Below are 57,671 nucleotides of genomic sequence, written 5' to 3' on the forward strand. Positions count from 1 at the left end.
CTGCTCCTCTGCCCCTCCGCCCCCCTGCTCGTATTCTCCTTGTCGATGACAACGCCGATATGCGCGACTACGTAAAGCGTCTACTCTCGGAAAAATGGCAGGTAACGGCTGTGGCAAATGGAAGAGATGCCCTAAATGCGATCGCACAACAAATACCAGATTTGGTACTGACTGATGTGATGATGCCCGAAGTAGATGGTTTTCAATTGTTGAGTGCGTTACGTGCAAATCCATTAACCAAAGCACTACCGATCATTTTGCTATCGGCTCGCGCTGGAGAAGACGCTGCGATTGAAGGTTTGCAAGCGGGGGCGGATGACCATTTAATTAAGCCTTTTTCGGCGCCGGAACTGGTAACGCGTGTAGATTCTCATTTAGAAATAGCACGTCTGCGGCAAGAGTTGTCTTTTAATACCTTCAAAGATGAATTTATCGCCACAGTTACTCACGAACTTTATGCCCCGTTAGTTGCTATCCTTGGCTGGACTCGCTTACTACGTGCAAAAGCACTAGACGAAACTACTGTTTTACGTGCTTTAGAAACAATTGAGCGTAATGCCAAAAATCAGGCAAAGCTAATTGAAGATTTGCTGGATATCTCAACTATTATCTCCGGCAAAATCTCCTTGACTTCTCAGCCAGTCAACCTCACCTCTATCATGGAGTCAGAGATTCAGACTAGTTTTGGCGATACTCAGGCTAAGAAAATTAACCTAGAATACCATCTGGCTGCAATCGATATTTGGGTTTTGGGCGATTCAAATCGTTTGCGGCAAGTTTTTTCCAATTTACTGAAAAATGCCATAAAATTTACGCCAAAAGGCGGAAATATTAAAGTTCGGCTTGATGCTGTTGACTCTTGGGCTAATATCACAGTCAGCAATACAGGTATTGGCATGAGCGCCGAATTTCTGCCCCGTGTATTCGATCGCTTTTCCCAAGAAGAAGTACCCAGCAGACACTCGCCAGGCGGTTTAGGGTTGGGGCTGGCGATCGCTCATCAACTTGTCGAGCTACACAAAGGTACAATTGAAGCTGCAAGTCCAGGATTTGGGCGAGGCGCAACGTTTACTGTCAAGCTGCCATTAATTTAACGTGATGGCGGAAGTTGCTACAGGCTACGTAAAACACGCAAACGTCAAGGCAGAAAGTCTTACAGGGAAGGCGGAAAGTCTTACAGGCTGAGCGAAACACTGAAATGTCAAGGCGCAAAGTCTTACAAGGAAGGCAAAAAGTCTTACAGGCTGCGCGAAACACTGAAATGTCAAGGCGGAAAGTCTTACAGGGAAGGTGGCAAGTCTTACAGGGAAGGCGGAAGCTGCTACAGGCTGCTTGAGCGCCATTACCAGAACGCCAATTCAGTAATGCTGGAAGAACCTCTCCCCTAACCCCCCTCCTGCTAGGCTTAGAATTGCAGGCATTATTAACACTCCACTCCAAAAAATACTACAAATTAATGATGACTAGACTATAGGTCTAGGATAATAATTCAAATTGTCTTGATACCAAATAGCCGAGACCATAAGGGTTATGCAACGACCTCAAGGAGAAATAATCACAATAGAAAATATTGTTATCACTGAGGAGTTGGATCGCCGCAATTCTCGTGCTGCAAATTTACTAAAAGAAAACCAGGCATTGCAAGCTTTAGCACGGCAGTTGGTAAATCAGCCCCAAACAATGCTTCAGAGTTTAGTTGACATAGCACTAGAATTATGCAGTGCGGGAACGGCTGGAGTGAGTCTACTAGAAGTAACAGCAAATGGGGAAGAAATCTTTCGCTGGAATGTGTTGGCAGGAGCGTTAGCAAAGTACGTAGGTGGCACTACACCCCGTGATTTTAGCCCCTGTGGTGTCTGTCTAGAGCGGGGTACTCCGCAACTTTATTCTTATCCAGAACGCTATTTTACTTATTTACAGGCAGCAAACACTCCCATCGTGGAAGGCTTAGTGTTACCGCTAATTGCAGATAACCATGCTCTGGGTACTATCTGGATTATGTCGCACTGCGAACAGCGGCATTTTGATAGTGAAGATGTGCGGGTAATGACGAGTTTGGCAGACTTGGCGGCTGCGGCATTGCTACTGAATCAGCGACAAACCCAGGAATTGCTAGCGAAGAATGCCCAACTAGAGGTGGAAGCTGCGGAACGTCAACGAGCCGAAAAGTTGGCGCAGGAATCAGAAGCATACCTTTGGGCGATGATAGAGAATCTGCCAGGCGGGGCTGCATTTGTTGTTGACCGCAATCTGCGCTATCTAATTGCCGGAGGCGAAGCACTTCATACCGCCGGATTCAAAACAGAAGATTTCGTTGGGCGTGGGATTTTCGAGGTGCTGCCCCCCGAATTAGCCGCGAATTACGAGCCGAGGTACCGTAAAGCTTTGGCGGGTGAGCCGTTTGAGCATGAGCACCAAGCCCATAATCGCAGTTATATTTCACGGGGAACGCCGCTTCGGGCTGAAAATGGGGAAATTTATGCTGTGCTTGTGGTCTCTTATGATATTACCGATCGCAAACGCACCGAAGACGAACGCAAACAGGTTGAGTCCGCGTTGCGTGAGAGTGAAGCGTTTCGTCGCCTCGCGGTTGAAAGCGGGCGGATGGGAACCTGGCAGTGGGACTGCCGTAGCCGCCAGTGTTGGGGTGATGCCGGGTTCTTGAGCTTGTGGGCGGTTCCCCCATCGGACGAGAAACTTCCCGTCTCGGTCTTCACCAGTCGCATGTCTCCAGAAGGTGCCGCAGCCCTGGAAGCCTTCATGACAACGGACATTGCACCCGGTGAAGAATTTGATTGGCAATTGGAGGTCGTCGCGGGTGCAAACGCAGGGCGCTGGATTTGGTGGCGCGGGCAGGCGGAGCGCGAGACACCCTGGATTATCAATGGGGTCAGTTTTGATGTCACGGAACAAAAACGTGCCGAAGTAGCCCTGCGCGAATCCCAAGCCCGCTTGCAGTCGATCGCCAACCTCGTTCCCGATCTGCTGTGGGACAGCGAACCGGGCGGCTCGACCAACTGGTATAACCAGCGGTGGATGGAATACACAGGGCAAACCTTCGAGCAGGCGATCGGTTGGGGTTGGACGGATGCCATTCACCCGGACGATCGAGAAGGGTCAACGCGGCGTTACCGGGAAGCCGTCGAACAGGGGATGCTGCTCTTACAGGAACACCGCATTCGGCGGCATGATGGAGCCTATCGCTGGTTCGTCCTCAAGGCTTCGCCGCTCAAGGATGAGAGTGGCAAGGTCATCAAGATGTACGGTGCGGCGACCGATATTCACGAGCAATGGGTCGCCCTGGAAGCATTGCGCGAGTCGGAAGAAAAATATCGATCGCTCTTCAATTCGCTGGATGAGGCTTTTGCCGTCGTCGAAGTCATGACTGGCGAGGACGGCGAGTGGAATGACTTTCTGTTTTTAGAAGTCAATCCTGCGTTTGTGAAGCAGACTGGCATGGAGTATCCGGTCGGGCGCAAAGCCACAGAATTGCTAGGGACACCCAATCCACAGTGGGCAAAGGTTTATGGACGAGTTGCCGAAACGGGCGAACCGATTCGGTTTGAAGAAGGCGAAGCCACTCTAGGGCGCGTGTTTGACCTGTATGTTTTCCGTTTGGGTGGAGAGGGTAGCCGCCGCGTGGCAGTTTTGTTTACCGATATTACCGATCGCAAACGTGCCGAAGAACAATTGCGTCGCGCTGCTGAAATGGATGCGCTTCGAGTCAAGTTATCGGATGCGCTGCGATCGCTCTCCGATGCGGTTGAAATTCAGGCAACGGTGACGCGCACCACCATGAACTTCTTTGGAGCGGACAGATGTTACTACTGCGAAATTATTGACGGCAGCGCCATCATTCGGCGGGATGCCTCACAAGCAGATTTGCCTTCGGTGGTGGGGGCGTACCCTCTAGAAAACTTCCCCATCTTCAAAACCACGATCGATGCCGGTCAGCCTTTTGTCGTTCAGGATACACACACGACGAACTTACTAGATGAGAACTTGAGACAGACTTGTTTGCAGTTGCAGATTATTTCCTTTATCAACGTGCCTGCGATCAAGCAGGGAGAGCCTGTCGGGATTCTCTGTATTACCCAAGGCACGCCAAGGAACTGGACAGCGTTTGAAATGGATCTGGCGGAAGAAATAGCCGATCGCACCTGGGCAACCATCGAACGCACCCGCGCCGAAGCAGCCCTGCGTGAAGCAGAACTTCAGCGAGTGCGAGAACAATCTGCCCGCAAACAAGAACGCCAACGCGCCGAATCTCTGGCAGAACTCGATCGCGCCAAAACCCTCTTCTTCAGCAACGTCAGCCACGAATTCCGCACGCCCCTAACGTTGATACTGGCTCCGGTGCAAGATGCCTTGAGCGATTGGGTCAATCCCTTGCCTGAAGTACAACGCGAACGATTGAAACTTGTACATCGCAACACGCTGAGACTGCTGAAACTAGTTAATACCCTACTTGACTTCTCCCGTATCGAAGCCGGACGGATGGAAGCAGTTTATGAACCAACCGAGTTGGCAATGTACACAACCGAGTTAGCCAGTGTATTTCGTTCCCCTATTGAACAAGCTGGGCTGCGGCTAGTCGTCGATTGTCCACCTTTAGCTGAGTCTGTATACGTAGACCGCCAAATGTGGGAAAAAATTGTTCTTAACTTGCTTTCCAATGCCTTTAAATTTACCTTTGATGGTGAAATCGCCGTTAGGCTGCATTTAGCTGATGACCATCATGTAACGCTACAGGTACAAGATACAGGTACAGGGATTGAGCCAGAACAACTGCCCTATATTATGAAGCGGTTTTACCAAGTGCGCGCGGCAAAAGCCAGAACTGATGAAGGTTCGGGAATTGGTCTAGCTTTAGTGCATGAATTAATTAAACTGCATGGTGGAACTATGGACGTAACCAGCACTCCTGGAGTAGGTAGCTGTTTCACCGTCACAATTCCACTAGGTACAGCACACCTGCCAAGCGATCGCAGCCAAGCCACACACACCCTAGCATCAACAGCACTCGGTGCAACTCCTTATGTTCAACAAGCAGAGCGATGGATACCAGAAGAAGGGGAAAGGGAAAAGGTGAGCCAGCGCGGTCTTGGGGGTTCCCCCCATGAGCGACTGGCGTTAGCATCAGCGTTAGCGACGAAGGAGCGTCACCCCGAAGGGGGAAAAGGGGAAAAGGATTGCCCTCCTTCCCCTTTACCCCTTACTTTTTCCCCCTCCCACATCCTCATTGTCGATGACAACGCCGATATGCGCGATTACCTCACAAGGATATTAAGCAAATATGTTGAAGTCCAAGCGGTGGCTGATGGGGTGGCTGCATTGGCGGCGGTGAATAAGCGATCGCCAGATCTGGTTCTCAGTGATGTGATGATGCCAGAATTAGACGGCTTCGGGTTATTGAAAGCATTGCGGGCTGATGCACGCACAAAAGAAATACCGATAATTCTACTTTCTGCCCGTGCTGGAGAAGAATCTATAGTTGAAGGACTCCTGGCTGGGGCTGACGATTACTTAATTAAACCTTTTTCTGCCAATGAACTTGTTACCCGTGTCAATGCCTATTTGCAAATGGCAAATATGCGATCGCAGGCACTCCAGCAAGAAAGAACAATTAACCGCCGCAAAGATGAGGTACTATCAACAGTTTCTCACGAACTGAATACCCCGTTAGTTGCCATCCTCGGTTGGACGCGGTTACTACAAAGCAATCCGCCCAGTCCGGCTATGCTTGCCAAAGCTTTAGAGACAATTGAGCGCAATGCCACTTTGCAAGCCAAACTCGTTGAAGATTTACTCGACATCTCGCGGATCGCAGCGGGGAAAATTTGCTTAAATCAAGAGCCAGTCCAACTCCAAGGGGTAATTGAAACTGCGATCGCCACAGTGCAACAATCTTTGCAAACCAAAAATATTCATCTAGACTGTCAGCTTGCTATTTCACCACTAATAGTACAAGGCGACTTTGAACGTTTGCAGCAAATCATCTTAAATTTACTGACCAATGCCATTAAATTTACTCCGAATGACGGCAGGGTTGAGGTTAATCTTGAAAGTAATGAAAATCAAGCCTTGATTGTCATCAGCGATACAGGCTGCGGCATAGATAGCGAATTTCTCCCATACATCTTTGACACATTTCGTCAAGCCCCAAGTACAAAAAAAGGATTAGGCTTAGGGCTGGCGATCGCCTGTAGTTTGGTGGAACTCCACGGCGGTACAATCGCGGCTCACAGTCCTGGTATCGGTCAGGGTACAACTTTTAGTGTTAAGTTGCCTTTGATATAGCCAATCCCTAGAACACCGACTTCTTAAAGAAGTTGGGGATCTGAAATACCATATCAAACCTTTTGAGTTTGAAATAATTCTATAAGATTGCCAGCATAACGAGCGTGCATATTGAGGAGCTTCATCTCCCACGGCAAAAATTGGCGAGGTTGGCGAAAATGAGTAGACAAGACACCAAGCAAACTGCCAGTGTTACTGGTTAACGGTGTAGATTGGACAGCACGATATCCCACAGCCGATGCGATCGCTCGGTAAGAATTGAACAGGGAATGCGTCTCGACATCTTCAACGATGATGGACTCTCCAGCACGCACAGCACTGATGCAAGGTGAATTATCAGTAATGTTAACTGTTCTAAAGTAAGGGAATAAGCTTGGTTCAAAGCCTTTTTGGACTGCGAGTTCGAGCGTGCACGATCGCCGCTCAAACAGATGAATGTAACCCATATCTGTGCGGTGCATCGCTACTGCTCTATCAAGTAAATCGGACAACGCATCTTGGAGCATCGGGGGTATTTGCAGCTTTGCGTTCAGTGGTGTGGTGCGATCGCTCGGTATTTGGGATAAAGAACAACCCTCACATACCAAACGCACTAATAATGAAGCGATTTCTTCACACGGTAAAACTCGGTCTACGCAACCAGTTGCAATCGCCGCCTCTGGCATTCCAAAGGCGACAGAACTCGCTTCATCCTGAGCCAGAACAATACCACCCCTATTCGACACTTCCTGTACCCCTTCTGCGCCACCTTTGCCTGTGCCAGTTAGCACCACTACTACGGCGCGGTTTGCATAACTTTTAGCCACTGACTCAAAAAAAGCATTTACACCATGATGCCAGCTGTGTATGGCTGGTTGCGGAGCTAGAGAGATTGTACCGTTAGCATGAACTACAAAGTAATGTCCTGGCGGACATACATACACCACACCCGCCATCAGTTGTTCTTGGCTATGGGCCCAGCGTACTGTTAGATGGGTTCGTAACTGTAATACTTGTGCTAAAACGTTACTATCGAAGGGACTCAAATGCTGTAAGCACAAGATGGGAGCAGGAAAGCCGCTAGGCAAACCTGAGAGAACTTTGCGAATTGCTGTCACTCCTCCAGCAGAAGCAGCGATCGCTACAATACCAAAGTTTGATGTCTCATGGTGTCGGACATTAGACATTTCTAAGTACAATGTAAGAATTCTGACTTGGCTATAAGCTGCATAAAAATTAGGTTTTATTAAAGTCAATCACCATAGCAATAAGGTTTCAGAAGCAGGCAAACACATATTATCAATAATGCCGAGATGTTTAAACTCGGTTCGCCAGCTGTGCCACCATTGCAATTAACTCTGTTGGCTGTGCTAATTTATGCAAATGCGATTGAAAACCTGCTGCGATCGCTTTTTTTCTGTCTTCTGCGAGATAAGCTGTTAAAGCAGCAGTAGGAATTTGCCATCCTTTTTCTGCTTCCAATGCTTTGACTTTGCGAATTAAAGCATAACCATCTTCATCTGGCATTCTGATATCACTGATTATGACATCAGGGCGCGATCGCTCTAATTCTTGCAAAGCTTCTGCCACTGTTGCAACGGTTGTCACTACAATCCCATATTGCATGAGTATCGCTGCAATCAACTCGCGGGTATCAGCTTCATCATCTACCAACAGTATACGTAAACCATCCAGCTTGTTGGGACTTTCTATAGTTGCGCTCAAGCTGGGCATTCGATCGGGTACTGCTAATCGCTTGTACTTGGTAATATCATACAAGCATATCTGTAACGCACCATTAGCCCCCGAAGTTTCTCGCCCAGCTTTTACCAGTAGTATTGCATCAAAAGCTGGGCGATCGCGTGGATAAATGGAAACTTCTAGTTCTTGCACAGACTTTTCATTCAACGACTCCTTCAGTTTGCTCAGAAATAATTGATGCTCTTGTTGAGCTACAAAATTGATTAATGATTTCCCAATCAGCAAACTAGGAAATACATTTAATAAAGCAGCCGCAGCATAATTAATTTCTAAAATTATTCCTTCTGCATTAGTCACAAAATAAGCATTAGGAGTTAATTTGAACAAATCATGATAAACCTGACGTTCTAATATTAAAGTTTCATTTTGTTGTAGTATTTCTTGTTCTACAGTTTTGATCGATTCTAAATTAGTCTGAATTTCTTCTTTAAAGACTTCCAGATTTCGTATGGAAGTTTTGAGTAATTTCAATGCTGAGATAGCCTGTTGATGCTGTATAGGCGATTGAGTTAGGTATTGCTCTAGTGCTTCTATCTGCTGTTGAATTATTTCAAAAACAAAGCTTAACTCTTTTTGTTCCACAACTATCTTACCTTTGATTTTACATGCATATTACTTAACTAAAAGCTGCTTTATGTCTCATGAAAAAATTAGTAAATAATGACTTTTCTAGCCATATTAATGTCGGTAACTAAGTAGAAGGACTAAATTAAACCTAACTTGAGATTACTGGGTTTCGACTTCGCGGAAGTTGAGCGTAGTCGAAACTCAACCCTCGTCTTCTCAAAGGTCGAGCATTGAGCGCAGTCGAAATGCGTCTTCTAAATGATTGTGTGCACTTACTTAAAACTCAAGTTTCTACTATTTTCAAGCCAACCTACTCCTAATCCACTATTTTAGCCTTGGTTTGATTTAAATTGTCGTGGGATAGAGCGCAGCCCGCCCGCTATTTGTGCCAGTTGCGTAAGTCCTGTTGTTATAAATACAAATTTTGCCAAGATTCATGGCACGCTAAGAGTAGGAATACAGCAAAGTAACAATAGATACTCTTGCCCTGAGTAGCAAGCTGACATTCATTTTTATTGACTTAATTAATTTAGCAATACGAGAGCGATCGCCATTGCAATGTCATACAAAATTTCATAGTCATACCACACCCAGTGTTTCCCATGTAGGATATGTGTATTAGCCACTATCTTATGTAGCTTATGGTTAACATCGGTCAACTTACTTTAAAAGAATTTTTAAGCCTTCCAGAAGGAGATGTATACTATGAGTTTGTTGATGGTCAAGCAGTCCCTAAAGTGTCTCCAAAATATTTCCATTCAACTTTACAGATAGCTTTAGGATTACTAATTCGTGCATGGTGCAAAGACAAAGGTAGAGTTCTTCCTGAGTGGGCAATTCTCTTAAAACGTCAAGGTAAAGATTGGGCACCTCTACCAGACTTAACGTACATATCTTACGAACGTTTACCCAAAAGTTGGAAACGTAATGAAGCTTGTCCTGCGATTCCAGAATTGGTAATTGAAATTATCTCTCCAGACCAGACGATAAAGCAATTTGCAGAGAAAGCGAAGGATTATTTAACTGCGGGTGTGTCCAGAGTGTGGGTCATAAATCCAGAAGTAATGAGTATTAGAGTTTTTCTCCCCGATGGGTCAGATCGAGTTTATACGGATAACACACCCATTGTAGATACTCTATTTCCAGGTTTAGAATTAACGACAAGGCAGATATTTGAAGAGGCAGAATTACTTTGAATTTTAGGGTGAAATGCCCGCGGTTTTTGCTAGCCTACACAATTAGAAATTATCAAACAGCAATGTTGGCGTCAGTCGTCAGAATACAGGAAAGGTATTTTGTATGACTGGCGTCTGAATAATCGGCGTTTTTGCACTACTACCAAAATTTCAACAAACGTGGTTGGTGCAACAATTCAGTCGCGCGTCTGAATCCCCGACTGATAGCGCAGCGATTCGCCGTGTCCGCCAGCGTCTTGATTCTGACGAATGATTCTTCTTCAAATCTAAAGATATAAACTGTAAAATCCGACCACAGATAGAACCAAGCGATCGGCAAATTATGGTTGAGCATCATTCTAAATCTATATTTCTATAGATATAACTAAAAGAGATTTATATTAATATAATTCAACCTGTAGACTCACGAAATTAACTTTAAAAATGTTAATAATGAAAGATGATTTTTACATATGTAAAGTCAACCTGATTGTAATCAAAAATCCCATTCCAGAAAATAAAACAAAAAAAACTACGGCCAATGACAACTTCTACAGACCGCGAACAACAGATTCAAAAGTTGGATGAATTAATCAAAAATATTGATTATGGTATGTTTACCACAGTCGATGACGATGGAAGCTTGCATAGTTATCCTATGTCAAGAAGCGGCGAGATTAATTCTGATGCTACACTTTGGTTTTTTACCTACTCTGATTCTCATAAAGTGACTGAGGTTGAACATTATCCGCAGGTCAATGTCAGTTTTGTGTCGCCAGAACAGCAACGGTTCGTTTCTATTTCAGGTAGCTCGCAAGTTGTAAAAGACCGCAACAAGATGCGAGAACTATGGAAACCAGAACTTCAAACTTGGTTTCCTAAAGGACTAGATGAACCGAATATTGCTTTGCTCAAGGTGAATATTACCCAAGTCAATTATTGGGATAGTATATCTAGTTTTAAACCTCAAAAACTCAGTTTTTTGACAACATCACGTCTTTAAAAGTGACTCATTAATTTGTATCTCTTCTAAGACATGATTTTTGATTTATTACTTAGTGGTGCGATAAGACTAAAAGAGTGCATCAGAAATTTGTCAATTATTGAGATTTCAGCAATATCAATAAATTTTTATATTGCATTAATTTAGGCTTGTCACGCCACTACATTTGAATATTAGCTCTCCTTAATTAATTCCGAATTAGTATTATTTATTCATCAGTCAAAGGGTTTAAGACCGCTCTGTTACAAAGTTCTGATGCTCGGAAATCTCCGCTCATACTTTGCGCTACGTCTATACGCAGTAGCGCGACCGGGCTAAAATGTTGCAAAAAAATTGTAGGTTGGGTTGAGGAACGAAACCCAACACCGAGATACATGTTGGGTTTCACTCCGTTCAACAACCTACTGCTAATGCACTAAATTAGCCTGGTCACGCCAGTAGTGGTAGTTTCAGCCGACGTAACAGTCCGTTTATAGAACAATACAGTTCAGTTAAGATCCCCCCGCCTGCCGCGACCCCCTTTTTAAGGGGGTGAAAGAGAGAGTTTGAATTTTGAATTGTTAATTATGCCTTATCAACAAATTGAAGATTTACCAGATTCAGTAAAAGATAACTTACCCAAGCACGCCCAAGAAATTTTTCGGGCTGCTTTTAACAGCGCTTTAGAACAATATGGTGAGGAAGAAAGTGCTTTTCGTGTTGCTTGGAGTGCTGTGAAGCGCGATTACGAAAAAGGCGATGATGAACGTTGGCACAAAAAGCCGGAATAAGTCAACCCATTTGGGGAATTCAAAATAGGACTTACGCACTGTACAAATGAATCATGGTGTGCGTTTCTATGCATAGGTCGTTTCAGGCTTCTATTAATCATTCTTTGATGGTAAATAAACCCTGAGTGTAGGGGCACAGCAGTGCTCATACGTGTCAACTTAAGCTCAAATTGCCCCACAATTACCCCACCCCCAACCCCTCCCCTTGGCAAGGGGAGGGGAGGTTTTGCGCCAGCAAAACCGGGGTGGGGTAACGCGGATCTTGATGGTAAGTGAGATAGCTAAAGGTTTCGTTCAACAAACGAGGTTGCAACAGATGAAACCGATCGGGCAAACCAGGCTCCTGAGGATCTTCACTAGGAAGATCGTACATGGTTGGCAACACATCTTTTGGCGATCGCGGTGGGTCAGTTTGATACATCCTAAAGCATTCCCGATCCTAAGACTCTCAAACTCTATTATTATTCAATAGCAATAACTAGGTCGCACACCAGTATAGCAGTCCTAAAATCAGAAAGTGAAATGCTGCCCAAAATGTTAACAGTCAAAACAATTCGCAATTGGCAATTGCGAATTGTTCGGTAAACAGTCACCACTGAGATTTTTCAAAACTCAAATACGATTGCTATGTATTTACAAACTAGTCATTACCTGAGCTAATTCATTAGATAAATCAGTTTCACAATCTTCGCACTTTGTAAATAAAACACCTGCTAGAAAATAATAATCGCCAGAATAAAATGCCATTTTGTTTTTACGTAATTCTTCTATGTGTTTTTTCACCTTAGGTTCAGAGCTATAGTAGCCGAATTGCAAAGGTAAAATCATAAAGTTTTCTACGCAATAACCATTTTCTTTTGCTACGTCCAGCGTACTTGTAGGATTAGAATAACTAGATACTAAAACCAACACATTTTCATAACCTAACATCAAAAGGTCGTTGGTAATTTTAGCTCCATCTATGCCTCCAAATAAAAGTGGCATATATATATCATTATCTGGTGCTGGAAGATATGGCGGATTAGCTATAAGATAACCTGCATCATGTTGAGAAGATTCAAACAAAGATGAATTATGGATTATATATTTATCATTGAGGTTGTATTCATCAATAGTTAAATTTGCCGTTTTCCATGCAGAAGTGTTTAATTCAAATCCCTGAATTACGCCATCAAACTTGTTTCTCAACAAAGAATTAATTACAGGGCTGCCATCTCCAGAACCAAACTCAACAATGGATTCGTAGTCTTGACAATTTCTCATGACAAGATTTTCTAAGCAGTTGGAGTAGAAATTAGATTCTTCAGGACAAAAAAAGATGTCTTTCATTTGACTTTCACTCAACAATAAGGTATGATTTATTCAATGGAAAGTTATTTGCTGCCTGGAAAAAAAGCAAGAAAAAATCCTTCCTTGAGCAACAAAGTATCTGTCAAGGAAATTAATTAGCAGGCGAATTAGGAATAAAATGGCTGATAAAGCCAAATTAAGATCCTAAAAAGACTCTGCTATTTTTAAGAAAACAGAATTCAGGAGTCAGCAATCATAATTTTGCAACTAGATTTTGTGCGACCGAGGGATATAACTTGCTTATTCGTAGGAGTATAAAGGGGTTAAACTTCCCTGGGAATTAATTCTGAATTCTGCAAATTTGTGAGAATTTTTACATAACTAAAGCATTTGTTCTGCTTGGCGTATCGATCGCACAACAGCACCAGCGGCGCGATCGCTTATGAGCTTTTGCTGGTCGTAACCAAGCACTAGTTCCCATGCATCGTTAGGATATTGTTCTGCCAAAGGCAAAGCTACATCATCTAACATCCAACGACCGTGGCGTTCGTCTTCTCTAATATGTAATTCCCAATAACCCACTGCTACTTCTGAGAGTCCCAGTCGTTGCGCTGTCACAAGATAATTTTTGTAAACCGCAGGGCCAGCCACTTCAAAAAAGGTCAACCCACCGCTGTAACGCAGAAAATAGCGTTTGCGCTCGGTCATCAGAAAATTATGATTGGTAGAAGCCAATACTTCCCAAGGCACTAAATTGAAATATGCCTCTGGTTCAGTCTTCATGCCAAACTCAGCTAACATTTGGGCAAAAAATGTCGAGTGCTTGCGAGATAAGCGACCATTGCCGTATTCTTCTAGCAGTACCCGCACCAGCGTACACTGCACTTCATTAGCAGCACCGCCCAGAACGCGGGAAAGATTACTAGCTTCAACCAAACCCTCAAAAGAGCCGATCGCTAGCAAGTGACGGTAGCCACTTTCGGTTAATTCCTCACGGATATAGCGACTATTTGGCGATAATGGCGGATTTAAATCAGCAGATGCACGCTCAATTAAAGCTTGTTTGGCATCCAATTGTTGCAGTGCAGCCAAATCGAATTGTGCGAGTTCCCACTTTTGCCAAGCAGCTTCAATTTGGTCGCGACATGAGTACAAATAAAGCGATCGCTCATTTGTGTAATTATGCAAATCATCGTACCAAAACAGATTTAGCCGATTAATTCGATAAAGTATCCTTTGCAGGAAAAGGTGAGCTTGCTCATCAAAGCGATCGTTTTCATAGGCTGCGCTAATTGCCATAGAAAGCGCCTGTTGAAACTCATTCGCTTTTGCAGGTTTTGTATCCAGTCGAGCATCCAAATTTTCCATTCCCAGCAGTTCTATAAATAGCTGCTCGGCACGGTCGTACTTGGTAACTGTTGTTTCTTGTGTCTGCGTACTATTTTCCCCAACCTCAAGCTTAGGGAACATAACTATATTGCTTTGCATGGAATCTTCTGTAGCCTTAGAAAAGTGAGAAATCAGTTTCACCTCTAATACTTAACTTCCCACACGAGTAATGTTCTCTACCTCTTTCCCTGGTTATAAAGAAAGATTAAGCCTAGAAAGGGATTGTCTAAACGGGGCATTGAGCGTTGGGGAGCTAGCGCCGCGAGCCGGTTTCCCGACTTGTTCTATGAATGTAAAATCCCCACGCCTTTAGGCTGGGGAGTGTCAAAGATTGCATATATTTCTCTACCCGATTCAACATCCAGATAGTTGCACTGAAAAGCAAATTCAATCCATATTTGTGCTTCTGTTCTCTGGAGCTTCCTCTACAGCCTCCGCCCCCTCTGCCCCATGCTCCACAACCACTCCCCCTGATTCCATCGCTTTACTTGGCGGAATCTCTTCTAGAGGAATCAGCGCTTCAATCACTGACTTCACAATCGGGGCGGCGACGGTAGAACCGTAGGCGTTTTCTCCTTTTGGTTCGTCCACTAATGCGAACACTACATAGCGAGGTGATTCCACCGGTAAAATAGCTACAAAGCTAGTGATTCTCGCACCCTTGATGTAACCGCCATTTGGGCTAGCTTTTTGGGCAGTCCCAGTTTTGCCAGCGATCCGATAACCGGGAATTCGCGCTACCTTACCAGTGCCTTCAGATACAACGGTTTCCATCATTTCCACTACCTTTTGGGCTGTGGCAGCTGAGAAAATTTGGCGCGACATAGTGCGATCGGGCGAATCATGCATCTGTCCTTTGGTATCAATTAGACCCCGGACTACATGGGGTGTAACTAATTTACCGCCATTGGCTAAAGCGCCGTGCATTTGTACCAGCTGTATCGGTGTCATTGAAAAGCCTTGCCCAAAGGAAGTAGTAGCTGGTTCAATTGGCGAAGCAATAAACTCTTCTTGACTTTTGAGCCGGCCGCCAACTTCAAAAGGTAAATCCGTATCGACTTTTTGTCCTAACCCCAAACGTTCCAGCCAGTTGTAGTATATTGCAGGCTTTAATCGCTGGATAATTTGCACCATACCAATGTTGCTAGAATTTTGTAGGATTTGAGCGATGCTAATCCGCCCGTAACCATTGTTCATCGCATTTTTAATGGTGTAATTAGCTACGTGAATAGAACCGGAGTCATTAAATATATCATCTGGTTTAATCACACCATTTTCCAGAGCGATCGCCACGTTTAAAGGCTTGAAGGTCGAACCCGGTTCGTAAAGATCTGCCACCGTCCAGTTTTTAAACAGTGAAATATTAGCTTTGGCGTATTCATTAGGGTTATAAGTAGGCTGAGAAACTAAGGCAAGTAAAGAACCATCCAACGCGTCCATCACAATTACCGCCCCACGTTTAGCCTTAAACTCATCCATCTTTTGTTTCAGAGCGCTACGGGCAATTCGTTGCAAACGGCTATCAATAGTAAGTTGCAGCCGTAAATCATCAAAATGTAAAAAACCTTCAGGGGCATAATTTGGCATCAGGGCGCCAGTACCTGTTCGACTGAGGCGCACCGTTTGAACGGAACGTTCTAGCAACTTTTCTTGAGAGTATTCCACACCCGCCTGACCGCGACGGTCAACATTCACGTAGCCCACCACATCAGCAGCCAAATCGTCTGAAGGGTAAAATCGCGAGTATTTTTGAATTAGTTCTAAACCATTTAAGCGCAAAGAGGTGATGCGATCGACAATTTCTTCCGGTATCGCTGGGGAAAGTACAATTCCACTTTTTTTGCTTTCAAAAGTCTTCACCAATTCAGGAGCATCTTTAGCCAATATTGGGGAAAGTTGCTCTGCTATCTCTTCATTGGATTTATCAAACAATTTAGGATGAGCGTACAAAGTATACACAGGGCGGTCAATCGCCAACAAATTATTATTGCGATCTACCACCGGACGCCGGGGCATAAAAGGCCGCAAATTTATCATTTGCTGGTTTCGTGCTTGCTGTGTTAACTTTGTCCCCTGAATAATTTGCAGGTTATACAAGTTAATACCCAATCCCAACCCCGCTGCTAGTAACACGCCCCACACAACAAACAGTCGGGACTTGCTGTTTGATGTTTGCTCTTGGATATTAGAGGCAAATTTTCCCAAAAAACCTGGTTTAGAACGCCTCTGCCCCCTTGTGAATCTTGGAGTGCGAAATTTTCCAAATCTTGTTTTACCCGGTGACTTTTGCATTGGGTTTGTCCTTAGTCATTAGTCATTAGTCATTGGGCAAACAGGGCATGGGGAAAGGGAAAGGGGTAAAGGGAAAAGGGGAAAGATTAAATTTATTCCTTTTCCCTTTAACCTTTAACCTTTTCCCCTGCCTCAAGAGCCTCCCCTGCCCCTCATCTCCCCATACCCTATGCCCTTAATACCCTAGCGGTGAGAGTGTTTGTTGTTGGGTTTGGGGATTTGGTTTTGTGTTAGGCGATGCTGGTTCAGATTTAGAAGATGCTGGAGGTAAGAAAATCATTCCTTCAGGAGTTGGCGATACCAGCCCTGTTCTTGACTGTTCTGCTTCCTGTGCCATTTTGTTTGTCAGCGTCGCGTTAGTTGTCGTCAAGAGCCGCTCATGACGTTGGAGATTTTGCAGCCTGCGATATGACTGGCTCCAAAGTTCTTGAGAATACACCGTCCAGCCATAAACCGCAAGTGTCGCGGCTACTAACAAAAATGCCAAAACTGACGAATAACGATGAAAAGTGTATAAACGCAGCAACCACAATGGTGTTGCTCCAGAACCAGGCATGATGGGTAGACCAAGAAAACCTACCTCTGGACTCTTGCTAGCTTGATTCGACTGACCGTCCAGATTTGGTAGTTGTTGTCTGCCCAACTCTTTGGGTAATTTGGGCATAACTGCCTCATTTGTAGAATAAATCGCTAATTTTTTTGAGGAACGCTTTCTTCTGGCAGGGGATACTGGTGCAGCTTGGGTAGTAGGTATAGAATCACTCTGCACTGCTGACTCCAAACGCGCAGAACGCCGTCGCCGGCCCAAAGAAAGAATTGAATCTCGCCAAAACCTAGTACTTTTTTTAGAAACAGTTGATTTACGAGCAACAACCATAAATTTTTTTAGATGAAAAATATTGTACTTTCAATTGATTGTCTGTTTTTGCTGAGGTTAAAATACCCTTCTATGCAATAAACACACATAACAGACTACACCCTTTTAACTAGCTAGCTATATCAATGTTTGCAATCAACGATTATGAACTGGATAACTTGCTGTTTAGATATATTGCACCTAAAGTATGGCAACGGAGGGCACTAAGGTGCAATACTCTGTGAAAAAAATAAAAAACATGCCAGAATTCACGCAAAAGTAGCGAGTAGCAAGCAAGTTCAGAAAACCATAATATATAAGTCTTTTTTGATACTAGTATTTAGTTTAGACTTGCCAACTGTAGATTTGGAGGGAATTTTCAACCTCTGTTGTTCCCTGCTACATTTACTAAGTCATATTTGAATACATTTGTGATTTTCACGACTGGCTCGTAAATACTTAAAGATAAAATTTTTTGCTATGATAGCTTAATTGACAAAAAAATTTAATGCTTTGGATTTTCCTCGGGAGTTCAGAAAAACCAATCGAATGGCTGTATGATAGCTAATTTGAAAAACAATACCCCAAAGGGTTGTTTTTTTTAAGTATGTAATCTTACAGCATTTAAAAAAAAGCAATAAATACGGTATCGTATTCAACAGGCAAAAAATTTTTCTAGCCACAATTGGTGAAAGAGGAGTTATGAAAACAAAAATCTTTGGTTTGGCTCTAATGTTAAGTCTGGCTGCAATGCTTGGAGCCTGTGAAGGTGGCGGTGAAGGTGGTGGTGGTACTACTAGTACTCCAGCTGCTACAGGCGAACCAACAGACGCGCCTGCTACTCCTGCAACTACTCCTGCAACTACTCCCGCAGCTACCCCCACAGCTACCCCGACTGCTAGTCCTAAATAAGGCACTCTGAAATTGAGTTGAACAAAAATGTTGAGCGCAGTCCCTACCTATAACGCAGTTTAGGTAGGGTAAGCGAAACGCAGAGTCGCGATCGAATACAGTTGGTACGGTAAAAGGTAAACTACCTGGAGACACGACCAACGACATATTAGTAATTATTAGTTTGGTTGCTATTATTACTAATTTGTTTACTGGGGTTCCCGTAGACGGGAACGCCGTCTAAAATCCGTAGCGTTAATTCTAGTTGTGATTAGGATTGGCGAATGAATCCCCAACTATACATATATGTATGGTTGGCCTTTAAGAAGCCTGAAACTCAGGCTTCTTAAATATTGCTGCCAAACCTATTAACCAATTTCAGCATTTTTTAATGTCAGCATATTTTTGTAGAGCAGTATAAGAGCTTGCTCAAGCACCAGTTGACTATGTAGTAAATAAAGGACACTGGTCTGGAATAGCTTAGGAAGGGGAAAATAATTCATAATGTATTAAAAAATAAGACCTGGTGATATCTGTTGATATTGCCAGATTTTTATTGGTATGGGGTGCAAGCAAAACAGATTTTCATGCTGCGTTGTAAATGCAGTTGGGGAGATGGTGAAAGTTAAAGTAAAAAATCTAGTAAAATTACTGTTTTTAGTTGTAACTAGTACAACGCTTGTATTGTTCAGTAGTTATTGGCGATCGCCCGTAATAGCATTACCACCACCAGAGGATATACCAGAAGAAATATTACGGACACAGATTATCATAGAAGGGCGATCGCCTATCGATGGCAGATTCTTGACTGCTGCCGAATATGCCCAGTTAGAAGTACAGCTGCAACAAGCACCACCACCAAAACTAGACCCCAAAATTCGCGACCAGATTTTTTTACTTCGCATACGAAAAACGTTACTTCAGTTTTTCCCATTTTTAAATATTTAGTCATTAGTCATTGGTCATTAGTCATTAGTCATTAGTCATTAGTTTTTTCTTCCCCTGCCTCCCCTGCCTTCCCTGCCCCTCTGCCCCCCTGCCCCCCTGCCCCATACCCAATAATTCATTCTGAGGTAGGATAACGATGGCGACAAATTTGCAAATAAATGTAAAGAATATATATAGATATTAAAAAAGTACGTTTAGTCAATCACGTTATTACACGTAGGTAGCTTCATGTCCATGACCACGATCGCTCCTGAACAGGTTAACCGTATCGTTTGGAATCAACATCACGATCCCTTTGAAATACTAGGTTCCCATCCCATAGAACAAAATGGCAAAACTGCCTGGGCTGTGCGAGCCTACCTACCAAATGCAAGTGCAGCATGGGTAGTTCTTCCCGAACAACGCAAAGAATACCCAATGGAAACAGTGCATCATCCCAACTTTTTTGAATGCACGATTGAAACCGCAGAACTAGCAAACTACCAGCTACGGATTAAAGAAGGAGAACACGAGCGTGTCACCTATGACCCTTACGCTTTCCGTTCTCCCAACTTGACAGATTTTGACTTGCATTTGTTTGCAGAAGGCAACCATCATCGAATTTACGAGAAACTGGGAGCGCACCCCGCCGAAATAGATGGCGTTAAAGGCGTTTATTTTGCCGTTTGGGCACCCAACGCCCGCAATGTTTCAGTTTTGGGAGATTTTAACTACTGGGATGGGCGCAAACACCAAATGCGTAAAGGCCCCACCGGAGTTTGGGAATTGTTCATTCCGGAAATCGGAGTGGGTCAGCATTACAAATATGAAATCAAAAATTTTGAAGGTCACATTTACGAAAAATCCGATCCCTACGGTTTCCAGCAGGAACCCCGCCCAAAAACCGCGTCCATTGTCACTGATTTAGATGCTTACAAGTGGAATGACGAAGGCTGGATGGAAAAACGGCGTCATACCGACCCCCTCACAGGGCCAGTTTCTGTCTATGAAGTGCATTTAGGTTCTTGGTTACACGCTTCTAGTGCAGAACCGCCGAAACTGCCCAATGGTGAAACCGAGCCTGTAGTTATCGTTTCGGAACTCAAACCAGGCGCACGCTTTTTAACTTATCGGGAATTAGCAGACAGACTCATTCCCTACGTCAAAGAATTGGGATATACCCACCTTGAATTGCTACCGATTGCCGAGCATCCCTTTGATGGTTCTTGGGGTTATCAAGTAACTGGATACTATGCCCCTACTTCCCGTTTTGGTACGCCTGAAGATTTTATGTATTTTGTTGACAAATGTCATGAAAACGAAATCGGCGTAATTGTAGATTGGGTTCCCGGTCACTTCCCTAAAGATGGTCATGGTTTAGCATTCTTTGATGGTAGCCACTTATACGAACATGCCGATCCCCGCAAAGGCGAACATAAAGAATGGGGTACTCTGGTATTCAACTACAGTCGCCACGAAGTCAAAAATTTTTTGATGGCAAATGCCCTATTTTGGTTTGACAAATACCACATTGATGGGATTCGCGTCGATGCTGTGGCTTCCATGCTCTACAATGACTATTGCCGCAAACCTGGAGAATGGCTGCCCAACCAGTACGGCGGCAGAGAAAACCTAGAAGCAGCAGATTTTATCCGCCAAGTAAATCACACTATCTTCAGCTATTTTCCGGGAATTCTCTCAATTGCTGAAGAATCTACTTCTTGGCCGATGGTTTCTTGGCCTACCTACACAGGCGGACTGGGCTTTAACTTGAAGTGGAATATGGGCTGGATGCACGATATGTTGGACTACTTCAACATGGACCCTTGGTTCCGCCAGTTCCACCAAAACAATATCACCTTTAGTATGTGGTATAACCACAGTGAAAACTTCATGCTGGCCTTGTCCCACGATGAAGTGGTGCATGGTAAGAGTAATATCATCGGCAAAATGCCGGGGGATAGATGGCAGAAGTTCGCGAATGTGCGTTGTTTGTTTACTTACATGTTCGCTCACCCAGGTAAGAAAACAATGTTTATGAGCATGGAGTTTGGACAGTGGAGTGAGTGGAATGTTTGGGCTGACTTGGAGTGGCACTTATTCCAGTATGAGCCGCACCAACAGTTAAAAACATTTTTCCAGGAATTGAACCATCTTTACCGCAGCGAACCTGCTTTGTATACCCAGGATTTTGCTGAGCCGGGGTTTGAGTGGATTGACTGTAGCGATAATCGCCATAGTGTGGTTTCCTTTATCCGCCGCGATAAGGATACTGAAGATTTTGCGATCGTGGTTTGCAACTTCACGCCGCAACCCCATTCTCACTACCGTATCGGTGTGCCGGAAAAGGGATTTTATACCGAGTTGTTCAATAGCGATGCTCGTCAGTATGGCGGCAGTAATATGGGCAACTTAGGCGGTAAATGGACAGATGATTGGTCTTTGCACAGTCGTCCTTATTCGTTGGATTTGTGTTTACCACCTTTGGGTGTGTTGATTCTAAAGTTGGATAAAGAGAAGACTGCTAAGGCATTGGAAGGTTAATTGAGAAGGTAGGGTGAGCATTTTGCTCGCCCTAAAATCAATAAAACCAGTTATTAGCTTTTGAAATGCAAAGGAACACGGAGGTTAGCGCAGAGGTACGCAGAGTATTTGTAATTTTAAGAGTTTCCAGTAATTTCATCAGGCAGAGAATCAATTACATTTCTATAAACTTCTGTTGCCAATTTATACGCCTTCTTTAATTCTCCAGCAGTGGGGATAAAATCTTCAGTTGCTTCCATCGGATAACGATATGTTTGATTATATTGACTTAAATATCCTGCTTCTTTTAAAAGAGTTGTAAATTCAGGCTTAAATTGGGAAGCTAATCTCACCAGAGTATTAATATTATGAGTATCTCCTAAATCAGTATCGTGAAAAATAAGAAACTCTTTCAATGTCTTTTCTGCTCCTTGCTGGCAATGATAAATAGCTATATCGGGTAATTCTTGAGCTAATTTTTGTGCTGCATTTAAATCACGTTGCGCTTTTCTTAGCCAAAACTGTACCAGAATACGCTTTGCCTTGTCCATAAAGTAATTTACCTTGTTCTACAATTTTTATGGTAAGAGATGCGGGAACTGTTTTAAATGTTTCTATATCATTTCTAGTTTTGATGAGAACATCGACATCAATCATTAAATTATCAACAGCGTTTATTGCCCGCACTCCCCACTCAATACGGTCAAAGTCTGGTATGTCATCCGGTACAATAATACATAAATCTAAATCGCTGTATTGATGGGAATTTCCCCAAGCATAGGAACCAAACAGGATAATTTCTTCGGGGTTTAGTGATGCTACTAATCGACGAATTACTTCTGCAATGATTGAGTTAGTGATGGGTGTCATAATAAGATTTGGGTATGAAAATTACTAGTTATGAATTTCAAATGAGTTAATCATTGTTTGGGCTAATTCTAAATATTTATTATATCGTTTTTCTTCTGCTGTATAAGTAAGAAAATATGCTTTGCCATTTCTGACTGTGCCAATTTCCATCACTTTCAACTGGCATTGTTCTTCTTGACGAGTATAAGTTAGCTGATAAGCTTTGAACTTTGATAGCGTTGTTGATGGTTGAGAATCATCTGTGATTTTGGAATTTGGGTTAATATTTTTAATTTTTTGCACAGCCAAATTTTTCGATTCTTCTAAAGATAACAATTGCCCAGATAAATCATTTACATCAATTGCGATCGCTACAGGACAAGAATCTGCCTGATTTTGATTTTTAGGAATGAATTTAACTACCTCAGTGTCAAAATTACTGCTCGGCTCAATTGGTTGCCAGTCGTTTGAAGGATATTTAATTTTGATGCCAGACTTAGCCTCATTGTAAGTTTCAAAATTAGGCTGGGGATTAATAATTTTAGATAAAATCCACAAAATTAGAGGAATAATTACGGCTGCTACACCCACACTTAGCCAAAGTTTCCAAGGTTGAGGTTTCGGTGATAGTGTCTTAAGAGCCTGCAATACTTCATTTGCTGACTGGTAACGCTGCCGGTAGTCGTAACGCACCATTTTATCGATGATGTTTGCTAGTTTAGGGCTAACTTGAGTGCGTAGTTTACCGCCGTAGGCATCGCGCCAAACAATTTCCCCTGTTTTTGAATCTGTCGGTAGCCCTCCTGGGTAAGGATTTATCCCCGTTAATGCTTGAATGGCAATAATTCCTACTGCATAAATATCACTGGCGAAAGTAGGTTGACCTTTTGCCTGTTCGCCAGGAATATAACCAGGAGTACCGATAGCAACAGTAAAAGTCGTCTTTCCTTGAGGATTTACAACCTGAGTACTAACTTCTTTAACTGCACCAAAATCAATTAAAACAATTTTGCCATCAGAGCGACGGCGGCGGATATTCGAGGGTTTGAGATCCCGGTGGATTAGGTTCTGTTGATGAACAAAAGCTAAAACTTCTAAAATCTCTTGTAAAAGTTTAATGACTGTAAGTTCGCTCAGTTGTTGACCTGAGATTAATTCTTGAGCTAAATCGTGACCTTCTATATATTCCTGCACTAGATAAAATTCTTGGTTTTCTTGAAAAAATGCCAATAGGCGCGGGATTTGTTCGTGATGTCCTAAGCGTTCTAGCTTTTCGGCTTCGGTGTCAAACAATCTTTTGCCAACTGCTAAAGTATTTGGGTCGCTGGACATTGGTTTAAACTGCTTGACGATACATTGAGGTTTCCCAGGTCGTCCGGTGTCAATGGCTGTGAAAGTAACTCCAAATCCACCTTTGCCAAGTTGTTCTAGAATTTGGTAGCGTCCACCGAGAATTTGACCTATCATCCCAGTCACCAATGTATCCTGCAATTTTTATACCATTTTCTCGGATTGCTAAAGATGCTAATCAGCTGTGTCAGCGTTGAGGTGTAATTTTTGGCTGAGTATTGTTTTATAAATTCTGGAATTGAATCTGCATTTTTACTGATATATTTGAGCATAATTCCGAAAAACAGCAATTTGGCTTTGTAGCTTGCTGCATTAGTGCGTGGGTAAAATTATCCTCTTTTTAGTGAGTGATGCTGATATATGCGGTTGAGATTACTTGCTCAAATGTTATCAAGAGTAGCAACAGCTTCTGTGACTTCGGCTTTGGCTTTGGCGATCGCCGCCAATACCACTGATATCCAGCCGAGTTATGCTAAAGATGCGAAATTCTTTTGCGATCGCGAAGGTAAGATACCAGTTACGAAGGTACGCAGTTCACGCGGCCCAGAAACCTTTATGCGCTGGGTTATCAAAGATTTTATGCGTTCTGGCTTCGACCCAAAGACACGCTGTCGCGCGGTTTCTGCACGTCTTCAACGCTACTATGACAACGGTCAGCTGTTTTTCACCAGTCGTAACAATTTCAACGGCTACCCTGTGATTTGTATTGCCAACAGCAAAGGTGTTCCTTGTACATCAGATAATATTCTCGTCACCCTCAAACGCGGAACAAATGCCCAAGCAACGCTAAAACAAATCCATGATTTTCGTCGTGGCGTTTCTTCTACAGCCATTAATTTGGGTGGTAACAACCAACATCTTTTCTACTTTGATGGTGAATTATACCTCGATGTCAAGGAACTTGTAGACTCCGCCGACAGCGAGAATAACACCCAACTCCCAACTACTCCTAGTTCATCCCCTGTGGAACCACGATTTTAATTTCTATCCGCTGCGGAGTTAATTCAGATGAATTGGCTGTGGCTAAGGCGAAAACTTGGTCAAACAATCTGTGTAGTTGTATGTCTTGGTGGGCTTTTTTTAGTACTGCCAAGACAAAAATTTCTTTTGGGTAACGAAAAACATACCCTATCGCCTGCTCAACTTTCACCAGCACAGGTGCAAAAAATTGCTCAAACCATAACCGTTAAAATCCGGGCAAAAGAATTTATTGGCTCAGGCACATTGATTGAGCGCAATGGCCAAGTTTATACTGTCATCACTAATGCTCACGTACTGCGTTCTGCTGCTCCTCCTTATGAAATTCAAACTCCAGATGGACAAGTTTACAAAGCAGTTGTCACCAAAACGCAACAATTTGACAATACTGATTTAGCAATGTTGCAATTTCGCACTCAGGATGTTTGGTATCCAGTAGCCACTTTGGGAGACTCGTCTGTTTTGCAAATCAATGAGCAAGTTTTTGTGGGAGGATTTATACTCAACTCATCTAGCCAAGAGGGACAGGATAAATTTGTATTTACCAAAGGTCAAGTTTCTCTGTTATTAGATAAAGCTTTAGAAGGAGGATATCAAATTGGCTATACCAATGATGTTCGTAAAGGCATGAGTGGGGCACCATTGCTAAATCTTCGCGGTGAAGTGGTGGGTATCAATGGATGGCGCAAAGACCCTGTATGGGAGACTCCAGAATTGTATCAAGACGGTTCTCAACCAAGTCAAAAGTTACAGGATATAATTACCCGTTCTAGCATGGCTGTGCCAACTAAAATAGCTAACAATCAACACTCAACATCTTAAAAACTATTATTTATTTTGCTCATAAGGATAGATGATGAAGCTTTCTGATGGATTGGCGGTATTGTTTTGTAGTGCAGCAATTGTTATTGTACAACCTCAAATTGCCACAGGATTAACAATAAGTGAAATTAATTCCATTGCCCAAGAGATTACAGTGCGGATTGATGGGGCAAACACTGCTACTGGGGTCATTATTGAGCGTCAAGGCAATACTTACAAAGTTTTGACTAACGCTCATGTAGTACAGCAAGAAGGAAGTTACACAATCCAGACAAATGATGGTCAAAAACATACAATTGACTATAGCCGAGTGAGACTATTACCGCATGTTGATTTGGCAACATTACAGTTTACTAGTAGTCGCAACTACCGCGTTGCTGCACAAAGTAACTCTGACCAAATTATAGAAGGGAAAACTGTCTATGTTGCAGGTTGGGCTGGGCGTTTACCAGGAATTGATGAACGCACCTATCAATTTACTAATGGAACCATTCGCGCTCGGCTGCAAAATCCAGATCAAGGCTACGCTTTGGTCTATAATAACGAAGCGGTTCCTGGGATGAGTGGCAGTCCGATGTTAGACGAAAATGGACGTTTAATAGGAATTAATGGGAGAGCTACGTCGGAAAAGATAACAGGAACTATTTTAAGGTTAGGAATTCCGATTAAAACTTATTCGGATTTTGCCTCAGTTATTCCAGTTTCTCGTACATCGTCTTCAAACAGGGTATTAACTTCACCGACTCCAGTTACCGCTACATCTTCTCCAAACAGAGTATTAACTTCACCAGATATTAATAACATCGCCAAACAAATCACAGTTCGTATTAATGGGACAAACACAGGTTCCGGAGTTATTGTTAAGCAACAAGGTGAAATATACACTGTGTTAACCAACTGGCATGTTGTAGAAAAGACAGGTAACTATCGAATTCAAACACCTGATGGCAAAACTCATCCTTTTCACTCCAAACCAAATCAACCGATATTAGGAGTCGATTTGGCAGTATTGCAATTCAAAAGTTCAGAAACATATGACATAGCAGATATTGGCAATTCTGAGCAAATAAATGAAGGTATGATTATTTATGTTGCTGGTTGGGCAGATCAAGATGCTATTAGTACGAAACGCTATTATCGGTTTCGAGAAGGGCAAATTACTGCACGTCTATCAGGTGGCAAACTAGGTTATAACTTAGTTTATAGCAATGTTACTAAACCAGGAATGAGTGGTGGGCCAGTGCTAGATGAACGCGGACACTTGGTAGGAATTAATGGGCAAGCTTTACCTGATGGAAGAATAGACGCAACAGATTTTTACGGAATTCCAATTAATATTTATAGGACTTACGCACAAGTCAAGGAATAACGAACCATAGAGAGAAGTTGCGTGTGGTGATTCCCCCCTTGAGGAAACTTCGCTAGGCACAGAGGTCACGGAAAAATGAGAGTTTCAGAGATATTTTGCGTCAGTCCTATATTTATTTAAAATTTGCCGCTAATTAATTTATATAGTAAATGATTAAGTTTTATATTGGACTTCCTGCATTCTTAATTGGTGCTGCAATTGTTGTTGTACAACCTCAAATTGCTGTGGGATTAACAGCAACCGAAATTAGTGCGATCGCTACAGAAATTACAGTACGAATTGATGGGGCAAACACTGGTACTGGCATTATTATTGAGCATCAAGGTAACACTTATAAAGTTTTGACTAACGCTCATGTGCTGCATAAAAAAGGAAGTTATACACTTCAAACAAATGATGGTCAAAGATATGCAATTGACTATAGCCAAGTAAGAAAATTGCAAGGTGTTGATTTGGCAATAGTGCAGTTTACTAGTAACAGCAACTACCGCGTTGCTGAACAAGGTAATTCTAACGAAATTACAGCGGGTAAAACAGTGTATGTAGCCGGTTGGGCAGATCCCGGCCCTCAGATTTCAGAACGTAGCTTTCAATTTTTAGCTGGATTAGTATCTAGTCGTTTGCCAAACGCTAAGGATGGTTATACTTTTTCTTATGCTGTGAATGCCTTGCCAGGAATGAGTGGTGGCCCGATACTTGATGAACAAGGAAAAGTTGTTGGCATTAACGGACGTGCTGAAGTTAATCAAATTACTGGAACTGCAAATTTAGTATTGGGAATTCCGATAAATACTTATATCAGGCTTGCTTCAGCACAACCAGCGAAACCGCCACAGTCAAATTCTTCTCAAACACCAAAACCTGCATCAGCGGGTTCTAATTCTACGACAAGCAATTTTGATGTATCTAAAGTAGTTAGTTCCGTGGCAATAAGCCCAGATGGTAAAACTTTAGCTAGTGGTGGTAATGACAAAACTATCAAAATCTGGAACATATCTACAGGAGAAATCATTCACACACTCTCTGGACATTCCAGGCCGGTTGAATCTGTAGCAATAAGCCCAGATGGTAAGACTTTAGCTAGTGGTAGTGGTGACAAAACTATCAAAATCTGGAATATATTCACAGGAAAAGCGATTCGCACTCTCTCTGGACATTCTAACTCGATTGTATCCGTAGCAATTAGCCCAGATGGCAAAACTTTAGCTAGTGGTAGCGATGACAAAACTATCAAAATTTGGGACTTATCCACAGGAAAAGTAATTCGCACCCTCTCTGGACATTCCAAGTCGGTTGAATCTGTAGCAATAAGCCCAGATGGCAAGACTTTAGCTAGTAGTAGTAATGTTGGTTCCTACGGAACTATCAGAATTTGGGATTTATCTACAGGAGAACTGATTCGCACCCTTTCTGGAAATACCGTCGTGGTTAATTCTGTGGCATTTAGCCCAGATGGCAAGACTTTAGCTAGTGGTGGTTTCGGCGAAACTATCGAAATCTCGAACATATCTACAGGAAAACTGATTCGCACCCTTTCTGGAAATACCGTCGTGGTTAATTCTGTGGCATTTAGCCCAGATGGCAAGACTTTAGCTAGTGGTAGTTTAGACGAAACTATCAGAATTTGGGATTTATCTACAGGAGAACTGATTCGTACCCTCTCTGGACATTCCGACTCGGTTAATTCTGTGGTAATAAGCCCAGATGGCAAGACTTTAGCTAGCGGTAGTAAGGATGGCACTATTAAAATTTGGAATCTATCAACTGGTGAACTAATACGTACTTTGTTGCACAACACCTCTAGCAAAGCAATAAAGTAATGATTTACTGGTGGAATAATAAACTAGTTACGTATGCTGATGAGATTATTGGTATCTTGAATAATGCGATCGCATTAAGGCAAAGTCAATAATTTTTGTATGTCAAGCGATCGCATTCTTGAAATTAAAATTGCGATCGCCTCACGGGTTACTTTACTGAACAATAGCAACAATAGTGGAATTCAGAATTAAAACAGTAGAGACGTTGCAATGCAACGTCTCTACAAATTGGAAAATCTCACTCACTATTTAGAACTACTGCGGCGTTCTCATTCCACCGCTGTTGCGGAAGCTCCCTCGGCGGCTGGAGGTATACCCGGTAACTCAAGACAGTATCCAGCACCATACACTGTCTTGATGTAGCGGGGATGGCGGGGATCTGGTTCTAGCTTCGTTCGCAAGTGACGAATATGGACGCGAATCGTTTCAATGTCGTCATCGGGATCGTAGCCCCAAACTTCTCTGAGGATTTCGCTGGGGGAAACTGTTTGTCCGTGGCGTTGCAGCAAGCAGTGAAGTAGCTCGAATTCCAAGTGAGTCAATTTCACTGTCTCGTTGAACCATATCGCCTCAAATCTTTCGGGAACGAGGGTAAGTGAGCCGTAGTTGAGAATTTCGCTGTGTTTTGCTGCTTGGGGAATGCGGTCGGTACGCCGCAAAAGTGCTCGCACCCGCGCTAGCATTTCTTCAACTTCAAAAGGCTTGGTGAGGTAGTCATCTGCGCCAGCGTTAAAGCCTTCTACCTTGTCCTGAGTTTGGCTCAACGCTGTCAACATTAACACGGGAATCTCGGCGGTGCGATCGTCCCGGCGCAGGCGTTGGCAAACTGTAAATCCATCTACTCTCGGCAGCATCAAATCGAGCATGATCAAGTCTGGTTGTAGCTGGAGAGCCAGTGCTTGACCTTTGATGCCGTCTTCAGCTTGACTAACATCGTAGCCAGCCATTTCCAAGTTGACGGCAACTAGTTCTGAAATCGCTGGGTCATCGTCTATGACAAGAATCCTCGGCATTCTTAAAAAATTATTACTACTTATTAAGGATAAATAAGAACCTTTGATAGATACAAAGATTTTTGAATCGTTTCTAAAAAAGATTTTAAATCTTACATAAATATTAAGATTAAATGACGGTGAAATCAAGACTCAAATATTACGAAATCCTATAGTCTATGATGTGTTATACTCCCTCCTACAATCCGTCTTGGTTTTTACAAAACGGTGCGATCGCGACTGTACACACTGCTTTGTGGGGAAGACGTTATTGGGAAACTACAATTGGCGATCCAGAACCGTCTTATCACGAACAAATCTTTATCGGCGGCCAAGGTGTGCCAATTTATGGCTTGGTTGCCATCCCAAAAAATGCTCATAGTACGATTATCGGCACTTATGGGATTACGGGAGAGTTAGAAACACAATGGTATTTGAGGGCGCTAGGACGTAAGGCTTTCGCTCAAGGATATGCTGTGGTGTTATTTGATTGGCGTGCCCATGGCAAAACGGCCGAATTATCGCCGACTCTAACCTCCGATGGCCTTTACGAAGGCGAAGATTATGTTCGCATTGCTGCGGCTGCTAAGGCTATGGGATGTCCGGGAAAATTTTGGTTTACAGGGTTTTCTTTGGGAGGACAATTGGCGCTGTGGGGTGTAAAAGTTGCTGGGGAAGTAATTAAGGAAAATGGAGATTTAGGGTTAGAAGATAGCGATATTGGCGGTGGTATGACGATCTGTCCGAGTTTAGATTCAGAACGATCGCTATCTTATCTAGTTACAAAACCTTTCGGTAGATATATAGAAGCGGGAATTGCACGGGATTTAAAAAAATTGGCGTGGCGACTACACGATTTACATCCCGGAAGCTTCGATCCTGAGGCAATTGAACGGGCAAATAGTATTTGGGGATTTGACAATGAATTGGTAATTAATCGACTAGGTTTTTCTTCCGTAGAAGCATATTACCAAGCTAGTAGTGCTTTAAAAATATTGCCGCAAATCTCAAAACCAACTTTGATTATTTATGCTGCCAATGACCCACTTTTTGACCCGGCTATCATACCGGAATTACAAGTTGCTTGCGATAATAATCCGGCAATAGATTTATTACTCACTCAGTACGGCGGTCATGTTGGCTATTTAAGTAGTAAAGAGTGCCAACGACAATTTAATGACCCTGATATTTGGTGGGCATGGAATCGGATTTTAGAATGGTTGGAGCAAAAACGAACAGAGTAGTAAGCGAGGTAATATTAGACCTCTTGCATAAACTTTTTCTGTTAGTTTTTGAAGTTCAAGATTTACACAAAAATTGCCAAAAAGCTCAAAAATTAAGTACTACCACAATATAGCTGGTATACCAGCAATGACAGAAGCAATACCTGTCCACAGAGTAAAACGCTCAATATCTAGTTCATCCAGAGCAACGCTCATTTGCTTCATTGATGATAGTAGTGCTGTCAGCAGTGCTACAAAAAATGTCAGGTATCCCAAAGTAACGATCATTCATCCTCGCTATCTTTAAAAAACAAGTAGTTATAATAGCTTTTTAACAAGCTTTGGCAAGATTTTTTTGTTCCAGATTTAACAGTTTTTGAGAAAAATTATTTACCAGCGAACAAATATCTAGTTCAGATAGCCAAATCATGGTTTCATAACCAACCCGACCCGTTTCTGGCTCAGGCCCCATAGGCATCTGCACCAAATATTCCCAGTTACCTGACCCAAATCGGTAGTTGTTGATGACGCCTTCCCCACCCATAAAACTTACTATCTGTCCATTGCAAAACTTAGGCTCTACCAAAAAAGTTGCGGACATTATTTGTAGTTCCTTGAAGTAATAGTGTAATAGCTAATGTTCTAGCTAAAAGAAAATTTTCTATTCTCTGTCGAGGGTTTTAACGTATTCTCTTTCAGAGGATTTAACGTTGAATTAAGTACTGTACATCTAGAGTAATAAAATAGGTAGTTAAATTTATAGCAATAAATCAATATTTGAGTTAATAAAAGGAATTCCAGTGATTGTAACTCAGTATTAAGTAGTTCTGTTTACAGCTAGACTTAACATTTGATAACTCTTCTGGTAGATCATAGTAAAATAAGCCTAATTGGATATACAGTAAGGGCGATCGCCTATACAAATGGTGCAAAATATTGCATTTTAGATTTATTTTTTTAAGTAAAATTTTTTGACTATTACTTGTGGCTATAAATTGAAAAATGATTTTCTTTTACCTAACTTTCTATAGACTCACGTTTGTAAAAATATATCGTAAAGTAGATTGAAATTTTTGCCAAAATATAAATAATTTTTATATTTTTTTGAGAAATTTCGTAAAACTTGATGGAAAGATTTAAGTTAGTAAGAGCGCAATATTTCGAGTGGTTTACTTGTAACCCTGCAAACGGCTCGTTGGCAAGAAGCTGTAAACCTGCGAAGCGATCGCGTTGTTCCAGCGCATTAGTATACTAGTGTTGACAATTGTCTTAATTTAACAAACTACTAGAGTACAACTTCCTTGACTGCTCCTACTCATCTTTGGCTACCTGCACCGACAGATTTAACTTTGTTACCAGATGAAATTCATGTCTGGCGTATAAACCTTGACCAACCAGAATCACAGTTAGAAAATTTGAGAAAGACTCTTGCCAGTGACGAAATTACTCGCGCTGAACGATTTCATTTTCCGCAACATCGGCAGCGTTTCATTGCTGGGCGTGGTAGCTTGCGAAGTATATTAGGCCGTTATTTGGGTATTAAACCATCAGAAGTTGAGTTTAATTATCAACAGCGTGGCAAACCAGTATTAGCAGAGAGATTTGCTGACAGTGGACTAGAGTTTAATTTGTCTCACTCCCAAGAATTAGGGTTGTGTGCGGTGAATTGTCAGCGTGAAATTGGTGTAGATCTAGAATATATTCGCCCGGTTTCAGATTTGGAGGCTCTTGCCAAAAGGTTCTTTTTACCGAGAGAATATGAAATGTTGCGATCGCTCTCTTCAAACCAACAGCAAGAAACATTTTTCCGTTACTGGACTTGCAAAGAAGCTTATTTAAAAGCAACCGGCGACGGACTATCACAGTTAGAGGAAGTTGAAGTTTTCCTGACTCCCACACAACCAGCCAAATTACAGATATCCCAAGACTGGAGTCTTTTTGAATTAGCACCTGCTAACAATTATGTTGCTGCGGTTGCGGTGGCGAATTCTGGCTGGAATTTAAAATGTTGGCAGTATTGATATTAGTCATTAGTCATTAGTTATTCTCCTCTGCTCCTCTGCTTCCCCTGCTCCTCTGCCTATTTCTCTTCTTGCATACTTCTAACAATTTTTGTGACCAGTTTTCTAGGTACAAATCTGACGCTTTTTGCTAGTAGTTTATTGATGAAACCGGGAATGACAATGGTTTTGCCTCTCATTAGGGCGCGATAACCGATTTCGGCTACTGTTTGGGCATCCATCATTCTTTTTCTTTTAAGCATTTTAGAGTCTGCCATTCCGGTTTTTTGATGAAAGGCTGATTCTGTGGAACCTGGGCAAAGAACTGTGACAGTGACACCTGTGCCTTCTAATTCGTTGGCGATCGCTTCAGAAAACGATAAGATATAAGCCTTAGTCGCAAAATAAACCGCCATCAAAGGCCCTGGTTGAAAAGCAGCAGCCGAAGCGACGTTTAATATTTTGCCTTCACCTTGCTTAACCATATCCTTGAGAAATAGCTTAGTTAAATGGGTGAGACACACCAAATTTACCTGTAGCATTTCCAATTCAGCAGTTAGGCTGGTTTCATGAAATAAACCATAAGTACCAAATCCAGCATTATTTACCAGCACATCAACCTGAATCTCGGCTTGTTGCAACTCCGTGAAAATCTCATCTGGAGAAGTTGAGATAGATAAATCTTTAACAATAGGTTTGGCAAAATTTCCAAATTTTGACTCGAATTTCTCAGCAACTTCTCTTAGCTTTAGCCCATTTTTATCTACTAAGACAAGATTGTAATCATCAGCTGCGAAAAGATACGCTAATTCGTAGCCAATTCCACTTGCTGCCCCAGTAATAAGAGCAGTTTTTTTGCTCAGTCCTTGGTGTGTTGTGTTCATGTAAGAATATTGGTGGATTCAACTGAATTAAACTGCTTTCCATTGACAGTGGTTCTTGTTCTACAATTAAGTATGCTTAATATCTCAACCTACGAAAAACTTCTTGAGCCAAAATAATTTGTAATTTGCTTTTCAATTACGAATGAAGCGTTGATGTATAAGGGAAAATCTCGATACACCCCTATACATACATATATTGCCATTACTCACAAAAGTGGGCAAATTCAAAATTTGATTATTTACAATAACTATTGTAGACTGTTTTTTTGTCAAGAAGTGAATTTTAAAATTTACATTTGTAAACATAAATAAATAGAGCAATCATCTTGCTACTGATACTGTCCAGATCCTTAGCGATCGATTTACACTCTGTCGGTGCTAGCAGTGCGGCTTAATTTAACTGCATTTTTGCAATTGCTTACAGTGAACCTTTAGCTGAATCGTTTTATTACCAAAATAAATAAAGCAATTCATGAAAATCATATATTTAATTTAGTTTTTACATAATAAAATATGTATAAATTAACAAGTGACTGTACTTGATATAGGCAAGTCTTAAAATTATGTAAATTCTTAAGAAAGCAGTCAAATCCGGACTGAGAATGATTTTAATTTAGACGTGTCTAAATTGATTTTATTAAATACAATGATAGACCGTATCCTTCTTTTAGCTATTTTCATTTTCATCGGAATACCATTAACGATTTTAGGCATTTTCTACAGCTTAAATTATTCAGGTTTCTGTTTCGCAAAGATGCGTTATCTAAGTGATGAAGAAAAGTTACGGATAGCTTTTGATTATAACAATAAAGAGGATACATTACTTGTATCTTTAGGTGGAAAACTAAAATCTTATGAACATATCAAATATGCAAGTTTTGATGAATATATCAAAGAAAATCCAAACTGCTGTTCTATCAATCACGGCGAACTTTACAAGATTGCACAGCCTTCATTTGGTCTACTTCCAGAGTTTTCATTTTTCGATCGTATATCTGGACTTGCTTTTCGCGATTTGACAGTCATAAACTTTAAAGTACGTTATTTAGATGAAAAGGGTAATCAGAGAGTACAACAAGTACGTGTTAGAAATACTTTACGAAACTGTGGTCGTCCAAAATCTATTTGGTTTAAGCGAGATTCCTAATCACAATTTATAGAGGCTATGGCTATGTCTTTAATACAATTTTTTTAGATAAAAGTTCGATTTGGCTGAACTATTTTTTGACGGAATAACTATGTAAATAATTACATATTGAATAATGAATCGCACCTCTTTTTTAACTAATTTCCTTTTAATAGGATTACCATTAACTTATTTAAGCATATACTTTAGCTTAAATTATTCAGGATTCTGCTTTGCAAAGATGCGTTATCTCAGCGATTACGAAAAGCTTAAATCAGCTTTTGATTCTTTAAATAATGCAGAACAATTACGTACTCCAATTGCAGGTAAAATGCAAAATATAGAATTTAGAGATATAGAATTTATTAAGTATAAAAGTTTTGATGAATATATTAAAGAGAACCCTGATTGTTGTACCATTAATCCTCCTGGCGGTGTTGATGCGGCTATACCAGATTCTTTTTTAAATCCTCGTATACTTGGACTTGATTCTGGCGAGGGGATACGTATTAAGTTCAAAGTGCGCTATTTAGATGAAAATGAGTTGCCAAGATCTCAAGAAATCACTGCTGGTATTGTTTTGCAAAACTGTGGTAAAAAAGTAGTTTTCGATTAATAGTTATAGTGTTTACTAATCTGCTAAGGTACTAATTACTCCGCTTTATAAATTGAGTAAACCTCTGCGTAACTTTGCGTTTGACTCTGCGTGCCTCTGCGTTTAAAAACAAAAAGAAAACTTAAAATTTTGGATTTTGAATATTCAATCCAAAATCCAAAATCTAAAATTGCCTATCTTTCTAAGCGAGATTCAAGAAACCGCTTTGAATCAAATAAGCGGTATAAGTCATAAACAATTGAGAATCAATTGTCGGGCAGGCAATAGAACTTCCTGCCAGTGCGTGAAGCGTATCTTGGCAGCTAATATGTGGTCTTCTAGCTTGCAGGTATAAATCAGGAATAGTCAGTTGTTCGTCAGACCAGCGTTCCAGTAAAAATGGTCGCAGAGTATACAAAGGATTGTCTACAGAAGACACATTATTAATTAACTCTGATTGCCATTTTTCGTAGGGAATCATCTCAACTGAATAACCAAAAGAACGTATCCAGTCAACTAAAACTTTCAACGGCGCAGGTTGGGGATGCTGTAAATGGAAAGCCTTACCTACGGATTCTTTCTGGCGTGATAGATAGACAATGGCTTTACTCACATAGTCTACAGGAGACATATCCAACATATATTCTACATCGGGGAAACTTCCCATTTGTAGACAGCCCTTAGCCATCAAATTGATAAAGTCATGAGTGTTACAAATTCCTGTTTGACTATCTCCAGAAATCAGAGGTGGACGATAGATAGTTACAGGAAGTCCTCTGTCGCGGGCGATTTTAACTAACTTTTCAGCTACCCATTTTGTTTGAGAGTAGCCAAGATAAATACCTTCCCAATGACTGAACTCATCCTGTTCTTTGACAACCTTACCAGCATAAACAGGCGATTCAAAAACAGCAACGCTAGAAACGTAATGTACGGGCTTGACTTTAATTTGACAAGCTAATCTTAAAACTTCTTGAGTTCCCAGAACGTTAGCAGCCTTCAATGCCGAGTAGGGATAAACATAATTCAGCAAAGCACCGCTATGATAGATACTATCAATTTTGGCAGCTAAGATTTGAAATTGTTCTAATCCAAGACCTAACAATGGCAAAGATAAATCGCCAACAACAGGAATAATTCGAGAATTATATTCTTCCTGCCAAATTGCATATTGTTGGAGATTATTTTGCAGTTTAGTCTTGCCTGCTTCAGCATTATCAGCACGGACTAAACAATAGATATCCGCCTTAGTTTCCTGTAATAATTCCCGGATGATAAAGGCTCCTAAAAAGCCGGTTCCTCCGGTTAAAAAGATGTTTTTCGGTTCGCCTATAGGTAAATTAGCAGCAGCACCAGGATTAATTGTAGGGTCAAGAACAGCCTCAGCGCCTAAATCTAAAACCAAGGGCGTAGTATTGACGGTAGAAGATGCTGATTTTGTATCTTGAATTGTTGAATCTTCTTGTACTTCTTCAGCTAAACGCTGTGAAAGTGATGCAATATTTGGGTAATGCCATAACAGCAGCGGAGATGGTTGAAATCCGAGCAATTTTTCTAATTTACCTACTAGAATCATTGCTTGGGCAGAATCCAAGCCATAGTTTTCTAAATGTTCTTCGATGTCGATTTCAGCAGTTTCAACACCTAGCAACTCAGCTAAGTTCGATACTAAAAAATGCTGAATATCTGCTGCGGTAAAAGACTGTTTTAAAGTCATTTTTAAATCTCCACTAATGTAGAACGTACTGGTTGATATTGACTGTAATAATTAGAGAGTTGTAGCCCTTGTATTTTCAAACTTTGGATGCGATATAAAAAGGCTGCGCCCGTCATAATTTGGTCAGCAACATCAACTACTCGGCGATTATTTGGGTCAGACAGGTAAGAACCTTTTACCCAGTCGTTGAAGCTACCCATTGCCGGGCCGCACCAAATTTGATAATCGACTTCTCGACCTTTTTCACCAGAATTAGACCAGCGAGAAGATAATCCTAAATACCAGCGGAAAATCAACGCCATTTTTAGCTTAGGATTATTAACAGCTTTGCCCAGTTTTTCAGGGTTTCTTTGGGATAAATAAGCTGCCGTTCCTTCCCAAACTTCAGCAATACTTTTGCGGAAAACTTGTTTTTCTAATTTCTCTCTTTCTGCTAGAGGAATGTCTTCAATTGAGTCATAAGCGCGATAGAGTTCAAATAACTTTTGCGCCCGCATGGGGAACATTGTACCCCGTTTGAGGACTTGCAATTTGACTCCCATTTCAAACATATCTGCGGCTGGTGCCATCATCATATCAGCCATTTCTGCTTGCGCTAGTAATTTCTTGGTATGTTCGCAAGCTCCAGATTCAATGCATGATTGATTAATAGAACCAGTTACTATGTAAGCAGCACCCATCATGAAACCGGCTAATGCTGATTCTGGGGTACCAATTCCACCTGCTACTCCCACTCGAATGGGTATTTGGTAATGATATTGGGCTTGAATTTCGTCGCGCAAAGCAACAATAGAAGGTAGCAAACAAACTAAGGGACGGTTATCTGTATGACCGCCAGAATCAGCTTCGACGGTGATATCATCAGCCATCGGAACTTTTGCGGCGAGAGTTGCTTGTAAGTCTGTAATTAACCCTTGTTGGAGAAGTTCTTTGAGAATTCTGGGTGGTGCCGGTTGCATAAATTTTGTAGCAACTTCTCGGCGAGAAATTTTGGCAATGACTTTATTTCTGATTTCAATTTGATTGGCGTCATTTAATCCCAAACCAGCTACGCGGTAGTAGACAATGTTGGGAGTTAAATCTAGAAATGCAGATGCTTCTACTGTTTTTACCTGATATTTGAGATATAAATCTACAGCACGGCGTTCAATTGCAGGTTCGCTGGGACTGTGAATTAAATTAAATGCGTAAGGGCCTTGGGGTAAGGCTTGTTGAATTTTCTTAATGGCTGCTTCCAAACGGTCTGGACTTAAACCACCAGCACCAAAAGAACTCAAAATTTGCGCTTTTCCGAGTGCAATTACCATTTCTTCTGATGCAATTCCGCCAGCCATTGCACCGGTAGCGTAGGCATATTTGACGCCATGAAAGGAGAGGAAATTGGGATCTCCTAATTGTTGAATTCTGACTGGTGGAACAAATGTTAACAGGTCTACTTGTGCTGTTGTGCCATTTTCAGTGGGGGATAAATATCCCTCGTTGGTGACACCGATTTTTCCGGCAACTTTCACGACGTAGCAAGGTTTATCTAATACCATCAATTTATTTTTGATGGCTTCTTGCTCAAAAGATATAGATTCTAATGAACCTTTCCAAACTTGGTTTTGAGTATGAGACCAAGCAGAAAAATTCAGGCCATTATCGTGTTTACTTAGTACCGTATCTACGGTTGTCACAGCAGTTATCCCTCAAATTATAAGCGTTAACAAAAAAGGGAAAAGGGGAAAGGGAAGTTTTCCCCTATTGAAAGATATTGATGGTTGAAGTTAGGCTGTTATTTTGATTCTTCATCAAGTAAATTTTGGGCGCAAGCTAATTGGAGTTGAATGATTTCACTCATTTGCTTGCTAAATTCTTGTCTAGCTTCTAGAAAGGCTGTGTGTGCTTTAGTTATCTTTGAATTGTTAGCGTTGAGTTTTTGATACTGAGACTTATTTAAATCAGACATCTGGATGATTTTACGAAGTTTTCGGGTAGTGGTTGGAGGAGAAAAGCTAGGTTGACTAGTTGTCTGTTCAATTGCAGTTGACTCAGAAGATTTTACTTCTTCTTTAAATTCAAAACCGTTATTAATGATATCTTTCACTGCAACTTTTTCAGACTGGATATGAGAGTGGGGAATGTTATCACAATTACTTGTTTCAGAGAATATTGTGCTGCGAATTTCTAATGAAGAGTCAGGTAAAATTTGAGGTTGTTTTTTGGGGCGATCGCCTTTACATTTTTCAACTAAATCTCCAAATCTTTGGCGGTTATCTTCAGTCAAAATGCTATCAGTAATTGATTGTCCACCCAAGGTTACAGTTCTCAGAGTTGCTTTATTTTGATTGGTAGTTTGGGCAACATTATACAGTGGTGATAAATCAACATCCACCTGATGACTAACGAGTTTTGCCAGTGCTTTGACAAAAGCAGTATGGTCATCCATACCTCTACGATTTAGAGATACTGTAATGTGTTCTTTACCTTGAAGGATTTTATCAATCCAGCGAGAACAGACATTACCAGCACCAGCTTCAATGAATATTTTGGCACCATCATTGTAGAGGCAATTAACTAACCTGGGAAAGTCTAATTGTTGAGAAAGACCTGTAGCAATACTACGAGCAATTTCGCCACTTTCTAGTTTAATTGGTTGGTATTCAGCAGCAGAATAAAATACAACGCCAGGAATATTTTGTGATGGTAAAGTGTTTAATTTCACCAATTCATCATATTCGGAACGCATCGTTTCGCTGTGAATCACATGGTCGAATGGAGCCGGAAAAGCATTACAGCCTAAGGCTTTGATGACTCGCTGACAGGCTGCTGGTTCGCCAGCAATTAATACTTCTTCCGGTGTATTAATCTGAGTTAAGTAAACGCGCTGTTCATTTTTTAGACAATCCCTTACTTGGTCGGGGCTAGCCATTAAAACATAGTTACCCCAAAAATTATTGTCGGAAGCTGAGGAAATTTTTGGTAGTCCCCAATACTCACGCACGGCATTTTTTGGCCCGGATAATCTATCGCCAAACAAAGCTGATGAGTTGAAGCTACTACTACCTTCATAAAAATTGCTCCAAACTCCCTGAGCGACCATCATGCTTGTTTCGCCCAAGCTATACCCAAAAACATATTTAGGTTTAACTTGAAAATCATCACGAATAATCGTAGTCAGTAATCTGGTGCAAAACATTTCGGCTTCAAACATTGCTAGAGAATCATCTAGCAATTTCTTTTCTAGTGTTTCTAGTTCCCTAGTAGTGAATTTTTTCAAACTTCTGGGAAAAACTAGCGGTTCGACATCAGCAGCACGTTTGTAAATACTTTTAACCATTAAGTCGTTGTAGACTCTGGGAAATAACCGAAATAGCGTGCGACCGATACCAAGATAAGAATTGACGGCTGCCGGATAAATGTAAGCAATTTCACCTTGTTTACCCAGTGGTTTAGATGTGAAATAACTACCTACAGGAGTTTGCCAATCTGTTCCGCGTTCAAAAGCATTATTTACACCTTTACGCGCAGATTCAATTTCTTTGAGTAATTCTTTTTGGTTGCGTCCTGTAATTGCTAGGACATATTTTGCCGCCGATTGTTTTTGAAAGTTCTCAAAATATTGGCTGGCAGTTGCTTTTAAAGAAGCGGAATTTTCAACAGCTTTTTGCAAATTATCTAAAGCCGCAAATAAACTCGAACTATCATCAGCCGGGATGGGGAAAAGACAAAAAGGTTTTTCTTGTAAATATCGGCTGGTGCGTTCTTCTTGGCTACCTTCTTCTGATAAAATGACATGGGCAAAACTACCATCACAGCCAATACTATTAAGTGCCGAAACTCTGGATTTAGCGTTTTTCCCTAAAAACCAAGGTCTTGATTCTGTAGCCACATAGAAAGGACTACCTTGCCATACTTGCGGCGTTTTCACGCCAGACCAGTTGGGAGTACCGGGTATGTATCTGTGATACAGACAAAGAGCGTTTTTAATCAGGCTGGCAATTCCCGAAGCCACGTATGTGTGACCGATATTTGCTTTGACGCTGCCAATTGCACAGTGCAACCCATCTCCCACTGGCGGATAAGCTTGCAGTAAACCTGTGATTTCGGCTGCATCTTCTTGGGGAATACCACTACCGCAAACTTCCAGATAGTTCACCTCTGTGGGTTCGATACCTGCAATCTCGAAAGCTTGTTTGCAGACTTGGCTGATGGTTTCGCCATCAACAACGGTGGAATAGGCTTGTCCAATGCTAACAGCGTCAATAACTGCATAGATGCGTTCCGCATTTTCTAGGGCGGTGTCATGACGTTTGAGAACAACTGCACCCGCACCTTCGCCAACTGTCCAGCCGTCTGCGTTTTGGTCGTAACTCAAGGTATTGATACCCGTATTCACCTTAGCCATTTGGCTTCGCAGTAAGACGTTTTCGACGCCGCCAGCCAAGTCAACGGCACCAACAACTACAGCTTCAACTTCTCCAGCAGCTAGTAGCATTTGTGCTACTTCTAAAGCTTTGAGGGCAGAATTTTCGCCAGCTGTCATCGTAAATGCTGGCCCGGTGAAATTCCACAAAGCGGAAATGCGACTGGCCATAATGTTGGCGATGTGGCTGACATATTCGCCAATTTCTACGGGGTGATGGAGGCTATCTTTGACGATGGTTTCGAGTTGAGTTTGCTGTTCGTTGGGTAAAGAGATTTCTTGAGTGAGTAAGCCTTCTTTAACTTGCCAAGGTAAATTCCACCTTTGCTGTAACTGATGTACAGATAACTCTGTTTCGGCGGCAATGATAACTGCGACGTTGCTACCTTCTGGGATTTTCGCATCTTTTAAGGCGCGATCGCTCACTTTCAGAAGTAACAATTGTTGTGGATTTAATTTATCTGCTTCATTCGGTGGAATTTTGCACGAAAAAGTATCAATTTCAAAGTCTTGAATGTATGCTCCTACTGGTGCTTTACCATCTGGTAAACCGTATTCTTTGAGTAAATTTTCTTGGTTTTCTATACCATGCCATCTTTGCGGCGGTAACGAAACAAAATGCTGAGTGCCATCGTAAACCGAACGTTCAAAAGCATCTAAACTGTTACAGTTGCCGAAGAAGGCATCCATGCCGACAATAGCAAGTTTTACAGGTGAAACAGGTTCGCTTGAATTGTCTAATTCGGTTGTCGTTCCTTGTTCTAAAATCAGATGAGAATTAGTACCGCCAAAACCAAAAGCGCTGATAGCAGCCCGTTTTATTGCAGCGTTATTATTAGGCCATGCTGTAGCGGTTTTAACAATTTTGTCGGGGGAAATTGTATTATTTTCAGTAGCGATCGGTTCATTAACATTCAAAGTCGGTGGAATCACACCGTTGGACATACTCAAGATTACTTTGGTCAAGCCAACCATACCAGCGGCGGTTAATAAATGACCGGTATTTGCTTTAGCAGAACCTATCAATGGTGCGGCTTGATGTTGACCAAAGAATGTTTCGATAGAATTGAATTCTGTTGTATCTCCTAATAATGTGCCGGTAGCATGACATTCTAAATAATCGATGCTTTGAGGATTAATTTTTGCCTCGTTATAAGCCCTCTCAAAAGCGAGAATTTGTCCTTTGGGATTGGGGCTGAGTAGATGCTTTCCTTTACCATCATTGGAGAGTCCATTACCGCAGATGGTAGCGAGAATTTTATCGCCGTCTCTGACAGCATCGGAATATCTCTTGAGCATCACCATCCCAATACCATCGGCGGGAATTAGACCTCTGGATGATTTATCTAAAGGACGGCTCATACCGTTTTCTGGAAAGCCTTGAACGCCAGAAAATAACATCCGCACAAATAGGGAATCTGCACTGCTGATGGCTCCAGCTAACATCACATCGGCTTTGTGCGATCGCAAATAATGAGACGCCAGTTTAATGGCATAAAATGATGAGGAACAAGCAGCATCGAGACATAAGTTAATGCGGGATAATGATAAGGCTTGAGCGATTATTGCTGCTGGTAAGCCGGAAATCATCGCATTATATAATGATACTTGGTTGGCGGTTGGTAGAGTGGGTAAATCTAAATCTGGAAGTTGTAAAAGTTCTTTGAGAGCAGGTGTAATGGTTTTTTGGTAGATGGGAGAAAATAGTTGGTTGGAAAGTTTTGTGGGGAATGAAAGGTTTCCTAAAATTACACCACATTTTGAGAGAACGGTTTGATTGCTCCAATAACCGCTTTGCATAATTGCTTGTTTAGCGGCGTACAATGACCATTTGAAGGTGTTATCTAAACTCGCAAGTAATTCTGGTGGGAGGTTGTAGCCGGATGGGTCAAATTCAAAGTTGCGGATGTATCCACCTTTGAGGGAATATGTTTTATCTGGTGTACCTTTTAGTGGATGGTGGAAGATTTCTGGGTCTACTCCAAATTCTTGGATGGTTGCTGATGAGGTAGACTCTTTTTTATTGATGATATTTTGCCAGAATTCTTCGGGGTTTTTGGCGTCGGGGAATAGACATGACAATGCGATAATGGCGATTTTTTCCATTATTTTTATCCTCAAGGTTTGGGTATTAGGCTACGGATAACGAGCGGACGGGAGGATTTACGCTGTTCCCCAAACTTGAAAGGCTCACGCAGAGGCGCAGAGGCGCGGAGGAGGAGAGGAGTTTTAGCTTCTGAGGAGTTTCATTGACCAAATGATTGCTCTGGCTCCGAGGAGGCGCGAGTAGATTTGGCCTTGTTGGTTGTGGATGATGATGTCGGCGGTTGCGCTACTGGGGGTTTTGGATTTGACTTCGCAGGAAACGTAGAAGGGTTCGTTTTGTGGTGTGGTTGCAAATTGTTCGTATTTTGCGACTTGTCCGGGTAAGCAACCTTCTTGATGAAAATGTTGTGTCCAAACCCAGAGTGCGTGCATACTTAGGTCAGTTGTATATGGATTGACCCATTGGACTGGAAATTGTCCTTGTTGTTTCTGTGAAATTCCTTCCCACAGGCATTGTGTAGTAATTTTTTCTGGGGTGATGTTTAAAACTTTTTGGATTTCTTGAAAAGCTTTGCCGTGAAATAATGTAGCTTCTCCATTTTGATAAAAAGATTTACCAGTGAGAGTGATGATATTATCCTCTTCTAGATTAACTGCATCGTAAGTTGGGGCTGTGGGTATTTCTAGTAATAGTTGGATTTGGGCGCTGAAATGATAAAATGTTTTGCCAGCCGGATTTTTACTCGATATTTTCGTGTTGAATGTAATCTGTTGTCCATTGGTTTTAGAAATTTCTTCAACGTCTACAATATATTCATTTGCTAGGCTTTCGTTAAAAGTAATTCCTTTCAAAATTTTGAAGTCTTGAGCCGCGAAAAATCTATATCCAGGATAAAGTTGTTCGCAATAATCAATCATCCAAGAGAGAGCGCATGTAGCAGGTAATACTGGAGAACCAGCTATTACATGATCCAATAAAAATGGATTTTCTTCTAATGTCATGCAGCGGCGCAGACGATAGCTGCGGAGTTCGGAATCTAACTCTCTAGCTAAGGGTACTAGGGGGCTACCAATGACGACTTGTGTATTGTCTTGATAGGCGGGATGCAATTCGTTGACTAACATTTTTGTCCCAGCTTCTACGGGAATTACTTCAACTCCTCGTTCAGCAAAAGCTTTTTTGAGTTCTGGCGACACCATCCCGCTGTCCCAAGCTCCCCAGTTAATTGCTACTACATGGCATGAGGGATATTGTTGTTTGAAAATATGTGCTGATTTATTGAGGATTTCATTGGCGATCGCATAATCCGATTGACCAATGTTTCCGTAAAATCCTGTTACTGAAGAAAACAAAACTAAATGCTGAAGTTGATTAGGATTGATACAACCCAGTAGGTTTTCTAATCCCTTAACTTTGGCAGTATAAACTTTTTCAAAATCCTCTTCTGTTTTCTTTTCAATTAATTTGTCAGCTAAATTTCCTGCGCCATGTATAATGCCTGTAATCGACCCCAAACGTTGCACGGCATTAGCCAATTTTTCTTGTAAAGCCTCTGTATCTGTAACATCAACGCTAATATATTCGGCTTTAGCTCCTGCTTTTTCAATTGCTGCGAGGGTCTTTTTAATTTCCCGGCTGGAGGCAATTTTGTTATATATTTTTTGCACATTCATGGGTGTGGGTTTCTCTCCTTGGGCAAGGAGATTTTCCATGATGCGTTTTTTCAATGCTGATTCTTCACAACCTTGAGCAAAATCTGGCTCGGTTTCTAATAGTTCGGAGCGACCGAGAAGGATGAATTTACAGGGTTGTTGCTGGGCTAATTTGATAGTACACTCAGCCGTAATCCCTTTTGCACCGCCGCTAACGACAAAAACAGATGATGGACTAAGCTGGGCTGTTTGGATCATAAATCCTCGTAAAAAAATGTATAAATTTGTTTTTTCCTCCTCTGTGTCCTCTGCGTCTCTGTGGTTCGTTAAAAAAACCGCAGAGGCGCAGAGAGCGCAGAGAGAAGAGATGGAGTGATTAGCCGCCTACTTTTGGATTGGCAATTAAAGTGACTCGTCCTTGTGAACCGTAGGCAACTTCGCCGATATAAAGGTTGGGGTCGTGAAGTTCAGCGATAATGTGGTTTACTGACTGTTGGGCGTCAATTTTGGGGCTGAGGTCGATCGCCCGTGTAAAGACTTTTGGCCATTCCCATCTTAGGCTTTTGGTTAGTCCGAATAAACCAGCGGCGATCGCTCCGAAGTTGACTTTGTAATCTAAACCGAAGGCACCATCAAGATGAGCGACTGTGCAGAAACAAATACGTCCATGTTGTGCGGCTTCGGTGAGGGAGGGTTTGAGGTGTTTCGCCATCAAGAATACGTGCTTGACGATCGTCTTTTCCTGTTCGATGTAAGGAATTGTCCCGGTGTTACTTGCGACAAAAATAGGATGTAGATGGATGAAAGCCCCAACCTTACCGCAGTGAGTAGCGATCGCTTGTAGTTGTTGTTGCAGATGTTCTTCGCTCAAGTTTGCCAAGGTGACGCGGGTGACTCCTGCGGGTAAGGGCGATTGTTGGGGAATCAAGGATTGCGGGAAACTGATAACTACTACTTTCGAGCCTTCGGCGATTAAGGATTCAGTTAATTTGGAAGTAGTGAGGGAACCATCATCGGTGATTAAAGTGATGTGTCCCTCTGGTAACGTGAAATCCAAATAATCTGGCTTTGGTAAGGTTCTGAGTTTGGCGGGATACCGGGCGATACTAGACTCTAATTCCGGTGGCTGCTGGACAAACTCAGACTCATACTTTTTTTTTTCACCTCCAGCTAGCTGCTGTAGGTAATCAACTATTTGACCGATGGTGCGGAGTTCTCCCAAATCCTCTATATTCGGTTTGGGTAAATTGGGGTACATTTCTTGCATCGCCCCTAAGATTTCTACCCGTTTGATGGAGTCAATCCCTAAGTCGGCTTCCATGTCCATTTCTAGTTCCAGCATTTCCACCGGGTAGCCGGTTTTATCGCTGGTGATGGCTAGTAGGGTTTGGGCTAAGTCGGGAAATTCATTAGTCGCGGCTGCGGGTTCTGCTTCTGGTTGTGGGGTGAATGCAACAACTACGCTAACTTCCGGTGTAACTTCTGCTGGAGTTTCTACTACTTGTTGTACTTCCGGTGCTGGAGTTTCTACTACTTGTTGTACTTCGTGAATTACAACTTCTACAGAAACACTTTTAGAAGCAAAGGATTGCAGATATTCTACAACTTGGCCGATGGTGCGTTTTTCTGCCAGTTCTTCTAAGTTGGGCTTGGGTAAGTTGGGATACATTTCCTGTAGCGCACCCAAGATTTCTACCCGTTTGATGGAATCAATCCCTAAGTCTGCTTCCATGTCCATATCCATTTCCAGCATTTCGACTGGGTAGCCAGTTTTGTCGCTGGTGATGGCTAGGAGGTTTTTATCCAAGTCAACAATATCAATGGTTGCATTGGGGACTGGGGACTGGGGAGTGGGAATTACTGGGGTTTCGACTACAGGCTGTACTATTTGGGGGAGTACTGGAGTTTCAACTACAGGCTGTACTATTTGGGGTAGTACTGGAGTTTCAACTACAGGCTGCACTAGTTGAGGGAGTACAGGGGTTTCGACTACAGGCTCTACTACCTTGGGAGTGGGGAGGGGTGTTTGGGTATGTGTTGAGCCGTTGCCATTTTTCGCTACTGGCTCAGTTACAGGTGAAGGTAAAGCTTCTACTATCTTGGTAGTAGGGGGTACTGGTGCCTCTTCAGTGACGTTTGTTTGTGCGGTGAAGGGGATGAAATTATGTCCTGCACCGTTGCTGAGTTTCTCTGTGAGCTGAGTTGCTCCATCTTCTGAGATGATTTGAGAATACTCTTGCTGTATGAGTTGGAAAAAGTTTTTTGTATATTCCAGTTGCTCTTTAAGATATTGCTCGTGAATGCGTAGGGTTTCACCTTGTTGGGAGTGAAACTGCATCATGCTGCGCTCCAAGCTTTCCATGACAACTTGTTTCAGCTTGGTGGTTTCGGCTGTAGATTTACTTTCACTCAACAGCGCATTTTGTTGCTGCATCAGTTGGAAGAACGCTTTGGCGTATTCCATTTGATGGTTGAGGTAAGCTCCGTGAGCTTGTAAATTCTCAGATTGATTTTGCTGGAACTGTGTCAGGAGGTATTCTAAACTTTCTAAAAGTTGTTGGTAATTTGTAAGTTTTTCGGGTGTTGGTTGCATCTTAGATTCCTGGGCTGGTTGACTTAAGAGGGTCACAGGACTCATTTGCTGCTCTGGTTGGGTAGCGATATGAGAAGTCACACCGTTCATTGATGGGGTAGTAATAGGGGGTGTTTTTTTATGTCCGTTAGTCTCTGTTACTGGCAGAGTTCGAGCCACATCTAGGCTGGTAAATACAGGAGCCGGTGTTTCAAAGGGGATGGGCTGATTTGGTTTCGCTGAATTTTCAGATGAAACCGCAGGTAATGTTACTTTGTGACCGTTTTGCAAGGCTTGGGCGAAGGCGTTTTTGGTTTTTTCGGATCTGTAGTTGATGCCGTTTAGACGTACATTTATAGCCTTCTTCTGTTCGATTGCAGGTATAGTTTGGGGAACTTGGTAGGGGTCGAGGTTGCTCAAAGCCATACCAATTACTCGCAACTGTACAACTGCTTCCCGCAAGGAACGATCGCTATTTTTCTGAGTACTGGGGTTCAAAGATACGGTAAGATGCGGGCGATCGCCAAGAATTTCTTTTACCAAGTTGGTCAAAATTCTCCGCGGCCCGAATTCCACGAAGCAAGTACCGCCTGCTGCATAGATGCTTTCAATTTCCTGCTTAAACAGCACAGAATTGGAAAGGTGCGTTTCGAGGATTTTTTGAATAGCTTGCGGTTCTTTGGGATACTGTTTGCCAGTAACGTTGCTGTAAACCGGAATTTTGGGATTCTCGAATTTGACGGACTTAGTAGCGATCGCAAAGGATTTCTGAGCAAAGGCAATCAACGGTGTGTGGAATGCTGCCGATACGGGCAACAATACAGCCGTATATCCTTTGTCTTGTAAAGCCTGACGCACTTTAGCGATTTCTGCGGTGGGGCCAGCTAAGACATATTGATTTGGCGAATTTTGATTGGCGATCGCAACTTGCGGAAAATGTTTCAGCACTGCTTCAACTTTGCTGATGTCTTCTTTGACAGCCAGCATACTACCTGCATCGTGGTCTGGATCTTCCGGTGCCGCCATTGCTTGACCCCTAGCTTTCACCAAGAATAGGTAATCTTCAGTAGTCAAAACTCCCGCAGCCCATAATGCTGTGATTTCTCCGAAGCTGTGTCCCGCAACAAAATCGGATCTAAATCCAGCTTGTTGCAGTATGGTGTACATCCCTGCACTCAACACCCCGATGGCTGGTTGAGCGTATTCTGTGCGTTGTAAGGCGGCAATTTGGGTATTTTTCTCTGCCTCTTCAAACACGGGATGGGGAAAAACGATTTCCGATAGCGGCTGCAAGTTATCTTTGAGCAACAAGCTATCCATATAGCCATGTAAACGCTGCATGACTGGGAAATTCATCGCTAATTCCCGTCCCATTTCCAAGTATTGGGAACCTTGGCCGGAAAATAAGGCGACAACTTTTCCACCCAATTCCATACCAGAGGAACGGTAATAAATCCCTTGGGGATGTTCCCAAGATGTTGCTGACCCTTTGTTTTTCAGCCAGTCAATGCTAACTTGCAGTAGCTTGCAAGTTTCTTCGAGATTCTGTGCCACAAATCCAAATCTGGCAGCAGCAAGGGGAATCTCTAGAGTTTTGCACTCATTGACTAATTTTGCATAATGTGTTTTGGCTTCTGGCGATCGCAATTTCGCTAAAAGGTCTTCAGATTTAGCCAACAATTGGGACGGGTTAGCAGCAAACACCAGCACTTCATTAGCGCCACTGTGTAGGCGGTAGCCGTGATTTTGGTCGGCTTGATATTCTTCTAGAACAACGTGATAGTTGGTGCCGCCAAAACCGAAGGAACTGACACCTGCGCGTCTTGGTGCTTCGCCTTCAGCACGAATCCAAGGTCTAGTTTCGGTATTCAAATAAAAGGCGGAATTTTTAATATTAAGTTTGGGGTTCGGCTCGGTAATATTAATTGTTGGCGGTAATACTTTGTGATGTAGCGCCAAAGCCGTTTTAATCAAACTCGCCGCACCCGCAGCCGCTTTGGTGTGTCCGATTTGGGATTTCACGCTACCCAAAGCGATATGCTGCTTTTTCGAGTCGTGCAGAGCAAAGAAATCCTGTAAAGAACCGAATTCTGTCGGATCTCCAGCCATTGTGCCGGTGCCGTGTGCTTCCATCAAACCAACGGTAGCGGGAGAAAATCCTGCATCTTCATAAGCGCGTTCTAAAGCTTTGACTTGGCCTTCCTTGCGGGGAGCATAAATACTCTTGTAGCGTCCATCGCTGGAAGTACCAATGCCTTTAATAACTGCATAGATTTTATCGCCGTCGCGTTCTGCATCTTCCAGACGTTTGAGGACAATCATGCAGATACCTTCACCCAGCATCATCCCATCAGATTTAGCATCGAAAGGTTTGACATTATCGCTAGGAGAAACGGCTGGCGTTTTGCTGAAGGAGATGTAAGCCATGATGGTGTTGTCGGTGTCAACGCCACCAGTCAGCATCATGTCAGAACGATATTCGACTAGTTCGCTAATTGCCATTTTTAAAGCGCCAAAGGAACTAGCACAAGCGGCGTCAACGACACAGTTGAGTCCGCCAAAGTTGAGACGGTTGGCAATTCTCCCGGCGACGACGTTAGCCAACATTCCAGGGAAGGCGTTTTCGTCCCATTTCACATAAGCACTTTTGATTTTCTCAACGATTTTTTGTGTATCTTCGTCAGATAAACCGCTACTTTTTAGGGCTTTTTCCCAAATCGGATATTCCAACCTAGCAGAAAGTGGCATTCCTAACTGCTTGGCCATAGCTACGCCTAAAATTACCCCAACCATCTCGCGGTTGAATTCGCGTTGTTCGCCATAGCCAGCATCTTCCATTGCTTCTTTTGCAACCACTAAACTTAATAGTTGCGATACATCTGTAACCTCTAAAATGCTTGGTGGAATGCCGAATTCCATCGGGTTAAAATCTACCTCTGGAATAAAGCCGCCTCTTTTACAATAAGTTTTATCTTCAGGGGTTCTCGGATTTGGATCGTAATAATCTTCGACGCTCCAGTGGGTGGATGGAACATCAGTAATACAATCAATTTTATTTACTATATTTTGCCAATATTCCCGTAAATTTCTGGCTTGAGGTAATAGAGAAGCCATGCCAACAATGGCGATAGGATTGTGTTGTAATTGTCTGTTAAGTTTGTTGATTGACACTGGTTTTCCTGAACTCATCTTTTTTTCCTCTATAGACCTAATCACAGCCTTTTCGCAATTATTAATCAGGCTCTCTAACTCTGCTAAGGCAGTATCAATTGAATGAGCAGACATAGGGCATAGTGAGTACTGTGGATTTCGTAGATACAGTAATTTCTGTTGCCTACTAATGAATGAAAATCTCTTGTCTTGTCAGCAATTAGCAATATTAATCTGCACTAATTGCTTTTCTCCCAATCAACACCACACGACATACTGCCCTAATAAAGCCTTAGGTTTACAGGCAATTTTGGCTCACAGCATCGTGTAAAAATGTTATGCAAGGCTTGATTCTTGAAAGTGTGGCGATCGCTCAACTAATTTGGTATTTTAAACTTGCGATAGTTAGCTCCCGCCGAGTCCGCGAGTGTCTTTTAGATTCGCAATTTAAAATTTTTGCCACCCGCAATAAGTCGGTCAAAATCCAAAATCCATATTGAAAATTTCATAGCGCCGATAGCCAGCGCACCGACTTGTCGCAAAATCCAAAATCCCATTATTGATGGTTAATATTTTGAACAATCGTATCCTGCTGAACAGTAGAAATTGAAGAGCAGCTAAGAGAACAGAAACGTTTTTTTTGACCGCAATAGTTTGATTATCAAGCCTAACCGCAGCAACGTAGCTGGTATTAATGACAACGTTCTGTTTCTTGATAAATGTCATAGCCAGTTTCAACGTCCAGGATAATACATTTTATGGGATTCAACCCAGAAAAGTTGACAAGTTCGTTACAAAAAACATCACCTTTAATCGGAATTTATGCAATGTGAAAAAGTAATTAAACGTTCATAAGGTGATGGACAAGCAATTAGATTTAGTTATTTCTACCTTCAAAACCTTAATTAAATAACTAATTTACCTCACAGCTTTTTAGCGTTGAATTAATAAAAACAATAACACGCTTTATATAAACTAAATGATTACTTTAAACTTTTTTTATAAACAATTAGATTATTGTTGATATCTATTTTGCGTATAGTTTAGCATTCTAGTATAATTTTCAACTCAAAAAATATATCAATAACAGAATTATCTTAGATGTAGGGTGCGTTGCGCCGCGCGACAACACACCTTGAATTCTTGATGGTGCGTTAGTCTACGGCATAACACACCCTACATTTAAGGGCTGATTTAGGCTTCAAAAATAACAGTATCAATTTCTTGCTGATTAAGTAAGAATTGCATGGACACATCAAGAAAGAGAAGAACTATAAGTATTTTTCTCAAGAAAACAGCATAATTCAAGTAATGTTTTTGATGATTTTTTAATATAAATATAAACAAAAAGCAAAATGGTTATCTATAAAGCAATTGTTAATTTTGAATATGTTGCATACTAAACATAATCAAATAGACCTTGCCGTTGCTTAAAAAGATGAGAATGTCTAACCTTACACAACATTACCAACAAAAATTTGTTAATATTTTTATGGGCTAGCGGCTATTTAATAATGCTGAAAAGCTTGGCTAAAAAAGCTTTTGTAGTGGTTAACCGCGATAATCGCATCTGAATGTGAAAAATATTTTGATGAGGAAATCAGGATTTATGCCAAGTCAAACGGTTGACAAATTAAAATTTTGTAGTCATACTCAAAAACAAGGTTATTCAATTTTTTGAGTTGATTTTTCGGCGCTTCATTATTCTTGATAGTTAAGTTTTCTGGCTAGCGCTATTGTATTTTACGCTACTGGATGCGAGGACAAGTAACGATATAACTAAAGAAGCTTTCAAGTAACACTACCATAAGAATTCAGAACTCAGAATTCAGAATTCAGAATGAACTCTTAGCCACAGTTTCCGTCATTGATGCAGTTCACCGCAAGCATCAGAAGTTCGAGACTCAAAAAAGTTAAAGAATCAGGAAAACATTTGATTTATCAATATACCAACCATACTAAACTCCTTCTAAATTTTGAATTCTGACTCCTGAGTTCTGAATTCTGACTCCTGAGTTCTGAATTCTGAATTCTGAATTCTTATCCCTTATCGATTAAATATAGCCATTTCAGCTATCCCCTAGTAAGAATTGGAATGAAAATATGGCAGTAAATAAAGAAAGCCGATTATTTAGAAAACCTGTTGTGCGATCGCGAGTAATTTTAGCAGCTTCTATCGCCTTAGCAACGGGATTAGTCACTTTATATAGTTTCGCAACATTTTGGCCGAAAACCAAAGTTGAAACACAACCAGCGAATCCTGTAAAACCCACCACCCCGACAAAAGTTGCTGTCACAGCCTTAGGACGTTTGCAGCCAGACGGTGACGTTATTTCTTTGAATGCTCCCAATGCTAATAATGGCGTGCGAGTCGAAAAACTGTTAGTCAAAGAAGGAGAGGCAGTTAGGGCTGGGCAAGTATTGGCATATCTAGAAACTTATGGTCGTGCAAAAACAGCCCTGCAACAGGCTAAAGACCAACTGCAAGTTAGCAAAGCTAAACTAGCGCAGGTGAAATCTGGGGCGAAAACCGGAGACATCGACGCTCAAAAAGCAGCGATCGCTCGTTTAGAGTCACAATATAAAGGAGACATTGCTACCCAAGACGCGACAATTGCCCGCGTCCAGGCTCAGGTAGATAACGCTCAAGCTGAAAACGATCGCTATCAGCAATTATATAAACAAGGTGCGATCGCAGCTTCCGTAGCAGACAGCAAAGCATTGCAACTCAAAACTACACAACAGCAACTCACAGAAGCCCAAGCCAGCAAAACACGTACTGAAGGCACATACCAAGAACAACTCAAGCAAGCACAAGCGCAACTCAAGAGTATTAGCGAAGTGCGTAGCGTAGATGTTCAAGTCGCACAAACTGAAGTCAACAGCGCAACAACTTCTGTTCAACAAGCAAAAGCAGACTTGGATTTAAGTTACATAAAATCTCCCATTAATGGCAAAATATTGAAAATTCACGCCAAAACCGGAGAAGTAATCAGCACCACCACAGGATTTGCTGAGATAGGTAAAACATCGCAAATGAATGCGATCGCAGAGGTGTATCAAACCGACGTTCAAAAAGTGCGTGTCGGACAAAAAGCCAACATCACCAGCACTGCATTTCCTGGAACATTAAAAGGAACCGTCAAAGAGATTGGTTGGCAAGTTGACAAACAAAGCATCTTCAGCCTCAACCCAGGTTCAGACACAGACCGCAGAATAGTTGAGGTAAAAATCTCCATCGATAATCCCGCTGACAGCGAAAGAGTTGCGCGGTTAACCAACTTACAAGTAGATGTTGCCATACAGATTTAGTTTAGGGCATTGGGCATTGGGCATGGGGCATTGGGAATTGGCATTTATTCATTAATGAAAAATGTCCAATAACTAATGACTAATGACTAATGACTAATGACTAATAACTAATGACTAATAACTAATAACTAATTTATGAATTTTAAAATTCCTTTAGCATGGCTACAGCTAGCCCAGCAAAAAGTCCGTTTAGCAGTAGCTGTAGCCGGGATTGCTTTTATTGTGCTGCTGATGTTTGTGCAACTTGGTTTTCAAGATGCACTTTATTCTAGCGCAACCGCAGTGCATCAAAATCTCAAAGGAGATTTATTTTTAGTAAGTTCGCAATATAAATCTTTGACCTCAAATCAAAGCTTTTCGCGGACTCGTTTGTATCAAGCTTTAGGGTTTAACGGCGTACAGTCAGTTAGCCCAATGTATTTGCAATTTGCCAAACTGAAAAATCCGGTAACTGGCGAAAAATATTCAATATATGTTATCGGTTTTGACCCAGGCAACCCAGTGATGAACATCGCAGAAATTGAGCAAAATATAGATAAGCTCAAAATTCCCGATGTCATGCTTTTTGACAGAATGTCTCGCACAGAATTTGGTCCAATAGCGAAAAAATTTGATGCTGGAGATACAGGGCAGACAATTGAAATATTTCCCTTTAATTCATTAATTGGCTATAAAGTTAGGATTGGTGGCTTATTCAGTTTAGGGCCTTCCTTTGGGGTAGATGGCAACTTAGTTGTCAGTGACTCAACTTTCTTAAGGATAAATCCTAATACTCGTCCGGCAGATATGATAGATGTCGGTTTGATAACCCTTAAACCTGGTACTGATGCACAAACAGTGCTAAAAGATTTGCAGGCAAGCTTGCCAAATGATGTGCAGGTTTTTACACGCCAAGGCTTTATTGATTTTGAGAAAAAATATTGGTCTGTTAGAACACCTATTGGTTTCATACTCAACCTGATGTTAACAATGGCTTCTGTGGTTGGAGTAGTAATTGTGTATCAAATTCTTTACAGCAATATTGCTACACAGTTTGTTGCTTATGCCACATTAAAAGCCATAGGTTATGCCAATAGATATCTGTTGAATGTGGTATTTCAACAAGCTTTAATTCTGGCAATTTTAGGTTATATTCCAGGCTTCCTTACTTCTGTATTGTTATACGATTTTGCAATGGAAGCAACTAAGTTGCCAATAATTATGACCGCTAACAATGCAGTATTGGTCTTAACATCAACAGTTTTAATATGCATAACTTCCGGAGGACTCGCCATCAATAAACTCCGTTCCGCAGATCCAGGAGATATTTTCTAAACATCACTTCCTCTCTCTGCGTCTTTGCGTGAGACAGAATCAAAAATGGAATCCCAAATTCCAAATCTCAAATCCAAAATTGGTATATCTTTTACTCTATGAACTTCAAAAACAAAACTCTCCTGATTACCGGAATTAATGAATTTGTCGGCTTGCGTGCAGCCGAATTAGCCATAGCTCAAGGAATAAAAGTCCGTGGATTACAAAGTTCTAAAGAACAGAACAAAACAGCAGAAAATTTAGGCATTGAACTAATTACTGGTAGTATCACAGATCCTACCATTGCCCAAAAAGCTTGTCAGGGAATAAACATCGTTTTACATACAGAGCAAATTACTAAAGAAGCTGGCTCAATTAATGATTTTCGTGATGTCAACGTTAAGGGTGCTGTTAATATTGCCAAGGCTGCAAAGCAAGCAGGCGTTAACACTTTTGTCCATCTCTCTAGTGTAATGGTTTATGGTTTCAACTATTGTGATGGTATTACAGAAACCGGATTACTTTCTGGGGAAAATAATCCCTATTGTCAAACAAAAATAGAAGCAGAAACAGCACTATTAGAATTAAATAATTCCCCAGATTTTGGCGTTATTATCATTCGTGCAGGTGATATTTACGGCCCTGGAAGTATTCCTTGGATAGTCAAACCAATTCTGATGATGCGCCAAAAATTATTCGCCTATGCCAACGATGGTAAAGGAGTCATCAATCATGTATATGTAGATAATCTGATTGATGCCATCTTTCTGGCGATAGAAAAACAGACTTACGGAGAAATATTTAATATCACCGACGGACAACAAACTTCTTGGAAAGAGTATTTCATGCGCTTAGCAGCAATGGAAGGTTTACCAGCACCTCTTTCATTACCAAAAGATGAAATGAAATTGTTTCTCAAGCTACGCGCTCAAGGACAAAAATTGTTTCGGAAAAAAGCCGATATTTTACCGGAATCTGTAGATTTTATGACTCGTCCTTATGCGTGTTCCATTGCTAAAGCCCAAAGTTTGTTAAATTATAAACCAACAATTGACCTAGAAGAAGGTATGCAGCGTACACATGAATGGCTGCAAAAAACAGAGATTGAAAATTTAGTGAAATAGGAGACGCTATGAATCGCGTCTGTACAAGAGGCGCGATTGATTCTTTATTTTATTAAAAGTCTTGGTATCAAATTATTCTGACTTCTGAAGTCTAACTTATGACGTTGCATTTGGCTAACAATTAGCTGTAGTTACGCCTAAAATAATCAACAGATTGTCTGAATACTTGTGTGATAAGGCAATCCTAAATCATTCGTAAAAAATCTGTTGCCTATTGCCTATTGCCTACCTTCACAACTAATTCACAACTCATTTAGGAACGCTATATGAGTAGCAATCAGCCACGATTGAGTGTTGGATTACCTGTATACAATGGGGAAAAATTTCTTCAACAAGCCTTAGATTCACTCTTGGCTCAAACCTTTGAAGATTTTGAACTAATTATTTCAGATAATGCATCGACAGATAAAACTGAAGAAATTTGTAGAGCATACGCCAACAAAGACAAACGGATTCGTTACTACCGCAATCAGCATAACATTGGTTGCGCTCGTAACTTCAATCGTGTCTTTGAATTATCTTCGGGTGAGTATTTTAAATGGGCAGCCTATGACGATCTACACGCTCCCGATTTTATCAGTAAATGTGTTGAAGTACTCGATCGCGACCCTAGCATTATTTTGTGCCACACCCAAGTATACTTTATTGACGAACAAGGAAAGTTTCTT

Annotated in this window: 40 protein-coding genes (2 of these 40 only partly in view); 21 read left to right on the forward strand and 19 right to left on the reverse strand. The window is 41.7% G+C overall.

From position 1 onward, the window contains the following. Both NSTC745_RS06020 and NSTC745_RS06025 read left to right on the forward strand, forming a co-directional pair. Positions 1–1,094 carry the final stretch of an ATP-binding protein gene (locus NSTC745_RS06020; protein WP_445636334.1) on the forward strand. 1,942 nt of this gene lie to the left of the window's left edge, so only the last 1,094 of its 3,036 coding nucleotides appear in the window; its start codon lies beyond the left edge, outside the window; the stop codon is at positions 1,092–1,094. 436 nt (positions 1,095–1,530) lie between these two features. After that, the gene (locus tag NSTC745_RS06025) at positions 1,531–6,300 is read left to right on the forward strand and encodes an ATP-binding protein (protein ID WP_445636335.1); all 4,770 of its coding nucleotides are present in this window, start codon (positions 1,531–1,533) and stop codon (positions 6,298–6,300) included. A gap of 53 nt (positions 6,301–6,353) precedes the next feature. Here the strand turns inward: NSTC745_RS06025 and NSTC745_RS06030 are convergent, their stop codons facing one another. Beyond that, entirely contained in the window at positions 6,354–7,466 is a 1,113-nt protein-coding gene (locus tag NSTC745_RS06030) for a chemotaxis protein CheB (protein WP_445636336.1), read from the reverse strand. Positions 7,467–7,596: 130 nt separating this feature from the next. After that, positions 7,597–8,622, reverse strand: coding sequence for a response regulator (locus NSTC745_RS06035; RefSeq protein ID WP_445636337.1), 1,026 nt, complete (start codon positions 8,620–8,622; stop codon positions 7,597–7,599). 626 nt (positions 8,623–9,248) lie between these two features. Between NSTC745_RS06035 and NSTC745_RS06040 the strand changes: the two genes are divergently transcribed. The 3 genes from NSTC745_RS06040 (at position 9,249) to NSTC745_RS06050 (ending at position 11,555) form a co-directional block, all read left to right on the forward strand. Beyond that, positions 9,249–9,803, forward strand: coding sequence for a Uma2 family endonuclease (locus NSTC745_RS06040; protein WP_445636338.1), 555 nt, complete (start codon positions 9,249–9,251; stop codon positions 9,801–9,803). A 520-nt stretch (positions 9,804–10,323) separates the two neighbouring features. After that, positions 10,324–10,785, forward strand: coding sequence for a pyridoxamine 5'-phosphate oxidase family protein (locus tag NSTC745_RS06045; RefSeq protein ID WP_445636339.1), 462 nt, complete (start codon positions 10,324–10,326; stop codon positions 10,783–10,785). 566 nt (positions 10,786–11,351) lie between these two features. Then, positions 11,352–11,555 (forward strand): ChaB family protein, encoded by a 204-nt coding sequence (locus NSTC745_RS06050; protein ID WP_445636340.1) that lies wholly within the window; start codon positions 11,352–11,354, stop codon positions 11,553–11,555. A gap of 181 nt (positions 11,556–11,736) precedes the next feature. Here the strand turns inward: NSTC745_RS06050 and NSTC745_RS06055 are convergent, their stop codons facing one another. From NSTC745_RS06055 to NSTC745_RS06075, 5 genes are all read right to left on the reverse strand, one after another. Further along, entirely contained in the window at positions 11,737–11,976 is a 240-nt protein-coding gene (locus tag NSTC745_RS06055; protein ID WP_445638784.1) for a hypothetical protein, read from the reverse strand. A 212-nt stretch (positions 11,977–12,188) separates the two neighbouring features. After that, positions 12,189–12,884, reverse strand: a complete 696-nt coding sequence (locus NSTC745_RS06060) for an SAM-dependent methyltransferase (protein ID WP_445636341.1) — start codon at positions 12,882–12,884, stop codon at positions 12,189–12,191. A 342-nt stretch (positions 12,885–13,226) separates the two neighbouring features. Next, the gene (locus NSTC745_RS06065; RefSeq protein ID WP_445638541.1) at positions 13,227–14,333 is read right to left on the reverse strand and encodes an iron-containing redox enzyme family protein; all 1,107 of its coding nucleotides are present in this window, start codon (positions 14,331–14,333) and stop codon (positions 13,227–13,229) included. A gap of 288 nt (positions 14,334–14,621) precedes the next feature. Further along, on the reverse strand, positions 14,622–16,526 hold the full coding sequence (locus NSTC745_RS06070; RefSeq protein WP_445636342.1) for a peptidoglycan D,D-transpeptidase FtsI family protein: 1,905 nt from the start codon (positions 16,524–16,526) through the stop codon (positions 14,622–14,624). Positions 16,527–16,701: 175 nt separating this feature from the next. Next, positions 16,702–17,403: a hypothetical protein gene (locus NSTC745_RS06075; protein ID WP_445636343.1), complete on the reverse strand. Its 702-nt coding sequence runs from the start codon at positions 17,401–17,403 to the stop codon at positions 16,702–16,704. Positions 17,404–18,084: 681 nt separating this feature from the next. On the opposite strand from NSTC745_RS06075, the gene NSTC745_RS06080 reads away from it, so the two are divergent. The 3 genes from NSTC745_RS06080 (at position 18,085) to glgB (ending at position 21,744) form a co-directional block, all read left to right on the forward strand. Beyond that, the gene (locus NSTC745_RS06080) at positions 18,085–18,294 is read left to right on the forward strand and encodes a hypothetical protein (RefSeq protein ID WP_445636344.1); all 210 of its coding nucleotides are present in this window, start codon (positions 18,085–18,087) and stop codon (positions 18,292–18,294) included. A gap of 594 nt (positions 18,295–18,888) precedes the next feature. Further along, entirely contained in the window at positions 18,889–19,221 is a 333-nt protein-coding gene (locus tag NSTC745_RS06085; protein WP_445636345.1) for a hypothetical protein, read from the forward strand. A gap of 228 nt (positions 19,222–19,449) precedes the next feature. Next, positions 19,450–21,744 (forward strand): 1,4-alpha-glucan branching enzyme, encoded by a 2,295-nt coding sequence (glgB, locus tag NSTC745_RS06090; protein WP_445636346.1) that lies wholly within the window; start codon positions 19,450–19,452, stop codon positions 21,742–21,744. 116 nt (positions 21,745–21,860) lie between these two features. On the opposite strand, the gene NSTC745_RS06095 is transcribed toward glgB, so the two are convergent. The 3 genes from NSTC745_RS06095 to NSTC745_RS06105 are packed head-to-tail and all read right to left on the reverse strand — an operon-like array spanning position 21,861 to position 24,039. After that, on the reverse strand, positions 21,861–22,274 hold the full coding sequence (locus NSTC745_RS06095) for a HEPN domain-containing protein (RefSeq protein ID WP_445636347.1): 414 nt from the start codon (positions 22,272–22,274) through the stop codon (positions 21,861–21,863). Beyond that, positions 22,219–22,593 carry a nucleotidyltransferase domain-containing protein gene (locus NSTC745_RS06100; protein ID WP_445636348.1) on the reverse strand — a complete coding sequence of 125 codons (375 nt, stop codon included), beginning with the start codon at positions 22,591–22,593 and terminating at the stop codon, positions 22,219–22,221. Before NSTC745_RS06100 ends, NSTC745_RS06095 begins: the two co-directional genes overlap by 56 nt. 24 nt (positions 22,594–22,617) lie before the next feature. Continuing rightward, positions 22,618–24,039 (reverse strand): protein kinase domain-containing protein, encoded by a 1,422-nt coding sequence (locus NSTC745_RS06105; protein ID WP_445636349.1) that lies wholly within the window; start codon positions 24,037–24,039, stop codon positions 22,618–22,620. A 243-nt stretch (positions 24,040–24,282) separates the two neighbouring features. Here NSTC745_RS06105 and NSTC745_RS06110 point away from each other — a divergent pair, with 243 nt between their 5' ends. The 4 genes from NSTC745_RS06110 (at position 24,283) to NSTC745_RS06125 (ending at position 28,911) form a co-directional block, all read left to right on the forward strand. Then, positions 24,283–24,903 (forward strand): COP23 domain-containing protein, encoded by a 621-nt coding sequence (locus tag NSTC745_RS06110; RefSeq protein ID WP_445636350.1) that lies wholly within the window; start codon positions 24,283–24,285, stop codon positions 24,901–24,903. Positions 24,904–24,930: 27 nt separating this feature from the next. After that, entirely contained in the window at positions 24,931–25,722 is a 792-nt protein-coding gene (locus tag NSTC745_RS06115; protein WP_445636351.1) for a S1 family peptidase, read from the forward strand. A 31-nt stretch (positions 25,723–25,753) separates the two neighbouring features. After that, entirely contained in the window at positions 25,754–27,091 is a 1,338-nt protein-coding gene (locus tag NSTC745_RS06120; RefSeq protein WP_445636352.1) for a S1 family peptidase, read from the forward strand. Positions 27,092–27,240: 149 nt separating this feature from the next. Then, positions 27,241–28,911: a WD40 domain-containing protein gene (locus NSTC745_RS06125; RefSeq protein WP_445636353.1), complete on the forward strand. Its 1,671-nt coding sequence runs from the start codon at positions 27,241–27,243 to the stop codon at positions 28,909–28,911. A 269-nt stretch (positions 28,912–29,180) separates the two neighbouring features. Here the strand turns inward: NSTC745_RS06125 and NSTC745_RS06130 are convergent, their stop codons facing one another. Continuing rightward, the gene (locus tag NSTC745_RS06130; protein ID WP_445636354.1) at positions 29,181–29,924 is read right to left on the reverse strand and encodes a response regulator transcription factor; all 744 of its coding nucleotides are present in this window, start codon (positions 29,922–29,924) and stop codon (positions 29,181–29,183) included. Between the two features lie 158 nt (positions 29,925–30,082). On the opposite strand from NSTC745_RS06130, the gene NSTC745_RS06135 reads away from it, so the two are divergent. Next, positions 30,083–31,147, forward strand: a complete 1,065-nt coding sequence (locus NSTC745_RS06135) for a YheT family hydrolase (protein WP_445636355.1) — start codon at positions 30,083–30,085, stop codon at positions 31,145–31,147. Between the two features lie 99 nt (positions 31,148–31,246). Here NSTC745_RS06135 and NSTC745_RS06140 read toward each other — a convergent pair whose 3' ends face one another. Together NSTC745_RS06140 and NSTC745_RS06145 are read right to left on the reverse strand one after the other, a co-directional pair. Continuing rightward, positions 31,247–31,414 carry a hypothetical protein gene (locus NSTC745_RS06140; protein WP_445636356.1) on the reverse strand — a complete coding sequence of 56 codons (168 nt, stop codon included), beginning with the start codon at positions 31,412–31,414 and terminating at the stop codon, positions 31,247–31,249. A gap of 43 nt (positions 31,415–31,457) precedes the next feature. After that, on the reverse strand, positions 31,458–31,727 hold the full coding sequence (locus NSTC745_RS06145; RefSeq protein ID WP_445636357.1) for a hypothetical protein: 270 nt from the start codon (positions 31,725–31,727) through the stop codon (positions 31,458–31,460). A gap of 700 nt (positions 31,728–32,427) precedes the next feature. On the opposite strand from NSTC745_RS06145, the gene hetI reads away from it, so the two are divergent. Next, positions 32,428–33,147 carry a 4'-phosphopantetheinyl transferase HetI gene (gene hetI / locus NSTC745_RS06150; protein WP_445636358.1) on the forward strand — a complete coding sequence of 240 codons (720 nt, stop codon included), beginning with the start codon at positions 32,428–32,430 and terminating at the stop codon, positions 33,145–33,147. 59 nt (positions 33,148–33,206) lie between these two features. Here the strand turns inward: hetI and NSTC745_RS06155 are convergent, their stop codons facing one another. Continuing rightward, entirely contained in the window at positions 33,207–34,010 is an 804-nt protein-coding gene (locus NSTC745_RS06155) for an SDR family NAD(P)-dependent oxidoreductase (protein ID WP_445636359.1), read from the reverse strand. A 619-nt stretch (positions 34,011–34,629) separates the two neighbouring features. On the opposite strand from NSTC745_RS06155, the gene NSTC745_RS06160 reads away from it, so the two are divergent. Both NSTC745_RS06160 and NSTC745_RS06165 read left to right on the forward strand, forming a co-directional pair. Continuing rightward, positions 34,630–35,157 (forward strand): hypothetical protein, encoded by a 528-nt coding sequence (locus tag NSTC745_RS06160; RefSeq protein WP_445636360.1) that lies wholly within the window; start codon positions 34,630–34,632, stop codon positions 35,155–35,157. 115 nt (positions 35,158–35,272) lie between these two features. Beyond that, positions 35,273–35,752 (forward strand): hypothetical protein, encoded by a 480-nt coding sequence (locus tag NSTC745_RS06165; RefSeq protein WP_445636361.1) that lies wholly within the window; start codon positions 35,273–35,275, stop codon positions 35,750–35,752. A 181-nt stretch (positions 35,753–35,933) separates the two neighbouring features. On the opposite strand, the gene NSTC745_RS06170 is transcribed toward NSTC745_RS06165, so the two are convergent. From NSTC745_RS06170 to NSTC745_RS06190, 5 genes are all read right to left on the reverse strand, one after another. Continuing rightward, a complete protein-coding gene (locus NSTC745_RS06170) occupies positions 35,934–37,448 on the reverse strand; it encodes a thioester reductase domain-containing protein (RefSeq protein WP_445636362.1) in 1,515 nt (504 codons plus the stop codon). Between the two features lie 2 nt (positions 37,449–37,450). Continuing rightward, on the reverse strand, positions 37,451–39,124 hold the full coding sequence (locus tag NSTC745_RS06175; protein WP_445636363.1) for a PfaD family polyunsaturated fatty acid/polyketide biosynthesis protein: 1,674 nt from the start codon (positions 39,122–39,124) through the stop codon (positions 37,451–37,453). 98 nt (positions 39,125–39,222) lie between these two features. Beyond that, positions 39,223–43,959 carry a PfaB family protein gene (locus NSTC745_RS06180; RefSeq protein WP_445636364.1) on the reverse strand — a complete coding sequence of 1,579 codons (4,737 nt, stop codon included), beginning with the start codon at positions 43,957–43,959 and terminating at the stop codon, positions 39,223–39,225. 123 nt (positions 43,960–44,082) lie between these two features. Next, on the reverse strand, positions 44,083–45,810 hold the full coding sequence (locus NSTC745_RS06185; protein ID WP_445636365.1) for an SDR family NAD(P)-dependent oxidoreductase: 1,728 nt from the start codon (positions 45,808–45,810) through the stop codon (positions 44,083–44,085). A gap of 118 nt (positions 45,811–45,928) precedes the next feature. After that, on the reverse strand, positions 45,929–51,409 hold the full coding sequence (locus NSTC745_RS06190; protein ID WP_445636366.1) for a beta-ketoacyl synthase N-terminal-like domain-containing protein: 5,481 nt from the start codon (positions 51,407–51,409) through the stop codon (positions 45,929–45,931). A gap of 203 nt (positions 51,410–51,612) precedes the next feature. Between NSTC745_RS06190 and NSTC745_RS06195 the strand changes: the two genes are divergently transcribed. The 5 genes from NSTC745_RS06195 to NSTC745_RS06215 form a co-directional block, all read left to right on the forward strand. After that, positions 51,613–51,774: a hypothetical protein gene (locus NSTC745_RS06195; RefSeq protein ID WP_445636367.1), complete on the forward strand. Its 162-nt coding sequence runs from the start codon at positions 51,613–51,615 to the stop codon at positions 51,772–51,774. Positions 51,775–53,377: 1,603 nt separating this feature from the next. Then, positions 53,378–54,586 carry an ABC exporter membrane fusion protein gene (locus NSTC745_RS06200; RefSeq protein WP_445636368.1) on the forward strand — a complete coding sequence of 403 codons (1,209 nt, stop codon included), beginning with the start codon at positions 53,378–53,380 and terminating at the stop codon, positions 54,584–54,586. Between the two features lie 135 nt (positions 54,587–54,721). Continuing rightward, positions 54,722–55,900 carry an ABC transporter permease DevC gene (gene devC, locus NSTC745_RS06205; protein WP_445636369.1) on the forward strand — a complete coding sequence of 393 codons (1,179 nt, stop codon included), beginning with the start codon at positions 54,722–54,724 and terminating at the stop codon, positions 55,898–55,900. Positions 55,901–55,998: 98 nt separating this feature from the next. Beyond that, positions 55,999–57,003 carry an NAD-dependent epimerase/dehydratase family protein gene (locus tag NSTC745_RS06210; RefSeq protein WP_445636370.1) on the forward strand — a complete coding sequence of 335 codons (1,005 nt, stop codon included), beginning with the start codon at positions 55,999–56,001 and terminating at the stop codon, positions 57,001–57,003. 266 nt (positions 57,004–57,269) lie between these two features. Beyond that, positions 57,270–57,671, forward strand: partial view of a glycosyltransferase family 2 protein gene (locus tag NSTC745_RS06215; RefSeq protein WP_445636371.1) — the beginning only. Its footprint extends 564 nt past the window's final position; only the first 402 of its 966 coding nucleotides appear in the window; its start codon is at positions 57,270–57,272; its stop codon lies beyond the right edge, outside the window.

It is taken from the genome of Nostoc sp. DSM 114161 (assembly GCF_052692665.1).

Excerpts from the sequence above, each read along its gene's own strand:
- NSTC745_RS06025 (WP_445636335.1), top strand. The coding sequence starts at position 1,531 with ATGCAACGACCTCAAGGAGAAATAATCACAATAGAAAATATTGTTATC.
- glgB (WP_445636346.1), top strand. The coding sequence starts at position 19,450 with ATGTCCATGACCACGATCGCTCCTGAACAGGTTAACCGTATCGTTTGG.
- NSTC745_RS06045 (WP_445636339.1), top strand. The coding sequence starts at position 10,324 with ATGACAACTTCTACAGACCGCGAACAACAGATTCAAAAGTTGGATGAA.
- NSTC745_RS06030 (WP_445636336.1), bottom strand. The coding sequence starts at position 7,466 with ATGTCTAATGTCCGACACCATGAGACATCAAACTTTGGTATTGTAGCG.
- NSTC745_RS06140 (WP_445636356.1), bottom strand. The coding sequence starts at position 31,414 with ATGATCGTTACTTTGGGATACCTGACATTTTTTGTAGCACTGCTGACA.
- NSTC745_RS06100 (WP_445636348.1), bottom strand. The coding sequence starts at position 22,593 with ATGACACCCATCACTAACTCAATCATTGCAGAAGTAATTCGTCGATTA.
- NSTC745_RS06145 (WP_445636357.1), bottom strand. The coding sequence starts at position 31,727 with ATGTCCGCAACTTTTTTGGTAGAGCCTAAGTTTTGCAATGGACAGATA.
- NSTC745_RS06125 (WP_445636353.1), top strand. The coding sequence starts at position 27,241 with ATGATTAAGTTTTATATTGGACTTCCTGCATTCTTAATTGGTGCTGCA.
- NSTC745_RS06120 (WP_445636352.1), top strand. The coding sequence starts at position 25,754 with ATGATGAAGCTTTCTGATGGATTGGCGGTATTGTTTTGTAGTGCAGCA.
- NSTC745_RS06180 (WP_445636364.1), bottom strand. The coding sequence starts at position 43,959 with ATGGAAAAAATCGCCATTATCGCATTGTCATGTCTATTCCCCGACGCC.
- NSTC745_RS06210 (WP_445636370.1), top strand. The coding sequence starts at position 55,999 with ATGAACTTCAAAAACAAAACTCTCCTGATTACCGGAATTAATGAATTT.
- NSTC745_RS06155 (WP_445636359.1), bottom strand. The coding sequence starts at position 34,010 with ATGAACACAACACACCAAGGACTGAGCAAAAAAACTGCTCTTATTACT.
- NSTC745_RS06060 (WP_445636341.1), bottom strand. The coding sequence starts at position 12,884 with ATGAAAGACATCTTTTTTTGTCCTGAAGAATCTAATTTCTACTCCAAC.
- NSTC745_RS06055 (WP_445638784.1), bottom strand. The coding sequence starts at position 11,976 with ATGTATCAAACTGACCCACCGCGATCGCCAAAAGATGTGTTGCCAACC.
- NSTC745_RS06085 (WP_445636345.1), top strand. The coding sequence starts at position 18,889 with ATGGTGAAAGTTAAAGTAAAAAATCTAGTAAAATTACTGTTTTTAGTT.
- NSTC745_RS06130 (WP_445636354.1), bottom strand. The coding sequence starts at position 29,924 with ATGCCGAGGATTCTTGTCATAGACGATGACCCAGCGATTTCAGAACTA.
- NSTC745_RS06105 (WP_445636349.1), bottom strand. The coding sequence starts at position 24,039 with ATGATAGGTCAAATTCTCGGTGGACGCTACCAAATTCTAGAACAACTT.
- NSTC745_RS06075 (WP_445636343.1), bottom strand. The coding sequence starts at position 17,403 with ATGGTTGTTGCTCGTAAATCAACTGTTTCTAAAAAAAGTACTAGGTTT.
- NSTC745_RS06165 (WP_445636361.1), top strand. The coding sequence starts at position 35,273 with ATGAATCGCACCTCTTTTTTAACTAATTTCCTTTTAATAGGATTACCA.
- NSTC745_RS06040 (WP_445636338.1), top strand. The coding sequence starts at position 9,249 with ATGGTTAACATCGGTCAACTTACTTTAAAAGAATTTTTAAGCCTTCCA.
- NSTC745_RS06135 (WP_445636355.1), top strand. The coding sequence starts at position 30,083 with ATGATGTGTTATACTCCCTCCTACAATCCGTCTTGGTTTTTACAAAAC.
- NSTC745_RS06065 (WP_445638541.1), bottom strand. The coding sequence starts at position 14,333 with ATGCAAAGCAATATAGTTATGTTCCCTAAGCTTGAGGTTGGGGAAAAT.
- NSTC745_RS06190 (WP_445636366.1), bottom strand. The coding sequence starts at position 51,409 with ATGTCTGCTCATTCAATTGATACTGCCTTAGCAGAGTTAGAGAGCCTG.
- NSTC745_RS06070 (WP_445636342.1), bottom strand. The coding sequence starts at position 16,526 with ATGCAAAAGTCACCGGGTAAAACAAGATTTGGAAAATTTCGCACTCCA.
- NSTC745_RS06095 (WP_445636347.1), bottom strand. The coding sequence starts at position 22,274 with ATGGACAAGGCAAAGCGTATTCTGGTACAGTTTTGGCTAAGAAAAGCG.
- NSTC745_RS06185 (WP_445636365.1), bottom strand. The coding sequence starts at position 45,810 with ATGATCCAAACAGCCCAGCTTAGTCCATCATCTGTTTTTGTCGTTAGC.
- NSTC745_RS06050 (WP_445636340.1), top strand. The coding sequence starts at position 11,352 with ATGCCTTATCAACAAATTGAAGATTTACCAGATTCAGTAAAAGATAAC.
- NSTC745_RS06115 (WP_445636351.1), top strand. The coding sequence starts at position 24,931 with ATGAATTGGCTGTGGCTAAGGCGAAAACTTGGTCAAACAATCTGTGTA.
- NSTC745_RS06080 (WP_445636344.1), top strand. The coding sequence starts at position 18,085 with ATGAAAACAAAAATCTTTGGTTTGGCTCTAATGTTAAGTCTGGCTGCA.
- NSTC745_RS06110 (WP_445636350.1), top strand. The coding sequence starts at position 24,283 with ATGCGGTTGAGATTACTTGCTCAAATGTTATCAAGAGTAGCAACAGCT.
- NSTC745_RS06200 (WP_445636368.1), top strand. The coding sequence starts at position 53,378 with ATGGCAGTAAATAAAGAAAGCCGATTATTTAGAAAACCTGTTGTGCGA.
- devC (WP_445636369.1), top strand. The coding sequence starts at position 54,722 with ATGAATTTTAAAATTCCTTTAGCATGGCTACAGCTAGCCCAGCAAAAA.
- NSTC745_RS06170 (WP_445636362.1), bottom strand. The coding sequence starts at position 37,448 with ATGACTTTAAAACAGTCTTTTACCGCAGCAGATATTCAGCATTTTTTA.
- NSTC745_RS06195 (WP_445636367.1), top strand. The coding sequence starts at position 51,613 with ATGCAAGGCTTGATTCTTGAAAGTGTGGCGATCGCTCAACTAATTTGG.